This window comes from Caulobacter sp. FG7, assembly GCF_057808875.1.
Genome location: NZ_JBMDIW010000016.1, coordinates 56,796 through 112,637, shown reverse-complemented (window position 1 = coordinate 112,637; position 55,842 = coordinate 56,796). Strand labels below are relative to the sequence as shown.

Below are 55,842 nucleotides of genomic sequence, written 5' to 3'. Positions count from 1 at the left end.
TGATCCTGCTGGCCCCCTCCCCGCCCTGGGGCGTGCATGGGGCGAGCCTGGAGGAGGCGGTCTCGGCCGTCAGCCTCTATGCGCTGGGTCCCTACTGGCTGCAGGCCATCGCCCCCGACTACGGCGTGGTGCGCCGCTACAGCCTCGACCGCCTGCCGCGCGACAAGCGCCGCGCCCTCTACGCCCGCATGACCTCGGAAAGCGGCCGGGCGCTGTGGGAGACGCTGAACTGGTGGCTGGATCCGTTCATGACCACCAGCCCCGGTCCGGTGAAGGCTCCGGTGCTGGCCATCGCCGGCGGCCAGGACGTCGTCCACCCGCCCGCCACCGTCCGCCAGACCGCCGCCCGCCTGGGCGGGGTGTTCCACGAATTCCCCGAGATGAGCCACTGGCTGCCGGGCGAGCCGGGCTGGGAAGCCGTGGCCGCGCTGTGCCTGGACTTCATCGCGGCGGAGGATCGGGCGGCGGCGTAAGCGCGAAGATCCTCCCCCTGAAGGGAGATGTGTCGCGGGGCGACGGAGGGGGATGTGGCCTGTGAGCCAGCACCGCCTCGACGTCAGCAGAAACTTCCCCCTCCGCCCCTTCGGGCCACCTCCCCCTTTGGGGGAGGATCAAAACAAAAAGGCGCGGAGGTCACCCTCCGCGCCTTTCGCGTTTCAGCTCAACGAGCCTCAGCCCATCACTGGGTGGTGTAGAGGATCTGGGCCTGTTCGAAGTTCTTGCCGACCGAGCTGTCGTCGAGCTTCTTGATGCGGACGTAGACGAGGCCGGCCTTGCCGCCCGCGGCGTTGTTGTCCCAGGTCACGGTCAGGCGCTTGACGTCGGTGACCAGCTGGTCGTTGCGGATCAGCTTCAGCTGCGGGCTGTTTTCCCAGGTCGCCCAGTCGTGCAGGGCGGTGGCCAGGTGCTGGGCCTGGTCCGGGCCCTGGGCGTGCTGGACGTTCAGGGTGCAGACGTTCTTGTTCGAACCCGGGTTGTCGAGGACGATCTGGTAGGGCTTGCCCAGGTCCAGCGTCCACAGGTCGCGCTTCTTCTTGAAGCCCGCGGCCTTGGCCAGGGCGTTGAAGTCGCCGCCGACCACGGCCGGCTTGCAGATGGTGTCGAGGACGCTGAGGATCTTCACCGAGACCGGATCGGTCGGCGGCGGCGGACGCACCGCTTCCGGAGCGGCCGCGGCGGCGGCGGCCTCCGGGGTGCCGGCGGCGGGCGCCGGAACGACGGGCGTGGCTTGATCGGCAGGCGCGGCCTGATCAACGGGCGCGGCGGCCGGGGCGGGAGCCGGGGCGGCGGCGGGAGCGGGTTGCTCCTGGGCGACGGCGGTCGAAACGACGCCGAGGGCGATCAGGCTGGCGAGCGCAAGGCGCATAGGTCGGATATCCCCTAGAGACTTGGAGGTCGGCATTAAAACCGACAAGCGTTCCCTCGCAACCCTTATGGTGGCCGATTACGGCGGGGATGGGGTCACAAACGTAATTTTTTCGATCCTCCCCCTCTGGGGGAGGTGTCGGCGAAGCCGACGGAGGGGGGAGTGTCTGATAAGTCCACGCCTCGCCGGCTGCTGAAAACGTCCCCCCTCCGGCCCTTCGGGCCACCTCCCCCAGAGGGGGAGGATCGCCGAAAACGAAAAACGCCCCCGCTGTTTCCAGCGAGGGCGCTTTCGAACTCTTCGGAAGGAGGCGGCTCTTACGAGGCCACTTCCACCGCGTGCTCGGCCAGGATCGTGAAGCCGTCCGGACCCACGTCGGCGAAACCGCCCTGGATGTCGAACAGCTTGACGGTCGAGCCGTCGCGCACCGTCACCCGACCCTCGCGCAGCGTGGTCATGAACGGGGCGTGGTTCGGCAGCACGCCGAAATCGCCTTCCGTGCCCGGAGCGTCGACCTGGTCGACGTCGGCCGAGAACAGTTCGCGCTCGGGCGCGACGAGAGAGAAGTGCAGCTTGGCCATCAGTCGTAGGTCTCCACGGCGCCCAGGGCCGCTTCGATGTCTTCGTCGGTCTGGATCTCGGTGCCGCAGAACGGACAGAAGCGGATGGTGGCCAGGACCGTGCCCGTCTCACCATCGGCTTCCCGTTGACCCAGGTTCAACAGGATCAGGCCGCTGTCGTGCTCGATGAGGGAGGCCTCGGCGTCCGAAGACACCGCATCCTCCAGCTCCTCGCAGCAGAAGTGGGCCAGATCGCCGTCTTCCTCGTGCATCAGACTTCCGCCGCCATCTTCTCGGCCTTGGCCACGGCTTCCTCGATCGGGCCGACCATGTAGAAGGCGCCTTCCGGCAGGTGGTCGTACTCGCCGTCCACGATGCCCTTGAACGAGCGGATGGTGTCCTTCAGCTGGACGAAGGCGCCCGGCGTGTTGGTGAACTGCTCGGCCACGTGGAACGGCTGCGACAGGAAGCGCGAGATCTTACGGGCGCGAGCGACCGTCAGCTTGTCCTCTTCCGACAGCTCGTCCATGCCCAGGATGGCGATGATGTCCTTCAGGGCCTTGTATTGCTGGAGCACTTCCTGGACGCGGCGAGCGACCGTGTAGTGCTCTTCGCCGATGACCAGCGGGTCCATGATCCGCGAGGTCGAGTCCAGCGGATCGACGGCCGGGAAGATGGCCTGGGCGGCGATGTCGCGCGACAGAACGGTGGTGGCGTCCAAGTGGGCGAACGAAGCGGCCGGGGCCGGGTCGGTAAGGTCGTCGGCGGGAACGTAGATGGCCTGGACCGAGGTGATCGAACCCTTGTTGGTCGAGGTGATGCGCTCCTGCAGGTTGCCCATCTCGGTGGCCAGGGTGGGCTGGTAGCCCACGGCCGAGGGGATGCGGCCCAGCAGAGCCGACACTTCGGCGCCGGCCTGGGTGAAGCGGAAGATGTTGTCGACGAACAGCAGCACGTCCTTGCCTTCTTCGTCACGGAAGTATTCCGCGATCGACAGGCCGGTCAGGGCGACGCGGGCGCGGGCGCCCGGGGGTTCGTTCATCTGGCCGTAGACCAGGGCGCAGCGCGAGCCTTCGGTCGAGCCGTTGTTGGCCTTCGGGTCGACGTTGACGTTCGACTCGATCATCTCGTGATAGAGGTCGTTGCCTTCGCGGGTGCGTTCGCCCACGCCGGCCAGAACCGAGTAACCGCCGTAAGCCTTGGCGATGTTGTTGATCAGTTCCTGCATCGTCACGGTCTTGCCGACGCCGGCGCCGCCGAACAGGCCGATCTTGCCGCCCTTGGTGTAGGGGCACATCAGGTCGATGACCTTGATGCCGGTGACGAGCACTTCAGCCGTGTTGGTCTGTTCGGCGAAGCTCGGGGCGTCGCGGTGGATCGGGCGCGACAGGTCCGACTGGATCGGGCCCTGCTCGTCGATCGGCTCGCCGATGACGTTCATGATGCGGCCCAGGGTGCCGGGGCCGACCGGAACGCGGATGGCTTCGCCGGTGTCGCGCACGGGCTGGCCGCGGACGAGACCTTCGGTGGCGTCCATGGCGATGGCGCGGACGGTGTTCTGGCCCAGGTGCTGGGCGACTTCGAACACCAGGCGCTGGCCGGTGGCGGTGTTGGTCGTCTCGACGGCGTTCAGGATCGCCGGCAGGGCGCCGGTGAACTCGATGTCGACGACGGCGCCGATGATCTGCACCAGCTTGCCGGTGGCTTCACCGGCGACGGGGGCGGCGGCCTTCGGAGCAGCGGCCTTCTTGGCGGCCGGAGCCTTGGGAGCAGCAGCGGCCGGAGCGGCGGCGGCCTTCGTGGCGACGGGCTTCTTGGCGGCGGCCGGCTTTTCGGCGGCGGCTTCGGGAGCCTTAGCAGGGGTCTTGGCCATGGCGTGCGGGTCTTTCGTGCGTCTCTGCGTGCGTTTTTGGCGTTAGGCTAGATCAGACGGCTTCGGCGCCGGAGATGATCTCGATCAGCTCCTTGGTGATCTGAGCCTGGCGGGAACGGTTGTATTCGAGGGTGTAGCGCTTGATCATGTCGCCCGCGTTCCGCGTGGCGTTGTCCATCGCCGTCATCTGGCTGGCGTAGAAGCCGGCCATGTTGTCGAGCAGGGCCGACAGGATCTGGACCGTCAGGTTGCGCGGCAACAGGGTCTCGAGAATGGCCTCTTCCGAGGGCTCGTACTCATAGACCGCGGCCGGACCCGACGCGATTTCGGCGCCGCCCTCGACAACCGCCGGGATCAGCTGCAGCGCGGTCGGAACCTGCTGCACCACCGACCGGAAGCGGCTGTAGAACAGCGTGACCACGTCGATGTCGCCGGCTTCGTAGAGCTTGGTGACGACGTCGGCGATCGGCTGGGCGACCGACAGGGTGACCTGGCGGTAGGCCGACAGGTCGAAGTTGTCGACCACCTTGTCGCCGTAGGGGCGCTTCAGCTGGGCGGTCACCTTCTTGCCGACGCAGACGATCTTCACGTCCTTGCCCTGGGCGATCAGCCCGTCGATGTGGGCGCGAGCCGCGCGCACGATCGACGAGGTGAAGCCGCCGGCCAGACCACGGTCCGCAGCGGCCACCACCACTAGGTGACGGTCGTCGCGGCCGGTGCCGGCCAGCAGCGCCGGAGCACCGTCGCCCGACACGCCGGTCGCGAGGTTGGCGATGACGCTGGCCAGACGCCGGGCGTATGGACGGGCGGCTTCCGCCGCGTCCTGGCTCCGGCGCAGCTTGGCAGCCGCCACCATCTGCATCGCCTTCGTGATCTTTTGCGTCGCTTTGACGCTCGAGATCCGATTGCGCATTTCCTTCAAGCTGGCCATTCGGCGCTACTCTCTCCGAGCGGTTCCGAGGGGGCTTAGGCGAAGGTCGACGAGAAGGCCTCGAGCGCGCTCTTCAGCGACGCTTCCAGGTCCTTGTCGAGGGCCTTCTTGGTGGCGATGCCGGTCAGCAGGTCCTGATGGGCGCTGTGCAGGCGGGCCAGGAACTCGGTCTCGAAGCGACGCACCGACGAGGTCGGGATCTTGTCGAGATAGCCGCGGGTGCCGGCGTAGATCACGCAGACCTGCTCTTCGACCGACAGCGGCGCGTATTGCGGCTGCTTCAGCAGCTCGGTCAGGCGCTCGCCGCGAGCCAGCATCTTCTGGGTCGAGGCGTCGAGGTCCGAACCGAACTTCGCAAAGGCGGCCATTTCGCGATACTGGGCCAGTTCGCCCTTAATCGGACCGGCGACCTGCTTCATGGCCTTGATCTGGGCCGACGAACCGACGCGCGACACCGAGATGCCGACGTTCACGGCCGGGCGGATGCCCTGGTAGAACAGGTCGGTTTCCAGGAAGATCTGGCCGTCGGTGATCGAGATCACGTTGGTCGGGATGTAGGCCGACACGTCGTTGGCCTGGGTTTCGATGATCGGCAGAGCCGTCAGCGAGCCCGAACCGTTGTCTTCGTTCAGCTTCGCGGCGCGTTCCAGCAGGCGCGAGTGCAGGTAGAAGACGTCGCCCGGATAGGCTTCGCGGCCCGGCGGGCGGCGCAGCAGCAGCGACATCTGACGGTAGGCGACGGCCTGCTTGGACAGGTCGTCATAGATGATCAGGCCGTGCAGGCCGTTGTCGCGGAACCACTCGCCCATGGCGCAGCCGGCGAACGGGGCCAGGTACTGCAGCGGGGCCGGCTCCGAGGCCGAGGCCACGACGACGATGGTGTATTCCAGGGCGCCGTGCTCTTCCAGGGTCTTGACGATCTGGGCGACGGTCGAGCGCTTCTGGCCGATGGCGACGTAGACGCAGTAGAGCTTGGCGCTCTCGTCCTTGCCGGCGTTGGCGGCCTTCTGGTTCAGGATGGTGTCGATGGCGACGGCGGTCTTGCCGGTCTGACGGTCGCCGATGATCAGCTCGCGCTGGCCGCGGCCGACCGGGATCAGGGTGTCGATCGACTTCAGGCCGGTCTGCACGGGCTCGTGCACCGACTTGCGCGGGATGATGCCCGGGGCCTTCACGTCGACGCGGCGACGCTCGGTGTATTGGATCGGGCCCTTGCCGTCGATCGGCTCGCCCAGCGGGTTGACGACGCGGCCCAGCAGGCCCTTGCCGACCGGCACGTCGACGATCTCGCCGAGGCGGCGGACTTCGTCGCCTTCCTTGATCTCGGCGTCAGCGCCGAAGATCACGGCGCCGACGTTGTCGCGCTCGAGGTTCAGGGCCATGCCCTTCACGCCGGCCTTCGGGAACTCGACCATTTCACCGGCTTGGACGTTGTCCAGGCCGTAGATGCGGGCGATGCCGTCACCGACCGACAGGACCTGGCCGACGTCCGAAACGGCGGCTTCCTCGCCGAAGTTGGCGATCTGCGACTTGAGGATGGCCGAGATTTCGGCGGCGCGGATATCCATGGCTGGGTCGGGCTCTTTCTTGAGGCTCTCTGCGTACGTACGTTTTTGCGCGGTTATACGCTTAGGCGCGCTTGAGGGCGAATTTCAGGGAGTCGAGCTTCGAGCGAACCGAAGCGTCGAACAGTCGGGAACCGACACGCACCTTGACGCCGCCCAGAATGGACGGGTCGACGCGGGTCGAGATTTCGGGGGTCTGGCCGAGCGCGCTCGACACGGCGGCCGTGACGGCCTTCAGCTGGGCGGCGCTCAGCGGGGCGGCCGAGGTGACCTCGGCGGCGACCACGCCGCGGTGATTGGCCGACAGGGCCACGAAGGCGTTGATCGCGCCGACCAGTTCGGCCGAGCGGCCGTTGGTGGCGATCAGGCCCAGGAACTTGGCGGTCAGGATGTCGAAACCGGCCTTCACGGCGACGGCGGTCAGGCCCTTGGCCTTGTCCTCGGCCGAGAACGCGGGCGAGTCGATCAGACGACGCAGGTCGGCGCTTTCGGCGACCAGACCCTTGAGGGTCTTCAGGTCGCTCTCGACCTTCGCCAGGTTGCCGCCTTCGATCGTCAGTTCGAACAGGGACTGCGCATAACGCTGACCCGCATCCGTCGCCTTGGTTTCTTCCGCCACTTGTTCCGCCCGGTGTGCGTTGCAATCGCCGCGGAAGAGAAGCTCCCCCCTCTCCCCGGCTTAAAGACTTGTTAGCGCTTGAGAAAAGCGCACGGGCGGCCCGCGCTTTCACGCTGCCCTTCCCGAAGCCCGGCGCCTGATAACACGGGGTGTTCGCAGTCGCAACCAAGCCGAGGTGATCGTGTTCGGCCAAGTTCGCGAAAAAATGTGTTTATCCGTCAGACGTTGACGCGGCGGAATACGCCCGAGGCCGCACCGGCCAGGATCCCGTCGGCGGTGCGGGCCTCGGCCTGGGCGAACACCAGGCTGCGGGTGGCCCGCTCGATCCAGCCGCGCGCCGAAACCGCGCCGGCCCCGGCATAGTCGATGGTCAGCGAAACGGGCGCGGCGTCCGCGCCAGCGGCCTGGCGCAGGGCGTCTTCGAGCTGGACGGTCAGCGGCTGGGTCATGGCGATATCTAATCCTTGCGCGGACGAAGACGTAAAGGCGGGGCAAAGAAAAAGGGCGGCGGAAGCGCTCCGCCGCCCTGTCAGGCGAATGGTCGAGGAAACAGCCAGAGAAGGGAAAGCCTCTGGGTACGCCTTACTAGAAAAGAGAGATCAGGCGGCCTTGGCCGAGGCGTTGCAGCGCTCCAGCTCCTCGGCGGCCAGGGCCTTGGCGTCGCCGCCGAAGGCCGACACCCGGCCGGCCTCCTTCGCCAGCGCCTTGCACGAGGCGACGCTGAGGGCCCGCGACGGGGCCGAGGTGGCGACGCAGGCCGCATCCTCGCAGACGAAGACGGCGCCGCCGGCGACGATCTTGGTCTTGGCTAGGACGGGCTTTTCGAGAGTGACCGCCAGGCGGCCATCGGCCAGGGCGGGGGCCGCGACGAGCGCGGAAACGGACAGGGCGGCGACAGCCGCCAGGGCGCGGAGCTTCATGGACAAAGCCCTCCAGCTTCGGGGATGATGGAAAGATCGATGATCGCGGCGTAAGCTCTACTGGCCGCTCGGCCGCGTGGGATGTGGACGCCGGTATCCCCACCAGCGTCGCGCGACCGAACTAAGCACTGCTTAGATATCAGCGTTCAGAAATCGCGCAAGCCGGTTTTTGTTCGCGTGCGCATATTTTATCGAAACTGGGATTTTCGGGCCTGGAACAAGCGCCCTCAGAGCCCGAGGATGGAGTCGATCCGGCTCTCGGCCTTTGCGTGGATGGCGCGGTCCTGGACCATGCCTTCCATGCGGGCATAGCGGCCGTCCTTGCCGGCCTTGCGGCGCAGGCCGTCGGCGGTGACCACCACCGGCGGGCGGCGGGCGTCGGTCAGGCCGCCCAGCAGGGCGGCGAACACCGCCCCGACGGCGGCGGCCAGCACCGGCCCGGCGAAGTCGATGGCGCTTTCGCCGAAGATGGCGTGCAGCTGGACCAGCAGGTGCTCGCGATTGACCTGCTGCGACAGGATCTGCAGCGACCAGGCGGCCACGCCCTGCACGGCCCCGGCCGCGACCACGGCGATGACCACCCCCACGAAGCGGGGGCGCCAGAAGAGCCCGAGCAAGGCTCCGACCAGGGCGAAGGCGACCATCAGGACCATGGCGGCGATCCTGCGCCTGTCTCCTCAAGAGGAAGTTAAGCCGCTGATGGACGCGAGTTAATCCGATACGCGGATGACGAGAGCCGGAGACGGGGCCATATAAATGCGATCGGCGGCCGCCAGCCGCCTTACGAGGGAGCCTTCATGTCGCAGCTGCGTTCGCCGGCCCGCCTGGCCCTTGCCTCCGCCGCCCTGGCCGTGACCCTGGCCGGCTGCGGGATCAACACCATCCCCACCCAGGACGAGAAGACCAAGGCCGCCTGGGCCGAGGTGCAGAACCAGTACCAGCGTCGCTCTGACCTGATCCCCAACCTGGTGGCCACCGTGAAAGGCTACGCCGCCCAGGAGAAGGACGTCCTGACCTCGGTGACCCAGGCCCGCGCCAGCGCCACCCAGGTCAAGGTCGACGCCTCGACCATCACCGACCCGGCCGCCTTCCAGAAGTACGCCGCCGCCCAGGACCAGCTGACCGGCGTGCTGGGCCGGCTGATGGTGATCCAGGAGCAGTACCCGGACCTGAAGTCGAACCAGAACTTCCTGGCCCTGCAGAGCCAGCTGGAGGGCACCGAGAACCGCATCACCATCGCGCGGCGCGACTACAACGAGACCGCGCGGGTCTACAACACGAGCCTGCGCACCTTCCCGACCATCCTCTGGGCCAAGACCGTCTATGGCGGCCAGAAGCCAGCCGTGCTGTTCGAGGCCTCGGCCGCAGCCCAGGCCGCTCCGACCGTCAGCTTCGACGCCCCGGCCGCGCCCGCCGCCCCGTCCCAGCCGGCCCCGGCGCACTAGGGTGACGGCTGTCGCGGCCTTGCACCTCCCCCGTGCAACGGGGGAGGTGGCGCGGCGCCATCGGCGCGGTGACGGAGGGGGCGAGGGACGGAGCGCCGTGCGCGCCGCCGCCCCCTCCACCGCTTCGCGGTCCCCCTCCCCCGTTGCACGGGGGAGCAGCTGGCTGGCTGTTCCCCTCGCCTTTCTCCTCGTCCTCTTCCTCGCCACCGCCGCCCTCAGCGCCCCGACCTTCCCGCCGCTGAGCGGCCGGGTCGTCGACCAGGCCGGCATCCTGTCGCCCCAGGCCGAGCAGCAGCTGACTAACGAGCTGGCGACGCTGGAAAAACAGACCGGCCGCCAACTGGTGGTCGCCACCCTGTCCAGCCTGCAGGGCTACGAGATCGAGGATTACGGCTACCAGCTTGGCCGGGCCTGGGGGATCGGCGAGAAGGACAAGAACACCGGCGCCCTGCTGATCGTGGCCCCCAGCGAGCGCAAGGTCCGCATCGAGGTCGGCTATGGCCTGGAGCCGGTGCTGACCGACGCCCTGTCCAGCGTCATCATCCAGAGCGCCATCCTGCCCCGCTTCAAGGCCGGCGACATGGAAGGCGGCATCGTCGCCGGGACCGACGCCATCGTAAAGCAGCTGTCGCTGCCCGACGGCGAGGCCAGGGCCCAGGTCGCCCAGGCGGCGGACGCCGAACGCCAGGACGACGGCGGCGGCGTGCCGGTCGTGGCGATCTTCATCGTCTTCATCGTCGTCGTCATGATCCTGCGCGGCATGTTCGGCCGTCGCCGCCGACGCAGCGGCCTGGGCGCGGCGATGGGCGAGGCCATGCCCTGGATCCTGATCAACGCCCTGACCAGCGGCGGCGGCAATCGCGGCGGCGGAGGCGGCTGGAGCGGCGGCGGAGGCGGCGGCGGCGGTTTTTCCGGCGGCGGCGGCTCGTTCGGCGGCGGCGGATCCTCGGGGAGCTGGTGATGAGCGACATTCTTTCCCGCCCCGACCAGCTGCGCATCGCCGACGCCGTGCGCGCCGCCGAAGCCGGCACGATCGGCGAGATCCGCTGCGTGCTGGCCCCGCGCATCGAGCCCGACCGTCCCGCCCCCATCCTGGCCTGGGCGGCGGGCGCGGCCCTGCTGCTGCCGGCCTTCGGCCTGCTGGCCGGCCTGCGCCCCGAGTGGCTGACCCGGCTGTTCGGCGGCTGGAGCGTCGGCCACGCCGCCGCCCAGGACGGCGCGATCCTGTCGGCCCTGCTGGTTTACCTGACCCTGCAGGCGGCCGTGTTCGCCCTGGCCGCCGCCGTGCTGTCGATCCCGCCGCTGCGGGCGCGGCTGCCCACCGGCGAGAGCGACGCCGAACGCGTGCGGCGCGCGGCCATGGACTACTTCCTGTCCAGCGACCTGCGCGCCACGCAAGGCCGCACCGGCGTGCTGATCTTCGCCGCCCTGGCCGAGCACCGCGTCGAGGTGCTGGCCGACGAGGGCGTCCATGGCCTGGCCCCCAAGGACGCCTGGTCCGGCGTCGTCGCCGACCTCGTGGCGGGCCTCAAGGCCGGCCGGACCGCCGACGGCTTCGTCGCCGCCGTCGGCCGCGCCGGAGCGATCCTGGCCGAGCACGCGCCGCGCGCCGGCGGCGAGGACCGGAACGAACTGCCCGACGCCCCGACCATCCTGCGCTGAGCCTCACGCCTTACGCTTACGTGATCTTCCCCCCGGCGAATTTCCGGCCTACGGTGCCGGCAATTCAAACTAACGTTTAAACAGGGAAGAAGCGCCATGCGCGAAGCGGTCATCGTCTCCTACGCCCGGACGGGCCTGGCCAAGTCCAATCGCGGCGGCTTCAACAACACCCACGGCGCGGCCATGGCCGGCCACGCCATCCAGCACGCCGTCAGCCGCGCCGGCCTCGACGGCCCGGAAGTGGAAGACGTCGTCCTGGGCTGCGGCGGCCCCGAAGGCGCCACCGGCATGAACGTGGCTCGCAACGCCGCCATCTGGGCCGGCCTGCCGGTCACCACCTCGGGCCAGACCGTCAACCGCTTCTGCTCGTCGGGCCTGCAGGCCATCGCGACCGCGGCCAACTACGTCCGCAACGACGGCGCCCCGGTGGCGATCGGCGGCGGCGTGGAGTCGATCTCGCTGGTGCAGGGCGGCGGCCACATGAACCGCTTCCACATCACCGAAGACAAGCTGATGAAGGAAAAGCCGGCGCTGTGGATGGCGATGATCGACACCGCCGACATCGTCGCCAAGCGCTACGGGATCAGCCGCGAGTACCAGGACGAGTATTCGCTGCGCAGCCAGCAGCGCATCGCCGCCGCCCAGGCCGCCGGCCTGTTCGACAACGAGATCGTGCCGATGGCCACCAAGATGAAGGTGGTCAACAAGGAGACCAAGGAAGAGAGCCTGGTCGACTACGTCGTCACCAAGGACGAGTGCAATCGTCCCGAAACCACCCTCGAAGGCCTGGCCAAGCTGGAGCCGGTCAAGGGTCCGGGCAACTTCATCACCGCCGGCAACGCCAGCCAGCTATCGGACGGCGCGGCCGCCGTGGTGGTGATGGAGGCCAAGGAGGCCGCCCGTCGCAACCTCGAGCCGCTGGGCCTGTTCAAGGGCTTCGCCATCGCCGGCTGCGAGCCCGACGAAATGGGCATCGGCCCGGTCTTCGCCGTACCGCGCCTGCTGGAACGCCACGGCCTCAAGGTCGACGACATCGACATCTGGGAGCTGAACGAGGCCTTCGCGTCGCAGTGCCTCTACAGCCGCGACCGCCTGGGCATCGATCCGGAGAAATACAACGTCAACGGCGGCTCGATCGCCATCGGCCACCCGTTCGGCATGACCGGCGCGCGCTGCGCCGGCCACCTGCTGCTGGAAGGCAAGCGCCGCAAGGCCAAGCTGGGCGTGGTGACCATGTGCATCGGCGGCGGCATGGGCGCCGCGGGCCTGTTCGAGATCTTCTGATCCACGACGCGTGGTCCTCGCCCTTCGACGCGCTCAGGGTGAGGACCAATGCCGGCGCCGAGCCGCAGTCGAAACCCTCATCCTGAGCCAGTCGAAGGACGAGGGTTTCGCCCCTAGCGGCGCTCGAAGGTCGCCGCGAACTTGGGATTGAAGATCTGGAACTCGCCCTCCGGCGTGATCACCAGGCCGGTGATGCTCCGCTTCAGGGCCTCCTGCCGCTCCCAGCCCCAGACCTCGAGGGTGACGGTCAGCCCGCCCTCTTCCTGGGTCACTTCCTTGCTGTCGTAGTCCACCACCCGGCCCTGCCAGACGATCTCCCCGCCAGACACGATCAGCTCGACGGACGGATCGCCGGCCTCGCGCCAGCGCCCCTGCATCTGCCTGGGAAAGGGCGCGCGACGGTCGGTCTTGCCCAGCTCGCCGAGGGCGGGATCGGCGGGGGCCGCGACGGCCGGCGCCGCATGGGCGCTGGCCCCAGCCAGGGCCAGGACCAGGGAAATCGCCAGGGACAGCCGACGCATACGCTCTAACTCCGCTTCACTCGCCCGCCACGAGACGGAAACGGCGGGCTCAATTCAAGCCCGAAATCTAAACCCCCAGGTCCTTCCTCACGAACCTGTAAGTCTCGCGCCGCTCGCAGGCGCAGGCCTTCATCTGGCCGTCGGGCGTCCACCAGACCAGCAGCGGATAGGCGAAGTTCACGCCGTTCTTCTTGAGCAGCGGGACCAGGTCCTCGACCGACTTGCGGCCGGCCTCGATGACGGCGGTGCGGGCGATGTCGCCGTCGGCGGGCTTGAGGCCCGGAGCCGTCCAGGCGTCGACGGGGGTGGCGTCCCACGTCTCCGACAGTTCCCACGAGCGGTTGATCCACAGCTCGGCCACCGTCGCGCGCTCGACCGGCGTCGATTTCGGCACGCCGTTGCGGTCGGCGCGGGCGATCTCGATCAGGCGGGTGTCGATCCCGGCCTTGTGCAGGCGCGGGTACTCTTCCTTCTTGAAGCGGACGCAATCGGGGCAGGTGCGGAAGCTGATCATGTAGAGCTTGGGGCCCTTGAGGCCCGGCGACACCCAGCCCGAGCCTTCGAGGATCTTGGCGATCTCGGCCTGGTTCTTGGTGATGGTCTTGGGCCGCCAGCGCAGCTCGAAGTTCCACCAAGCCCACCAGCCGGCGCCGATCACCACGACCACGGCGACGAGGCCGGCCCACAGCTTCCAGTTCTTCATCTCGACCGATCCTCTCGGGATTGTTCTCCTGGTGATAGGACGCCGCGCGCGCCCCGGCGACGGCAAAATTCCTGAAAGCCGCTTGAGGCCCGCGCGGGGGACTCTAGATTGGCGCGATGTCTACGCCACAGGCGCCCGGGGGCGCCGCCTCCCTCGAAATCGACCTGCCCGACGAGGCCGCCACCCAGGCCCTTGGCGCGCGGCTGGCCGCCGTGCTGTTTCCCGGCGCGGCCCTGTGCCTCTACGGCCCGCTCGGCGCGGGCAAGTCGACCCTGGCCCGGGCACTGGTGCGCGCCCTGACCTCGCCCGAGGAAGAGGTGCCCAGCCCGACCTTCACCCTGGTGCAGTTCTACGAAGCCGCCGAGTTCCCGCTGGCCCATTTCGACCTCTACCGCCTGGAGGATCCGGACGAGGCCTACGAGATCGGCCTCGTCGAGGCGCTGGAGGACGGCGCGGCCCTGATCGAGTGGCCCCAGCGCCTGGAGGGCCGCCTGCCCCCGCACCGACTCGATGTAGAAATCCAGCCCGTTCTGGACGATACGGCCGGCGAGGCCCGCCGTGTCCGCATCACCCCCTTCGGCGCCTTCGAGGAACGCAAGCTTGAGCTCTGATCGCGAGACCCTGAAGGCCGACTTCCTGGCCCGCCACGGCTATGGCGACGTGCGCCGCCAGCCGCTGGGCGGAGACGCCTCGACCCGTTCGTACGAGCGCCTCCATCGCGGCGACGCGACCTTCATCTTCATGGACCAGCCGCCGGCCCTGGAGACCGCCCCCTGCCCGCCTGGCGCCACCCCGGACGAGCGCCGCGCCCTGGGCTTCAACGCCGCCTATCGCCTGGCCGCCGGCCGGGTTGACGCCTTCGTGGCCGTGGCCGGCTGGCTGCGCGCCCAGGGCCTTTCCGCCCCCGAGGTGCTGGCCGCCGAGCCGGCCCTGGGCCTGGCCGTGCTGGAAGACCTGGGCGACGACCTCTACGCCACGGTAATCGCCGATGGCGGCGACGAGCCCCTGATGTACGACGCCGCCGTCGACGCGCTGGTCGCCCTGCACGCGGCCAAGCCCCCGGCGGTTCTGGAAGCCGGCGGCTCGACCTGGCCGCTGCTGACCTATGACGACCTGGCCTTGCAGATGGCCCAGGACCTGTTCGTCGAGTGGCTGCCCAAGCTGAAGCCGGTGACCTTCGACGAAACCGCCCTGGCCGACTGGCAGGCGCTGTGGACGCCGATCCGCGCCCGGGCCGAGGCCGGCGCCTCCGTCTTCTGCCACCGCGACTATCACGCCGAGAACCTGCTGTGGCTGCCGGAGCGCGAGGGCCCGGCCCGCGTCGGCTTGATCGACTTCCAGGACGCCGTGGTCGCCCACCCGGCCTGGGATTTCTCGATGCTGCTGCACGACGCCCGCCGCGACGTGTCGCCGGAAATCGAAGCCCGCGGCCTCGACCGCTATCTCGCCGCCAGGCCGGATCTCGACCGCACCCAGTTCCTGGCCGACTACCATGCGCTGGGGGCGCTCAACATCGCCCGCATCCTCGGCATCTTCGCGCGCCTGGTCACCCGTGACGGCAAGCCGAAGTACGAGAGCTTCATGCCGCGCCTGTGGCGCTATCTCGACAGTTGCCTGGCCGATCCGGCGCTGGCGGGCCTGAAGGCCTGGTTCGACGCCCACGTGCCGGCGGAGACCCGCGCATGACCGCTCCGAAGAAAGCCCCCAAGAAGGCAATGGTGCTGGCGGCCGGCCTGGGCACCCGCATGCGCCCCCTGACCAACGACCGGCCCAAGGCCCTGGTCGAGGTCGCCGGCCGGACCCTGATCGACCACATGCTCGATCGCCTGGCCGACGCCGGGGTCGAGACCGCCGTGGTCAATGTCCACGCCTTCGCCGACCGGCTGGAAGCCCACCTGAAGACCCGCACCGGCGCGCCGCAGATCGTCATCTCCGACGAGCGCGGCGAGCTGCTGGAAACCGGCGGCGGCCTGCGCAAGGCCCGGCCGCTGCTGGGCGAGGAGCCGGTGTTCGTCGCCAACATCGACTCCGTGTGGACGCAGGACGGCGCCCCCGCCATCGACAGCCTGGCCCAGGCCTGGGATCCGGAAAAGATGGACGTCTGCCTGCTGCTGGCGCGGCTGGACCGCACGCTGGGCTTCGACGGGGCCGGCGACTTCTTCCTGGCCGACGACGGCGCCCTGACCTTCCGCGGCGAGGCGGTCAGCGCGCCTTTCGCCTACATGGGCGTGCACATCTGCAAGCCGGGCCTGGTCGACGACGGCCCCGACGGGGCGTTCTCGTTGGCGACCATCTGGCGCAAGCTGGCGCCGCAGGGCCGGGTGCATGGCGTGGTGATGGACGGCTTCTGGATGCATGTCGGCGATCCCGGCGCGCGCGACGAGGCCGAGGCGAAGCTGGCGCAATGAGCGGCCTGGCCGGATCCGGCTGGTTCTCGATCCCGGCCCACCGGCCGTTCGTCGACGACGTGGCCGCCGGCCTGGTCGAGCGCCTGGCGCACCTGGGCCCCGACGCCCTGTCGCACGCCACGCTGCTGACCCCCACCCGGCGCGGCGCGCGGGCTTTGGCCGACGCCTTCCTGGCGGTGAACGGCGGCCGGGCCGTGCTGCTGCCGCAGATCCGTCCGCTGGGCGACCTCGACGAGGGCGAGCCGCCGTTCGAGCCGGGCGACCTGGCGCTCGACCTGCCGCCCGCCGTCTCCAGCCGTCGTCGCCGGTTCGAGCTGGCGCGCCTGGTGCACGACAACGCCTCCCTGCTCGACAGCCCGCCCAGCGCCGGCCAGGCCCTGGAGATGGCGAAAGCCGTGTCCGACCTGCTCGACAGCTGCCAGATCGAGGAGGCGCCGATCATCGAGCGCCTCGACGGCCTGGCCGACGGGGATCTGGCCGCCCACTGGCAGGTCTCGGCCCGCTTCATCCGGGCCATGGTCGAGGGCTGGAGCGCGCGCCTCTCCGACCTGAACCTGATGGACGTCAGCGCCCGCCGCGTGGCCTTGCTGCGGGAACTGGCCAAGCAATGGATGGCCAACCCGCCGCCGGGCGTGCTGGTCGCCGCGGGCTCGACCGGCACCGCGCCGGCCACCGCCGACCTGCTGATCGCCGTCTCGCGCGCGCCGCAGGGCCATGTGGTGTTGCCCGGCCTCGACGAGGACCTGGCCAGCGACGCCTGGGACCAGGTCGGAGAGCAGCACCCGCAGGGCGCCATGCGCCGCCTGCTCCACCGCGCGAGCGTGGACCGCGGCGTCGTGCGCCGCTGGCGCAACGAGGCCGACAGCCGGGGCCGCTGGCGCCGCCGCCTGGTCAACGAGGCCCTGCGTCCGGCCGAGGCCACCGCCGACTGGCTGGCCCAGATCGCCAAGCTGCGCGCGGAGTCCGAAAGCCTCGACCCGATCGCCGAGGGCCTGTCGGGCCTCTCCTTGGTCAACGCCTCGGGCGAGGAGGAGGCGGCCCTGGCCTGCGCCCTCCTGCTGCGCGAAGCGCTGGAGACGCCGGGCAAGACCGCCGCCCTCGTCACGCCGGACCAGCAGCTGGCCCGCCGGGCAGGTCTCTACCTCGCCCGCTGGGGCGTGGTTCCCGACAGCTCGGCCGGCGCGCCGCTGGCGGCCTCGGCCCCGGCCGTGCTGGCTCGCAAGCTGGCCAATCTGGTGCTGGCGCCGCTGGACCCCGTCGGCCTGCTGTCGGTGGCCAAGCATCCGCTGCTGAAGGCCGACGAGGCCGCGCGGACGCTGGAGCTCAAGGGCCTGCGCGGGCCCGCCCCCATCGACGCCGCCGCCCTGGAAGGCCGCATCGCCGAGCACCCCGAGGCCGTGGACCTGGCCCGCCGCATCCACGCCGCCGTCGACATCGCCTGTGCGCCCTATGCCGCCGGCCCGGTCGCCCCGCCGCATCTGGCCGCCGAGGCCCTGGCCAAGGCGCTGGAAAGCCTGGTCGAGCCCTCGGCCCTGTGGGCCGGCTCGGGCGGCGAGGCCCTGGCGGCGCTGATCTCGGCCCTGATCGACGATGGCCAGGCCCTGCCGCCGACCAATCCGCTAGGCTTCCTCGACCTGCTGGGCCGCCTGGTCGACGAGGAGACCCTGCGCGTCGGCGGCGCCACCCACCCGCAGCTTCGCATGCTGGGCGCCATCGAAGCGCGCCTGGTCCGCGCCGACCGGCTGATCCTGGCCGGGCTGGAAGAAGGCGTCTGGCCGCAGGCCGCGCCGATCGACCCGTTCCTGTCGCGGCCGATGCGCGGCAAGCTCGGCCTGCCGCCGCCCGAGCGCAAGATCGGCCTCACCGCCCACGACTTCGCCCAGGCCGCCAGCGCTCCCGACGTGATCCTGGTGCACAGCCAGCGCCGCGGCGGCGCACCGGCCGTCGAGAGCCGCTGGCTGTGGCGGATGAAGACCCTGGCGCGCGGCGCCGGCCTCTCCCTAACCGAGCGCGGCGACGTGCTCGACTGGGCCCGCGCCCTGGACGCCCCCGGCCCCTACGCCCCGGTCAAGCGCCCCGCCCCCTGCCCGCCGGTCGAGGACCGCCCGCGCAGGATGGCCGTCACCCGCGTCGAGGCCCTGACCCGCGATCCCTATGCGGTGTGGGCGCGCGACATCCTCAAGCTCTACCCCATCGACCGGCCGGACGAGCCGGTGGAGGCCCGCGCGCGGGGCACGGCGATCCACGCGGCCTTCGAAGTGTTCGCCCTGACCTATCCCGACGCCCTGCCGGCCAACGGCGCGGAGATCTTCGAGGGCCTCTACATCGCCGAGCTCGTCGCCGCCGGCATGCCGCCCTCGGCCCTGGCCCGCGAGCGCGCCCTGGCCCGCGAGGCCGCCCTGTGGGTCATGGACCTGGAGGCCCGCCGCCGCGTCGGCGCGCAGAAGATCGTCGTCGAAGCCGCAGGCGAGATCACCTTCCAGGTCAATGGCCGCCCCTTCACCCTGACGGCCAAGACCGACCGCATCGAGCCCACCCGCGACGGCGCGGCCGCCCACATCCTCGACTACAAGACCGGCGCCGCCCCCAGCCAGAAGCAGGTCGACACCGGCTTCTCGCCGCAGCTGACCCTGACGGCCGCCATCCTGCAGAACGGCGGCTTCAAGGACATCGGCCCGCGCGCGCCGGGCGACCTGACCTATGTGCGCGTCACCGGCCGCCGCCCGGCCGGCGAGGAGCAGACCCGCGCCGCCGCCGGTCCCGAAAGCGAGGAAGCCGCCCGCAAGGCCTTCGACGGCCTGGTCGAGCTGATCCGCAAATACGACGACCCCGAGCGCCCCTACCTGTCGCGCACCGCGCCGCAGTTCGTGCACGACCACGCGGGTGACTATGGGCACCTGGCGCGGGTGTTCGAGTGGTCGACCAGCGGGGATGAAGGGGACGGGGAATGAGGGCGGCGATCCAGATCCTCCCCCTGAAGGGGGAGGTGTCGGCGAAGCCGACGGAGGGGGAAGCAACTGCTTCCGTCCGTGGCTTGCTCGAACTCAGAAGGACCTTCCCCCTCCGGCCCTCCGGGCCACCTCCCCCTTCAGGGGGAGGATCTTGATGATCGACCCCCAACGCCTCGCCGCCGATCCGGCCATCTCGGCCTTCGTCACGGCCAACGCCGGTTCGGGCAAGACCAAGACCCTGATCGACCGGGTCGCGCGCCTGTTGCTGGGCGGCGCCGAGCCGGCGGCGATCCTGTGCGTGACCTACACCAAGGCCGCCGCCGCCGAGATGCAGCACCGGCTGTTCGACCGCCTGGGCAAGTGGTGCGTCACGCCCGACGAGGCCCTGCGCGCCGAGATCGCCGGCCTGGTCGACCGCCCGGAAAGCGACTTCGACGCCCTGGCCCTGTCCAAGGCCCGCAGCCTGTTCGCCAAGGCGCTGGAGACGCCCGGCGGCCTGAAGATCCAGACCATCCACGCCTTCTGCGAGAAGCTGCTGCGGCGCTTTCCGATCGAGGCCGGCGTCTCGCCCGGCTTCGAGGTGATGGACGACGGCGCCTCGGCCGCCGTGGCCCAGGCCGCCCTGCACAAGCTGGCCGCCTTCGTCACCGCCACCGACAACGAATTCTCGCAGGCCTATGCCCGCTTCTCGGTGGCCCTGGACTTCGCCTCGTTCGAGGCGATGTTCGCCACCTTCGAGCACCAGCGCGCCAACATCGCCGCCTATCTGGACCGCGCCGGCGGCCTGGACGGGGTGATCGCCGACATCTGGGACGTCTGCGGCTTTCCCGAGCCGACCACCGCCGAGGAGATCGCCGCCCAGGCCATGGACGATCTGGACCCGGTCTTCTGGCGCTCGGTCGCCGACGTGCTGTCGGGCGGCGGCAAGACCGACGTCAAGTGCGCCGACCAGATGCGGGCGGTGGCGACCAATCCCGCCGCCACGCTCGACGACGCCCTGGCGGTCCTGTTCACCGAGAAGGGCGTCGGCACGCCGGCCACCTGGCCGGGCAGGACCTCGGGCCTGAAGAGCCGCGAGGACCTGCGCGAGCGGCTGCTGGCCGAGCAGGAGCGGCTGGGCGAGGCCCGCGAATATCTGCGCGCCGCCAAGGTGGCCGAGGACAGCGTCGCGGCCATGCGGCTGGCGGCGCTCTATCTGGCCGAGTTCATCGCGCAGAAGCAGGCCCACGGCGCCCTCGACTTCTCCGACCTGATCGAGAAGACCCGCGACCTGCTGACCCGCAAGGTCGACGCGGCCTGGGTGCTCTACAAGCTGGACGGCGGGGTGTCCCACATCCTGCTCGACGAGGCCCAGGACACCGCCCCCGAGCAGTGGGAGATCCTGTCGGCCCTGACCGAGGACTTCTTCGCCGGGGCCGGGGCGCCGAGCCGCGACGGCAAGGCGGCCGACGGACGCACCCTGTTCATCGTCGGCGACGAGAAGCAGTCGATCTATTCGTTCCAGGGCGCCCAGCCCGAGCGCCTGCTGATCGAGACGCAGGGCTACATCGCCCGCATCGAGGCCGTGGGCCGTGTGGGCAAGTCCGTGCCGCTGTCGACCTCGTACCGCTCGACCCGGCAGGTGCTGGACTTCGTCGACGCCCTGTTCGAGGCGCCCGACGCGCGGCTGGGACTGGCCCCCACCGGCGAGGACATCCCCGCCCACGTGGCCTTCCGCAAGGACCATCCAGGGTGCGTGGACCTGTGGCCGCTGGAGCGCGAACCGGTCGCCGCCGAGCGCGAGGCCTGGGACGCGCCGCTGGACGTCGAGACCGAGCAGGGCGCCAACCGCCGCCTGGCCGAAAAGATCGCCGCCGAGATCAAGGCCCTGGTCGAGCGCGGCGACGCCGTCTTCGACAAGGACGCCCGCGTCTGGCGCCCCGCCCACTACGGCGACGTGCTGGTGCTGGTGCGGCGGCGCAAGGCGCTGTTCGAGGAGGTGCTGCGGGCCCTCAAGCGACGCGGCGTGCCGGTGGCCGGCGCCGACCGGCTGTCGCTGTCGGCCCATATCGTCTTCGACGACCTTCTGGCGCTGGGCCGCTTCTGCCTGTTCCCGGACGATGACCTGACGCTGGCGGCGCTGCTCAAGAGCCCGTTCTGCGCCCTGACCGACGACGACCTCTACGCCCTGGCCAAGGGGCGGAAGGGGACGCTGTGGGGCGTCTTGTCGGCGCGGGCCGACGAGCGTCCGGCCTGGCGCGAGGCCCACGCCCTGCTGGACTGGGCGCTGACCGCCCGTCGCCGGCGGCAACCCTACGAGTTCTACGCCCTGTTCCTGGGCAAGCTGGACGCCAACCACGTCAGCAACCGCGCCCGCGCCCTCACCCGCCTGGGCGAGGAGGCCGCCGACGCCCTGGACGAGTTCCTGGCCCAGATCACCAACGCCGAGGCGCGCGGCGTGCGTGACCTCGAGACCCTGGTGGCCGAGTTCGCGGCGCTCGACATCGTGGTCAAACGCGAGATGGAGGGCGTGCGCAGGCAGGTGCGGGTGATGACCGCCCACGGCGCCAAGGGCCTGGAGGCGCCGATCGTCTTCCTGCCCGAGACGACGATGAAGGGCGGGGCGCGCGGCTCGCCGCTGCTGGCCACCGAGGGCAAGGGCTTCCTGTGGTGCGCCTCGGGCAAGGCGGATTGCGAGGCCTCGGCGGCGGCGCGCAAGCTGCGTGAGGACAAGGCCCAGCAGGAGGCCTATCGCCTGCTCTATGTGGGCCTGACCCGGGCCCGAGATCGGCTGGTGCTGTGCGGCCGCATCGACGCCCGCACCAAGGACGAGAACGTCGGCGGCTGGTACGCCGCCGCCCGCGCCGCCTTCGCCCATGCCAAGGTCGAGGGCGACGTGCGGACGATCGACGCGGAAAGCGGGATCCTCCGCTACGGCCCCGATCCCCTGCCCGCCCCGCCGGCGGCCGAGCTGGTCGAGGCGGCGCCCGCCACCCTGCCCGACTGGGCGCGGCGGGCTGCGGCCCCCGTTTCGGCCGGGGCCCGCTGGGCCGCGCCCTCGGCGCTGGAGGCCGAGGAGGACGCCGTCGGCTCCGCCCCCTCGCCCCTGGCGAAGATCGAGGGCCTGGGCCGCTATCGCCGCGGCGAGATCATCCACCGGCTGCTGCAGCTTCTGCCCGACATCGCCCCGGCCGGGCGCCGCGCCGCCGCCGCGCGCCTGCTGGCGGCCGAACGCGACCTGACCGACGCCCAGCGCACCGAGATGACCGCCGCCGCCTTCGGGGTGCTGGAGGACGATCGCTTCGCCGCCGTGTTCGGCCCTGGCTCGCGCGCCGAGGCCTCGCTGGCCGGCGCCGCCGCGGCGCTGCCGCCGGGCATGGCGATCTCGGGCCGGGTCGACCGGCTGGTGGTGGATCCCGAGCGGGTGCTGGTGGTCGACTACAAGACCAACCGTCCCTCGCCCGACCGCATCGAGGACGCCGATCCGGCCTATCTGTCGCAGATGGCCGTCTATGCGGCGGTGCTGGCCGAGATCTTCCCGGGCCGCCGGATCGAGGCGGCGATCGTGTGGACGGACGGTCCCAAACTGATGGCCGTTCCAGAAAACGTGCGGGCCGCGGCGCTTTCGCGCCTCTTCTGAGTTATTGCCGGACGCGCCCCCCGCGCCTACATCTTCGATCAAGAGGCGGTCGCAACCGTCACTGTTATCAATTTAGCGCCGCGATCCCCCCGACCCGCCGCGCCAGCCAGGAGCCAGACCATGAGCACCGTTGCGGTGACCGACGCCACCTTCGAACAAGACGTCCTGCAGGCCGAGGGCCCCGTGCTCGTCGACTTCTGGGCCACGTGGTGCGGCCCGTGCAAGCAGATCGCCCCGGCCCTGGAGCAGATCTCCGAAGAGCTCGCCGACCAGGTCGTGGTCGCCAAGATCGACATCGACGAGAACCAGATGACCCCCGCCCGCTACGGCGTGCGCGGCATCCCGACCATGATGCTGTTCCGCGGCGGCCAGATGACCTCGATGAAGGTCGGCGCCATGCCCAAGAGCAAGATCGTCGAGTGGCTGGCCGAAGCCGGCGTCAAGCAGACCGCCTGAGCGGTCGCTACCCCGATGTGACGAAGAGCCCCGGTCGGAAACGGCCGGGGCTTTTTCTTTGAGATCCTCCCCCTGAAGGGGGAGGTGGCCCGAAGGGCCGGAGGGGGAAGCGGCTGCCGAAGCGCCGCATTCACTTCCCCCTCAGTCGCTCCGCGACAGCTCCCCCTTCAGGGGGAGCATCTGGTCAGAACCCCCGCAATTCGCCCCAGGCTTCGAAATCATCCCGCCGCGAGCGCCACTGGTTCACCGGTGCGGCCTCGTCGGCGACGCCCAGCGCCATTCCGGAAAACACCATGTGATCGTCCGGCAGGCCCAGGAACTCTGCCGACAGCTTGCCATAGGCCGACCAGAACTCCTGGGCGCAGGTGGCCAGGCCCCGTTCGGTCGCCAGCAGCATCACCGTCTGCATGAACATGCCCAGATCCGACCACTGCGGCGGGCCGAGGTTGCGGTCGATCGAGAAGAACAGGCCCACCGGCGCCCCGAAGAACTCGGCGTTGCGGGCGAACTGCTTGAGGCGGCCGATCTTGTCCTCGCGCGGGATTTCCAGCGCCCCGTAGAGGTCTTCCCCCACCTGGAAGCGGCGGGTGCGGAACGGCTCCCAGAGATTGGCCGGATAGACGGCGTACTGGGCCTCGTCGGGCGAGCCCAGCCGCGCGGCGACCATAGCCTTGAACTGCGCCAGCGCCTCGCCGGCGACGGCGTGCACCTTCCACGGTTGAAGATTGCCGCCCGAGGGCGCGCGGGCGGCAGCCTCGAGGATGGCCCGCACCGTTTCGCCGGGCACCGGGTCGGGCTTGAACGCCCGCGCCGAGAACCGCGCGGCGACGGCCTGCGACACGCTCACTGAATCTGGCATCAAGGCCTCCCTAACCAACGCGCCCTATCGGCTGTCTTCCTCGTTGGTTAGCATCCGGCCGCAAGGTCAAGGCAAGGGGCGCCCAAGTTTTGAAAGTTCTGCTGCGCAACATCTTCCTGGCGCTGTTCATCGTGCTGGTGGCCGGACCGATCCTGGCGGTGATGGTCTATCGCTTCGTGCCGGTGCCGGCGACGCCGCTGATGGTCATCCGCGCCGTCGAGGGCAAGGGCTGGGACCACCGCTGGCGCCCGCTGAGCAAGGTCTCTCCCAGTCTGCCCCGCGCCCTGATCGCCGCCGAGGACGCCCGCTTCTGCGAGCACCACGGCTTCGACGTCGAGGCCCTGCAGAAGGCCTACGAGAACAACGAGAAGGGCAAGAAGGTGCGCGGCGGCTCGACCATCAGCCAGCAGACCGCCAAGAACGTCTTCCTGTGGCCGGACCGCTCGTACCTGCGCAAGGGCCTGGAGGCCTGGTTCACGGTGCTGATCGAAGTGGGCTGGGGCAAGCAGCGGATCATGGAGGTCTATCTGAACTCCATCGAGTTCGGCCCCGGCATCTACGGCGCCGAGGCCGCCGCCCAGCGCTATTTCGGCGTCAGCGCCGCCAAGCTGACCCCGGCCCAGTCGGCCAGGCTGGCGGCGATCCTGCCCAGCCCCCTGAAGTGGAAGGCGGTCAAGCCCGGCCGCTACGTCCAGAAGCGCTCGCGCCGGATCGGCGCGGCCTCGGGTACGGTGCGCCGCGACGGGCTCGAAGCCTGCGTGATCTGAGAAGCCGCCCCTTATCCTTCGACAGGCTAAGGATGAGGGCGACCGAACGACATTCGAAAACCTCATCCTGAACCTGTTGAAGGACGAGGTTTTCGCACAACGGGAGGAACGACAATGGCCATCGCCCCAGGTCCCACGCTGGAGACCGCCCGCCTGATCCTGCGTCCGACCGCCGCCGAGGACCTCGACGGCTGGGGGCAGCTGATGGGCGACGCCGAAGCCGCCCAGTATATCGGCGGCTACCAGACCCGCGAGGCCGCCTGGCGCGGCATGGCCAGCATGGCCGGCTCGTGGGCGATCAACGGTTTCGGCATGTTCTCGCTGATCGCCAGGGACACCGGCCTGTGGGTGGGCCGCATCGGTCCGTGGCGGCCGGAAGGCTGGCCCGGCACGGAGGTAGGCTGGGGCCTGCTGCGCAGTGCCTGGGGCAAGGGCTATGCGGTCGAGGCCGCCCAGGCCGCCATCGACTGGGCCTTCGACCACCTGGGCTGGGACGAGGTGATCCACTGCATCCACCCGGAGAACACGCCCTCGCAGCAGGTGGCCGCGCGGCTGGGGTCGAAGAACCGGGGACCGCATCCTCTGCCCGCGCCGTACCAGGACCTGCCCAACGAGGTGTGGGGGCAGACCAGGGCGGAGTGGAAGGGGCGGTAAAGATGCTCCCCCTGAAGGGGGAGCTGTCGCGAAGCGACTGAGGGGGAAGTCGGTCAGCTTTCGCGGAAGCTGAAAACGGCCCCCCTCCGGCCCTCCGGGCCACCTCCCCCAGAGGGGGAGGATCTTTGGCTCGCCCCTAAACCTTCGGTCGCCAGTCCTCCGGGGCCAGCTCGAAGCCCTCGAACCTGAACCCCGGCGCGACGGTGCAGCCGACCAGGGTCCACGCCCCCAGCGACACGGCCGTCTGCCACCAGCCGACCGGCACCACCACCTGCGGGCGGCAGCCGGCGCGCAGGTCCGGACCAAGCGTGTGGGGCGTCGCGCCCACGCCGTCGGGCGGCGACAGGGTCAGGCGGATCGGGGCTCCGGCGTACCAGTGCCAGACCTCGACCGCGTCGATGCGATGCCAGGCCGACATCTGCTCGGCTTCCAGCAGGTAGTAGATCGCCGTCGAGGCCGGACGGCCCTCGGCGTTCGGCGCGTCTTCGAACATCCGCACGTACCAGCCGCCCTCCGGGTGGGGCTGCATGTTCAGCAGGCGCACGATCTCCTTGGGGCCCAGGTCGCCCGAAATCCCCGCAACGCTCATCGTACTCATCCCTTGAAACTGTCCTTGGCCGCGCGGATCTCGGCGAAGGCCTGGGCGGGCGCGAGGCCCGGCCGCAGCGCCGGGGCGCGCAGGAACGGATTGGTGGCCTTCTCCAGGCCGATGGTGGTGGGCACGGTGGCCTCGCCGCGCTCGCGGGCGGCGAACACCTGCTCGGTGCGGGCCTTCAAGGCCGGATCGCTGTCGACCGACAGGGCGAAGCGGGCGTTCGACGCGGTGTATTCGTGGGCGCAGTAGACGGTGGTGTCGTCGGGCAGGTCGGCCAGCCGCGACAGCGAGGCCCACATCTGTTCGGGATCGCCCTCGAACATCCGGCCGCAGCCCAGGGCGAACAGGGTGTCGCCGACGAAGGCCACGCCGCCTTCCGCGTCGTGATAGGCCACGTGGCCGAGCGTGTGGCCGCCGCTGTCGATGACGGCGAACTTGGTCTCGCCCAGTTCGACCACGTCGCCGCCGCCCACCACGCGGTCGAGGGGCGCGATGCGGGTCACCTCCTGCGGGCCGACGATGGTCGCGCCGGTGGCGGCCTTGACCGCCTCGTTGCCGCCGGCGTGGTCGGGATGCCAGTGGGTGTTGAGGATGAAGTCCAGGCCCCAGCCCAGCTTTTCCAGCTGCATCAGGATGGCGTCGGCCTCCGGCGTGTCTATGCAGGCGGTCTTGCCCGTCGCCACGTCGCGCACGAGAAAGCCGTAATTGTCGGAGAGGCAGGGAAACTGGTGGATTTGCAGCGGCATGCGAGCAGCCTCGGTCACGGACGGGGGTCGGCGGGCGTGACGCGGAGGATTCGCCCGCCTACATAGATGGCCTCGACGCCACGGAGAGACAATGCGCCGCGACGTGCTCGACCTCAGAGCCTTCTACGCCGCCCCGCTGGGCCGGGTGGCGCGGGAGATGCTCGGCCGCAAGGTGGCCGAAGCCTGGGGCGACGCCAACGGGCTGGACGTGCTGGGCCTGGGCTACGCCACGCCCTTCCTCGACGAGTGCCGCGCCAAGGCCCGCCGGGTGGTGGCGGCCATGCCCGCGACGCAAGGGGTCGAGGTCTGGCCGGTGGGCGAGCGCAACCAGGCCGCCCTGGTCGAAGAGACCGCCCTGCCCTTTCCCAACGCCATGTTCGACCGGATCCTGGCCGTCCACGCGCTGGAGGAGGCCGACGACCCGTCGGCGGTGCTGCGCGAGCTGTGGCGGGTGATGGCGCCGTCGGGCCGGCTGATCGTCGCCGTGGCCTCGCGCGACGGCGTCTGGGCCCGCGCCGAGGGCACCCCGTTCGGCCACGGCCGCCCGTTCAGCCGCAGCCAGCTGGAGAACCTGCTGCGCGAGGCCGACCTGGAGCCCGCCGGCTGGACCCGCGCGCTCTATGCGCCGCCCGCCGGCTTCACCGTCGGCTGGGCCGAAGGCTTCGAGCAGGTCGGCGCACGCCTGTGGCCGCGCTTCGCCGGCCTGATCCTGATGGAGGCCGTCAAGCAGACCTTCGCGGTCAAGCCGCGTGGCAGCCGGGCCCGCGCCCGGGTGTTCGCCCCGGTCATGCCGCCCGCGCCCGCCGGCGTGGCGCCTGTTCGAAAGGCGCCGGGAACCGTAAGGACCGGAATACTATTGGAAGCTGTGGCGCCAGGGCCTAGCCTTGAGTCGCCGACCAAGCCGTAACCGGCCGCGTAGAGGGGAATTCGCGCCATGAAGATGATCGTCGCCGTTATCAAGCCCAGCCGCCTGGACGCCGTGCTCGAGGCGGTCACGGAAGCCGGCGCTTCGGGCCTGACGGTGACCGAGGTGCGCGGCTACGGCCGTCAGAAGGGCAAGACCGAGGTCTATCGCGGCGCCGAGTACGAGGTGAAGCTGCTGCCCAAGGTCAAGCTGGAGATCGCCGTGCCCACCGACGTGGCCGACGCGGTGATCGAGGCCCTGCAGCGCACCGCCAACACCGGCAAGATCGGCGACGGCAAGGTGTTCGTGCTCGACCTGGAGCAGGCCCTGCGCATCCGCACGGGCGAGCGCGACGCCGCCGCCATCGCCGGCTGAGCATTCGAGACCTGAGACGAAACCTCGCCCTTCGACAGGCTCAGGGTCAGGTTTTTAAGTCGCCCTGGCGTTTCCCTGGTCCTCATCCTGAGCTTGTCGAAGGACGAGGACCACGCAGCGACATCGATCACCCTCTCACCCGCGGGATGATTTAGGACAAGCCGCGGCCACAAGCGGAGCCTTACACTGCCTCGCGCGTTTCAAGTGACAGTACGGGCGTAGGGGCGACATGGCGCAAATCGAAACCGTCTTCTGTCCCGGCTCGACCTGCTGGCGGGTCGAGACCGCCGAACGCCTGGCGCTGTTCATCGACAACGACGAGGCCTTCGACGCGCTGAAGGCCCTGCTGCTGTCGGCCAGGCACTCGATCTGGATCCTGGCCTGGGTGTTCGACCCGCTGACGAGGCTCGACCCCGACCGGGTGAAGAAGAGCCGCGATCCCGTCCACGCCGACCGCATCGGCCTGCTGCTGCGCCGGCAGGCGGCGCTGAACCCGGCGCTGGACGTGCGGGTGCTGGCCTGGGACATGCCATTCCCGATCGCCGCCTCGCAGCTGTTCGGCCCGCAGCGCGGCGCGGCGTTCTTCGCCGGCTCCAAGGTCAAGTACCGGCTGGACAACACCCTGCCGGCCAGCGCCAGCCATCACCAGAAGGTGGTGGTGGTCGACGGCGTCACGGCTCTCGTCAGCGGCGGCGACATCGGCGTCGACCGCTGGGACACCACCGCCCACCTCGACAATGACCCGCGCCGACGGCTGCCCACCGGCCACCACTATCCGGCCCGCCACGAGGTCGCCGCCCTGGTCGACGGCCCGGTCGCCGGGGCCCTGGCCGAACTGTTCGCCGAGCGCTGGCGCAAGGCCACGGGCGAGACCCTGGATCCGCCCGAGCGCCCGCTTGTCGCCCCCTGGCCCGAGCACCTTGCGCCGCTGCTGCGCCGCCTGCCGGTGGCCATCGCCCGCACCCAGCCGCACTGGCGACGCGACGCCGAGATCAACGAGTGCCTGCTGCTGCACCTGGAGATGATCCGCACCGCCCAGTGGCTGATCTATATCGAGAACCAGTACCTGACCTCGCCGATCGTGGTCGAAGCCCTGGCCGAGCGTCTGGCCGAACCGGACGGGCCCGAGGTGGTGACGGTGGGCCCCGCCCGCAGCCCCAGCTATTTCGACCAGATCACCATGGACAGCGCCCGCACCGCGGCGATCAACCGCCTGCGCGAGGTCGACGTCCACGGCCGTTTCTTCGCCTTCAGCGCCCGCACGCCCAAGGGCGCGCCGATCATCGTCCATTCCAAGGTGGCGATCGCCGACGACCGGGTGCTGCGGCTGGGCTCGGCCAACCTCAACAACCGCTCGATCGGCCTCGACACCGAGTGCGACATCGGCTTCGAGGCCCGCGACGAGGACCAGCGCCTGGCCATCGCCGCCTTCCTTGGACGGTTGATCGGCCACTTCCTGGGGGTCGAAACGGAGCTGGTGCTGGAAGCCTTCATCGAGCACGGCGGCCTTGGCCCCGCCATCGAGGCGCTGGACGGCAGGACCGGTCCGCGCCGGCTGGAGCCGGTGGGCGCGGCCCCGCTGAAGGGGATGAAGAAGTTCGTCGCCGACTGGAGCCTGGGCGACGCCATCGCCCCCGACGACGCCTGGCGCCCCTGGGGCCGCCGCAAGCGGCTGAAGCACGACCTGGCCAGGCTGACGGCCCCGCCGCCCCCGCCGCCGGAGCACCTGCAGCTCTGAAACCCCTCTCTCAAAGAGAGAGGGCCTTCACGCCTCGATCTCCAGGTCCACCACCAGCGGCAGGTGATCCGAGGCCACCCGGGCCAGGGCGTCGTAGGGGGAGAACACGTTCAGCGTCTTCAGGCCCTTGGTCAGGAACACGTGGTCGATGCGCATGAACGGGAAGGTCGACGGGAAGGTCGCGGTCGGCGCCTTGGCCCAGCCGGCCGAGACGCTCTGGGCGTCGCGCGCGGCGGCCTTCAGCAGGCGATAGGTGGCCGAATAGGGCGTGGCGTTGAAGTCGCCCAGCAGCACGCCCGGCGCCTTCCAGCGATCGGACGCCATCCAGGCCTCGCCGACCAGGGCGGCGGCCTGGCGCTTCTGTTCCTGCGGGATCAGACCAAGGTGGGTGTTGATGATCTGCACCGGGGTGTCGCCGACCATCACCTCGACCCACAGGGCGCCGCGCGGCTCCAGGCCCGGCACGGCGCGATAGAACGGCAGCGGGCCCGACTTGACCAGCTTCTCGGGCAGGTGGGTGAGGATGGCGTCGCCGTAGAGCTCTTCTTCCACCGTCATCGCCGGATGGAAGTGGAAGCCCATCTTCAGGAGCTCGGCCAAGCGGTGGGCCTGGTCGACATGGCCGGTGCGCAGCCGGCCGACGTCGAGTTCCTGCAGGGCCACGACGTCGGGCTCGTGGGCCGAGATCACCTCGGCCAAGCGTTCCACGTCGAGCCTGCGGTCGCCGCCCACGCAACGGTGGACGTTGTAGGTCATCAGCCGCAGCTTCATGGGATCAGAAGATCGCCTGAAACGGCGCTCGGTTCCACACGCTCAGCGGGCGTTCCGCGGCTGAGCAGGAAAAGGCAGGTCTCCGAGCGCCAGTTCTCGATCGCCTTGGTCGGGTCGATGGCGCGCGCCGGGCCTTTTCCGGCAAAGGCGGCGCTGGCGTCGACCCGCACGCCCAGGTCCTGCGTCAGGGCCATGAAGTCGGCCAGGGTGCACAGGTGGATGTTGGGCGTCGACCACCAGGGCATCGGCAAGGCCTTGGTCTCGGGCATGCGGCCCCGGCTGATCAGCGACCAGCGCACCCGCCAGTGGCCGAAATTGGGGAACGAGACGATGGCCCGGTCGGCGATGCGCAAGAGCTCGTCCAGCACGTGGCGCGGATTGCGCGTGGCCTGCAGGGTCTGGGACAGCACGGCGTAGTCGAAGGTCTTGTCGGGAAAGTGGTCAAGATCCTGGTCGGCGTCGCCCTGCACGACCGACAGCCCCCGCGCCATGCAGGCGGCCACGCCATGGGCGCTGATCTCCAGCCCCCGGCCGTCGACGTCCTTCTGCTGGGTCAGCAGCTCCAGCAGCGCGCCCTCGCCGCAGCCGACGTCGAGCACCCGCGCGCCGGGACGCACCAGGCGCAGGATCTCGCGGAAGTCCTCGCGAATGAAGGTCATCGAGATCCTCCCCCTCTGGGGGAGGTGGCCCGGAGGGCCGGAGGGGGGCCGTTTTCAACCGCCGTCGCGCCTGCCGGCTCAGCAACGACTTCCCCCTCAGTCGGCTTCGCCGACAGCTCCCCCTTCAGGGGGAGCATCCTGAACGCTGCCCTCATCGCCCGATCCCCCGCTCGCGTTCCACCGACGCCATGAATCCCGTCAGGGCCGCGTCCATCACCGGCTCGTCCAGCAGGAAGGCGTCGTGGCCCTTGTCGCTGTCGATCTCGGCGAAGGCCGCACGGCAACCGGCGGCGGTCAGGGCGCGGACGATATGGCGGCTCTCGGCGGTCGGATACAGCCAGTCGCTGGTGAAGCTGAGCACGCAGAACCGCACGTCGCGGGCGGCCTTGAAGGCGTTGGCCAGCACCCCGCCGTGCGGCGCGGCCAGGTCGAAATAGTCCATGGCCCGAGTGATGTAGAGATAGGAGTTGGCGTCGAAGCGGTCGACGAAACTGGCCCCCTGGTGGCGCAGATAGCTCTCGACCTGGAAGTCGGCGTCGAAGCCCCAGGACAGACCGTCGCGTTGAAGTTCCCGCCCGAACTTGCGCTGCAGGGCCGGCTCGGAGACGTAGGTGATGTGGGCGGCCATGCGGGCCACGGCCAGGCCCTTCTCGGGCCGCGCGCCCTGGCTGGCATAGGCGCCGCCGCGCCATTCGGGATCGGCCATGATCGCCTGGCGGCCCACCTCGTGGAAGGCGATGTTCTGGGCCGAGTGGCGCGAGGTCGAGGCCACGACGACGGCGCTGAACAGCTTCTGGGGATAGTCCACCGCCCACTGCTGCACCTGCATGCCGCCCATCGAGCCGCCGACCACCGCCAGCAGGGTGTCGACGCCCAGGGCGTCGATCAGCATGGCCTGGGCCCGCACCATGTCGGCGATGGTGAGGATCGGGAACGACAGGCCGTACGGCTCGCCGGTGGCCGGATTGGTCGAGGCCGGACCGGTGGAGCCCATGCAGCCGCCGATCACGTTGGAGCAGATGACGAAGTGCCGGGCCGGGTCGATCGGCCGGCCGGGACCAACCAGGCGCGTCCACCAGCCGGGCTTGCCGGTGGTCGGATGGGGGGAGGCCACATACTGGTCGCCGGTCAGGGCGTGGCAGATCAGGACGGCGTTGGTCCCGTCCTCGTTCAGCGAGCCGTAGGTCTGGTAGGCCACTTCCAGCCCGCTGATCTTCGCGCCGGAATCCAGCACCAGCGGCCGGTCGGCGGGGAAGCGCCAGACACCGCCGCCGAGCGGCTGGGAAACGTCCAGATCAAGGTCGGCCATGTCGCCTTGGACCGCCTGTCGACGAAGGTGTCAACCATACGCTTTGCGCCTGGCCGTGCGCCGCTTAAGAGGAGATCGTCGCGACGGCGTTTCTCGCCATTTGCCCAGCTTTAAAACCGCTCTATGGAGTGCGCCATGGACCGTCTGATCCTGATGCGCCACGGCAAGGCCGAGCGGCACGCCGCCCAGGGCGGCGACTTCGAGCGCGCGCTCGCCGAGCGCGGCCGCCAGGACGTGGCGCTGATCGCCTCGGCCCTGGCGTCGGAGGGCCTTTCGCCCGATCTCGTTCTCGTCTCGGCCGCCCGCCGCACCCGCGAGACCTGGGAGGCCGCCGCCGGCGCCTTCCCCGATGCGACCGCAGAGGTGCTGCGCAATCTCTACCACGCCGAGGCGCAAGAGGTGCTGACCGCCGTGCGCGAGGCCGACGCGCCCGCCGGCACGGTGATGGTGGTCGGCCACAATCCGGGCCTGCACGACCTCTCCTTGCGCCTGGCCATGGGCGCCCCCGCGGACGGCGGCGAGATGGCCAAGCTGCGCTCGCGCTTTCCCACCGCCACGGCGGCGGTCTTCGACATCGACGCGTCCGGCGCCCCGCGGCTGGCGCGCGTCTTCTACGCATCCGAACACGGCGGGCACGGCGGCGAATGACCCTGGTCTACAAGATCCTTCCGAAGACGCTCTGGGACGCGGCCAAGGCGGTCGGCGAGTTCACCGGCGCGCCCATCGACCACGCCGACGGCTACATCCACCTTTCCGCCGCCAACCAGGCCCAGGAGACCGCCGCCCTCTATTTCAAGGGCCAGGAAGACCTGCTGCTGGTCGGCTTCGACGCCGACGCGCTCGGCCCCGAGCTGAAGTGGGAGGCCTCGCGTGGCGGGGCCCTGTTCCCGCATCTCTTCCGCAGTCTCGATCCGTCCGAGGCGATCTCGGAAAAGCCGCTCGTCCTCGACGCCGACGGCGTGCCGCAGCTGGGTCTTTCCTGATGGCCCTGCACGACATCGCCGCCCGCGCCCTGCACGCGCTGGATCCCGAAGACGCCCACGGCTGGGCGATCCGCGGCCTGAAGTGGGGTCTTGGCCCCCGCGACGGCGGCGTCGACGATCCGATCCTGGCCACCAGCGTCGCGGGCCTGCAGCTCTCGAACTGCGTAGGCCTGGCCGCCGGCTTCGACAAGAATGCCGAGGTTCCCGACGCCATGCTGGCCGCCGGCTTCGGCTTCGTGGAGGCCGGCACGGTCACCCCGCTGGCCCAGGCCGGCAATCCGCGCCCCCGCCTGTTCCGGCTGACCGAAGACCAGGCGGTGATCAACCGCATGGGCTTCAACAACGAGGGCCTCGAACCCTTCGCCGCGCGCCTGGCCGCCCGCAAGCACGCCCACGCCGACCGCCTGGGCGTGTTCGGGGCCAACATCGGGGCCAACAAGGACACCGAAGACCGCATCGGCGACTACGTCACCGGCCTGACCCGTCTGTGGGGCCTGTCGGACTACTTCACCGTCAACATCTCCTCGCCCAACACGCCGGGCCTGCGCGCCCTGCAGACCAAGGCGGCGCTGGAGGAACTTCTGGGCCGCCTGGCGCAGGCCCGTGCCGGCCTGAAGAAGGACGGCGCCGACTATCCGATCTTCCTCAAGGTCGCCCCCGACCTGGAAGAGGGCGAGGTCGAGGCCATCGTCGAGACCGTGCTGGCCTGCGGCCTGAACGGGATCATCGTCTCCAACACCACCATCGCCCGATCCGACAGCCTGAAGTCCGCGCACAAGGGCGAGGGCGGCGGGCTTTCCGGCGCGCCGCTGCGGGTCGCCTCGACCCGGGTGCTCGCCGAGTTCCACGCCGCCGCCAAGGGCCGCGTGGCGCTGATCGGGGCCGGCGGCATCGCCAGCGGGGCCGACGCCCTGGCCAAGATCAAGGCCGGCGCCTGCGCGGTGCAGCTCTATTCGGCCCTGGTCTATGGCGGCCCGGGCCTGGTGGTGCGGATCAAGAAAGACCTGGCCGCCCGCCTGCGGGCCGAAGGCTTCGCCAGCGTCTCGGACGCGATCGGGACCGCATGACCCCTGACCAGAGCCTCGCCTGGCTGCGTCGCTTCGGACCGCTCGCGGTCCTGGCGCTGCTGCTCGTGGCGGCTCTGGCTTCGGGCCTGGCCGGCAAGCTGTCGCTCGAGACCCTGCAGGCCGAGGGCGAGGCGCTGCAGGCCTTCGCCCACCATCACCCGCTGCAGTGCGCGGTGATCTATGTGCTGATCTACGTCGCCACGGTGTCAGTCTCGCTGCCTGGCGCGCTGATCCTGTCGCTCAGCGCCGGCTTTCTCTTCGGACCGCTGGGCGGCTTCCTGGCCCTGATGGGCGTGACCGGCGGCTCGACCGTGGTCTATGCGGCCTGCCGCACCGCTTTCGGCGATTTCCTGCGCCGCAAGCCCGGGGCCCTGCTGACGAGGATCGAGGACGGGTTCAAGGCCGACGCCTTCTCCTACCTGCTGACCCTGCGGCTGATCCCGGCCTTCCCGCTGCTGCTGGTCAATGTCGCCTCGGGCCTGATGAAGATCCCGCTGCGCACCTACCTGCTGGCCTCGGTGCTGGGCATGGCGCCCAGCTCCTTCGTCTATGCCGGGATCGGGTCTGGCCTTGGCCACCTGTTCGCGGAGGGCGACCCGGTGACCCTCGCCACCCTGGCCTCGCCGCGCATCTACATGCCGATCATCGGCCTGGGCGTGCTGGCCCTGCTGCCGCCGCTTTGGAAGGCCGCGCGCAGGCGCCGCGTTGCCCCCGCCGCCGACGTGAAGTAACCCAGACGAATGGCCGAACCGGTCACGCCGCCCGCCGCTCCCGACAAGCCGCCCGGAAGACGCCTTCCGTGGCCCGGCGGCCTGTCGGCGCGCCTGCTGCTGCTGACCGCCCTCTTCGTGTTCCTGGCCGGCGCCTTCATCCTGCCGCCGGCCCTGGCCGACCTCGAAAAGCAGTGGCTGCTCGATCGGGTGCGGGCCGCCGAACTGGCCTCGACCATCGCTGACGCCGACCCCGAGCGCCGGGTCACCGACCAGGTCTCGCAGCGCCTGCTCGACCAGGCCGGCGTCGTGATCGTGGCCCTGCAGGTGGACGGCGCGCGCCGCCTCGTCCTGCCCACCGAGCCGCGCGCCATCGAACAGCCCTACCTCGTCGACCTGCGCGGCCAGAACCCCGGCTCGTGGCTGGCCGCCCCGTTCTTCACCCTGAAGAGCAAGCCCGGCAGCCTGGTGCGGGTGATGGCCGAGCCGCGCTTCCGCCAGGAGGCCGAGTTCGTCGAGATCGTTCTGCCCGACGCCCCGCTGAAGGCCCACCTGATCGCCAACTTCTGGCGCCTGGCGGGGGTGACCCTGTTCGCCGCGGGCCTGGCCGGCGGCCTGATCTATCTGTCGCTGAACTTCCTGCTGGTGCGGCCCATGCAGCGCATCACCAAGGCCATGGAGCGCTTCCGCGCCGATCCCGAGGATCCCGAGGCCCGCGTCGTGGTGTCGCGCCGCCGCGACGAGATCGGCCGCGCCGAGGCCGAACTCGACGCCATGCAGACCGACCTGCGCACCGCCTTGCAGGCCAAGGCCCGCCTGGCGGCCCTGGGCGAGGCGGTGGCCAAGATCAATCACGACCTGCGCAACATGCTGACCAGCGCCCAGATGGCGTCCGACCGCCTGGCCGCCCTGGGCGACCCCAAGGTGGCCCAGGCCCTGCCGCGTCTTGAACGGGCTCTCGACCGCGCCATCACCCTGGCCAGCGACGTCATGGCCTATGGCAAGTCCAAGGAGCCGGCCCCGGTGATCCGCACGTTAAGCCTGCGCGCGGCGCTGGAGATGGCGGCCGAGGATTCCGGCCTCACCCCGCAGGGCGTGGCCCTGGAGACGGTGATCGACCCGCGCGAGCAGATCCAGGCCGACCCCGACCAGCTGCACCGCATCCTCACCAACCTGCTGCGCAACGCCCGCGAGGCCATCGAGGGCGCGCCCGACCGCAGCGGCAAGGGCCGGGTGTTCGTGGAGCTGCGCCGCGCCGACGGCATGAGCCACCTTAGGCTGTCGGACGACGGCCCCGGCGTGCCGGCCCGGGCCCGGGCCAACCTCTTCCAGCCGTTCGTGGGTTCGGTGCGCCGCGGCGGCACGGGCCTGGGCCTGGCCATCGCGCGCGAGTTGGCCCAGGGCCACGGCGGGGATCTGGCGCTGGTCGAAACCGGCCCCGGCGGCTCGGTGTTCGACCTGACCCTGGCGGGCGCTCCCGAGCCCGCACCGGCGCCCGAAGAGGGCGAGCCGGCGAAGTCGAAGCCTTAGCCGCCGCAAGGGCGGGAATGACGGGAGATCAGAACGTCGGAGAGGCTTCGAGCCTCAGACCTCGTACTGCTTGGGCAGGGGAGCGCTCTGCTCGGCCGGCGCGAGTGGCGCGCGTAGCTCGATGGGCTCGCTGGTCATCGCGTCGGGCGCGGACGGCGGGGCCAGGATCCCGGTCGCCAGGACGCCGGCGACCACAAGGCTGCAGCTTCCCAGGCCAAGGCCCAGGGCGATGGTCTTCTTCAAGGTCATGCTCAACAGTATCCGCGTCGGGGAGGGCGCTTTTACTCGTAGGGAACCAAGCCTCTGACGTGCCCTGAGGTTCCCAGGTTCCGCCAGACGGATCACATCCGCCTCACGGGCGGACGTGCTTTTGCCTGTAAACCGTCCACAGGTCCAGCATGGGGCGCCTTAAGGGCGATCTCGCCTCATTTGGGCGAACGCTGGTTGCAAAGCGCCACCTTGGCGGGGCCCTTCTTCAGGGCTTGGCCGGGGCCGCCGGAGCCTCGGCGGTTCCCTCTTCCTCTTCCAGTTCGGCGCCTTCGAAGCGGATCGGCAGGCGAATGCGCTGGCCGTCCACCGGGTCGCCTTCCTTGGTCCATGGGTTCATCCGCATGGAACCCGCCACGATCATCGCCGAAGCGGCGAAGTCCAGACCCGCCGGCTCCTCGCGCGCGGCCTCGCAGTCGGCCAGCCGGCCCTCGGTTGTCACCGCGCAGGACACCACGCCCAGGCCGTTCTTCACCCCCGCCTTGCGGGCGGCCTGGGGATAGGCCATGGCCAGGCCTTCGGCGTCGGCCATCTGGATCCAGCGCGGCTTGGTCAGCTGGCGGCCGACCGCGCCCGGCGGCCGGAAGCGGAACGGCACGTCCACGTGGATCAGCTTGACCATCTTGGCGTCGCCCGGCCCCATCGACACCTTGAAGTGGTCGGCCAGCCCGAGGGCGGCCTTGCCGAACCCCCTGCCCTTGGGCAGTTCGGAGATCACCTCGCAGTCGTCCAGCGCGCCGGTTTCCTTGATCCCGCAGCGCAGGGCGGCCTGGCCGCTGTCCACGCCCGCGGCGGCCTTGGGCCAGGCGGCCTCGACCTGCGCCAGGCTGGGCGCGGACTTCCACGGCGGATCGAGGATCAGCCGCTCCTTGCCGGCCGACACGAAACCGCCCTCGGCCAGGCCCGCCCAGGTGATCGGCACCGTCACCTCGGTCTCGACGCGCTGGCCGGCGCGGATCTTGGGGCTCATCAGGAACTGCGGGGCCAGCGCCAGGGCCGACTGGCCGAAACCCAGGCCCTCGGGCGTTTCCGACAGCACCGCGCAACGGTCCAGGAAGCCCTCGGTCGTGACCCGGCAGCGGATGACGGCCCGGCCGTCCTTGCCGGCCTTGACCGCGGCGACCGGGAAGACGCCCGCCAGGTCCTGGCCCGTCGGCTTGCGCACCCAGTCGGGATTGGCGTCGCCGGGCGCCAGAAACTCCAGCGAATAGGAAATCTTGCGGCCGATGGCCGAGGCGCCGCTCTCGTCCTTGACCTTGACCTTGTAGCGATCGGACAGGCCGATGGCCGCCGCGCCGAAGCCGCGGTTCATCGGGTATTCGCTGAGCACCTTGCAGTCGGCCAGCGCGCCCTTGTCGGCGACCACGCATTCGACCTCGGCGTCGCCGGTGACGCTGGCCCCGGCCGGAAACGCGGCCTTGATTTCCGACGCCTTGGGCCGGGCGGCGAACACCAGGCGCCCCTCCTCGGCCGCGTTCGAGGACGTGGGAAGACCCGCCAGCATCAGCAGGGCCGCGACCGAACCGAAACGAATGAAAGACACGACGCCCCCTCGGGTCCGGGCCCCCGCCCGGCTACTCGACCCAAGGCTGAGCCATAACCCAGCCACCCGGCGTCAGCAACCGGTCAAGGCGCGTTCGGCAAGGGTTCCGGCGCGCGCCCGATCCCCTTATGTTCGCCGCCATGACCGACGCCGCCGCGCCCGAATCCGCCCAGACCCGCCCCCTCACCCAGGACGGCCCCGCCCTGCGCCTCTTCCTGGTGGACGGCTCGGCCTACCTGTTTCGCGCCTACCACGCCCTGCCCCCCCTGACCCGCAAGAGCGACGGCCTGCCCGTCGGCGCGGTGCAGGGCTTCTGCAACATGCTGTGGAAGCTGATGCGCGACATGCAGGGCGACGCGCCCACGCACCTGGCGGTGATCTGGGATCACTCGGAAAAGACGTTCCGCAACAAGCTGTACGATCTCTACAAGGCCAATCGTCCGCCGCCGCCGGAAGACCTGATTCCGCAGTTCCCGCTGGTGCGCGACGCCACCCGGGCTTTCGGCGTGCCGGCCATCGAGCTGCCCGGCTACGAGGCCGACGACCTGATCGCCGCCTATGCCTGCGCCGCCCGCGACGCTGGCGGCGAGGCCGTCATCGTTTCGTCCGACAAGGACCTGATGCAGCTGGTCGGCGACAGCGTCTCGATGTTCGACCCCATGAAGGGCGTCCGCATCGGCCGCAACGAGGTGTTCGAGAAGTTCGGCGTCTATCCCGAGCAGGTGGTCGACGTGCAGTCGCTGTGCGGCGACAGCGTCGACAACGTTCCGGGAGCTCCCGGGATTGGCGTCAAGACCGCCGCCCAGCTGATCACCGAGTATGGCGACCTCGACACGCTGCTGGCCCGGGCCGGCGAGATCAAGCAGCCCAAGCGCCGCGAGACCCTGATCAACTTCGCCGACCAGATCCGCCTGTCCAAGGCCCTGGTCACGCTGGATTGCGACACCCCCCTGCCCGAACCGCTCGACGACCTGGTGGTGCGCGAGCCCGACAAGGCCGTGCTGGCCGCCTTCCTCGAGGAGATGGAGTTCCGCACCCTGGCTCGCCGGGTCGGCGACGGCAACGCCGCGGCCGCGCCCCGCACGCTGGAGGCCCGTCCCTCGGACAAGGCCGTCACCGCGCCGGTGACCAGCGTCTCCTACGTCTCGGCCGCCGCTCGCGCCGCGGCCAATCCGGTGGCCGAGCCGGTCGCCATCGACACCGCGTCCTACGTCTGCGTGCGCGACCTGCCGACGCTGCAGGTCTGGGTCGACAAGGCCCGGGCCAAGGGGATCGTCGCCTTCGACACCGAGACCGACGCCCTGTCCTCGGCCAATGCCGGCCTGTGCGGCGTGTCGCTGGCCATCGCGCCGGGCGAGGCCTGCTACATCCCCGTCGGCCACGAGGAAAAGGCCCAGGACGGCGGCCTGGCCTTCGAGGCGCCCGCCAAGCTGGAGCAGCTTTCCGAGGCCGAGGCCCTGGCCGTCCTGAAGCCGCTGCTGGAAGACCCGGCGGTGCTGAAGGTCGCCCAGAACGCCAAGTACGACATCGCCGTGATGGCGCGCCGGGGGATCGCCGTCGCCCCGATCGAAGACACCATGCTGATCAGCTACGTGCTGGAAGCGGGCCTGCACGGCCACGGCATGGACGAGCTGTCGGAGCTGTGGCTGGGCCACAAGCCCATCCCGTTCAAGGAAGTCGCGGGCTCGGGAAAGAGCCAGATCAGCTTCAAGCACGTGGCCCTCGACAAGGCCACGGCCTATGCCGCCGAGGACGCCGACGTCACCCTGAGGCTCTACGACGTCCTGCGTCCGCGCCTGGCGGCCGAGGGCCTGCTGACGGTCTACGAGACCCTGGAACGGCCGATGCCGGGCGTGCTGGCGACGATGGAGAACGACGGCGTCCGCGTCGATCCCGAGACGCTGCGCCGGCTCTCCAACGAGTTCTCGCTGCGCATGGCCGATTTCGAGGAACAGGCCCAGAAGCTGGCCGGCCGGCCGTTCAACCTGGGCAGCCCCAAGCAGATCGGCGACGTGCTGTTCGGCGAGATGAACCTGAAGGGCGGCAAGAAGACCGCCACCGGCCAGTGGTCGACCGACAGCGACGTGCTGGAAAGCCTGGCCAACGAACACGAGCTGCCGCGCGTGCTGCTCGACTGGCGACAGCTGTCCAAGCTGAAGGGCACCTACACCGAGAACCTGATCGCCGCGATCAGCGAGCGCACGGGCCGGGTGCACACCTCCTACGCCCTGGCCGCCACCACGACGGGCCGCCTGTCGTCGTCGGACCCCAATCTGCAGAACATTCCGGTGCGCAGCGAGGAAGGCCGAAAGATCCGCAAGGCCTTCGTGGCCGAGCCGGGCAAGGTGCTCATCAGCGCCGACTACAGCCAGATCGAACTGCGCCTCCTGGCCCACATCGGCCAGATCCCGCAGCTGCAGCAGGCCTTCCGTGACGGGCTCGACATCCACGCCATGACGGCCTCGGAGATGTTCGACACCCCGATCGAGGGCATGGACCCGCTGATCCGTCGCCGGGCCAAGGCCATCAACTTCGGCATCGTCTACGGCATCAGCGCCTTCGGCCTAGCCAACCAGCTGGGCATCGGCCAGGGCGAGGCCGGGGCCTATATCAAGACCTATTTCGAGCGCTTCCCTGGCATCCAGGCCTATATGGACGCCACCAAGGCCTTCGTGCGCGAGCACGGCTACGTGACCACGATCTTCGGCCGCAAGATCAACATCCCCGACATCCACGCCAAGTCGGTGGGCCAGCGGCAGTTCTCCGAGCGCGCGGCCATCAACGCCCCGATCCAGGGCGCGGCCGCCGACGTCATGCGCCGGGCCATGGCCCGCATGCCCGCCGCGCTCGAGCAGGAAGGCCTGAAGGCCCGCATGCTGCTGCAGGTGCACGACGAACTGGTGTTCGAGGCCCCGCAGGACGAGGCCGACGCCGTCTGCGCCGTCGCCCGGCGGGTGATGGAGGGTGCTGCCGAGCCGGCCGTGGCGCTTTCCGTGCCGCTGACCGTCGAGGCGCGCGCGGCCCTGAACTGGGACGAGGCTCACTAGATCAGGCCTCGGATCGAAATATTTTCGGCCCGTCTCTTTGTCGCACCCCGCTCCGCCACAGGTGGAGCGGGGTGTGTCGTTATCAGCGGTAACCCCTTACACGCCGCAACCTGAGGAAGTTGCTGACACTGGGTCGCCGACCATCGGCATATAACCCGGGTCGCCGGGTGCGACATTCCGCCACGGCACGGTTAATCCCGTGGAAACCGCGATCTCGCCAGAGCTTGCAGCGAGGACGTGTGCTGTCGCGCACATCGTCGGGGCAGATATCCGGAGGCGGGTCGTGCGTTTTGGTGATTTGAAGATTCCCCAGAAGCTGATGGTCGTGTTCGGCGCGATGCTGGCCGCGATCGTGGCCATGGGCATTACGCTGTTCATCAACCAGCAGGCCTACAAGGGCTCGGTGCAGCGCACGGCCGTGGCGCACGCCAGCCTGCGCGCCGCCGATACGGCCGCCTTCCGCCTGACCCGCCAGGAGAACTCGCTGCGCGGCTTCCTGCTGTCGGGCGACGCCTACTACGTCGACCGCCTGGAGAACGCCCACAAGCCCAAGTTCGTGGCCGCCCTGGACGATCTGCGCAAGCTGGCGGGCAAGGACGAGGCCGACCTCGCCCGCATCGCCGCCGTCGACGCCGCCTACGCCGCCTACCGCGCCCAGGCTATCGAGCCGGCCGAGAAGCTGGGCGCCGATCCGGCCACCCGCGCCCAGGCCATCGACCTGGTCAAGCACGACGGCGTCGCCGACAAGGCCGTCGAGCCGGTCGAAGAGGCCATCGAAGCCATCACCACCGACGCCGAGGCCGTCGTCGCCGCCGAGACCGCCGCCCAGGCCGCCGCCTCGCTGCGCAGCACCCTGGTCCTGGCCATCGGCATCGCCGTCACCCTGGCGGTCGCCGTCGGCGGCGGCCTGATGCTGACCGGCGGCATCGCCGCCCCGGTCGCGGCCATGACCACCGCCATGCGCCGCCTGGCCTCGGGCGACAACAGCGTCGCCGTGCCGGCCTCGGGCCGCAAGGACGAGATCGGCGAGATGGCCGGCGCCGTCGCCACCTTCAAGGACGCCGCCATCCACAAGCTGCGCCTGGAAGAGGAAGCCGCCGCCGCCGCCGCCCGCACCGAGCGCGAGCGCGTCGAGCGCGAGGCCGAGAAGGCCGCCGAGGCCGAAGTCGACCGCATCGCCATCACCGCCCTGGCGGAAGCTTTGGGCTCGCTGGCCGACGGCGACCTGACCTACCGCATCAACGCCGAGTTCGCCCCCAAGGCCCAGCAGCTGAAGAGCGACTTCAACGCCGCCGCCGGCCGCCTGCAGGACGCCCTGCGCGGCATCAACGGCGCCACCGGCGGCATCCGCGCCGGCTCCGAGGAGATCGCCCAGGCCTCGGACGACCTGTCGCGCCGCACCGAACAGCAGGCCGCCAGCCTGGAAGAGACTGCCGCCGCCCTCGACGAGATCACCGCCACCGTCCGCAAGACCGCCGCCGGCGCCAAGGAGGCCTCCAGCGTGGTCGCCGCCGCCCGCGCCGACGCCGAGCGTTCGGGCGCCATCGTCAGCCAGGCCGTCAGCGCCATGGCCGGCATCGAGCAGTCCTCGGGCCAGATCGGCAACATCATCGGGGTGATCGACGAGATCGCCTTCCAGACCAACCTCCTGGCCCTGAACGCGGGCGTCGAAGCCGCTCGCGCCGGCGACGCCGGCAAGGGCTTCGCGGTCGTCGCCCAGGAAGTCCGCGCCCTGGCCCAGCGCTCGGCCGAAGCCGCCAAGGAGATCAAGACCCTGATCTCGACCTCGACCCAGCAGGTCGGTTCGGGCGTGTCCCTGGTCGGCCAGACCGGCGAGGCGCTGCAGCGCATCGTCGAGCAGGTCGCCACCATCGACGCCCTGGTCACCGAGATCGCCGCCTCGGCCACCGAGCAGTCGACCGGCCTGCACCAGGTCAACACCGCCGTGAACCAGATGGACCAGGTCGTTCAGCAGAACGCCGCCATGGTCGAGGAAGCCACCGCCGCCACCCACTCGCTGAAGGGCGAGACCGGCGAACTGGCCGCCCTGGTCGGCCGCTTCAAGGTCGGCGGCGACGGCGCCGGCCGCGCCTCGGCCCCCGCCGCCCCGGCCGCGCCGCGCGCCAACCCGGTGCATGCCGCCCAGGCCCGCGCCCAGACCTTCGTCCGTCCCGGCCGTCCCGGCGGCTCGACCGCCCTGGCGACCAAGGTCGACGAGTGGGAAGAGTTCTAAAGCCGCAAGGCTTGCTCAGTAACGGAAAGGGCGGCCCGCAGGGGCCGCCCTTTTTGTTTGCCCCGACGGCGTGCAGGCGCTGCTGGCGCAGCGGTGCGGACGCGCCTCCTAGAACCAGCCCGCCTCGCGCAGGGCCTTGGCGTAGGCGCGGCTGACGGGGGCCTCGGCGCCGCCGGCCAGGGTCAGCACGGCCCGGCCGTCGCCGCGCTTGGCGTCGACCACCGCCTCGCGCGCCACCCACCACGAGCGATGGGTCTGGGCGCCCTCGATGCCTTCTAGCTCGGCGATGGCGTCGGAGAGGCGCATCAGGATCAGGTCCTCGCCCCTGGAGGTGTGCAGGCGCAGGTAATGGTCCTGGGCCTCGACGGCGTGGAGGGTCGCGCCCCGCAACTTGGCCGGCAGGCGTTCGAGAAAGCGCGGCGGCGGCGCCTCGGGGGCGGCCGCGTGGGTCTCGACCGGCTTGCGGGCGACCAGGAAGTTCAGGGCCGTGATCGCCGCGGTGACCACCAGCACCGGCAGGAAGAACTGTCGCAGGTTTTCCAGCTTCGGCAGGGCGCCGAACATCAGGCTCGACATCGCCCAGACGTACAGCGTGCCGGGCAGGGCCACGCCCAGGGTGATCGCCGCCCCGCCGACGAAGGGCCGGCGCTCGGTCAGTCCGTTGTTCTGCACGATCCCGCTCACCGCCGCTCCGGCTGCAGCGCCCGACCAGCACAGCACCAGCCAGTAGACGAGCCGGATCCACAGCGGCGCATCGCCGGTGCCGAACGCGCCGGCGAAGGCCAGGAACAGCCCGGCGACGCCCGCCACCACCACGCCGCGTCCATGCCGCGCCGCCAGGGCCGCCATTGGCGAAGCGTGAACGGCGGACGGCGGCGATTGGCGAAGCCGAACCGGCTGCTCACGTAACGGCGATTGAGACACGGCCCCGTCGGCTCCTATCGATCCTTCAACGGCGACGCACCCCGCCACCGCCCGGAGATCAAGATGTCCCAGACCAGCCTGTCAATGCACGAGCCCCGCGCCCGGCGCTTTCGCCTGTTCGGCGTCGCCGGCGTGCTCGTCGCCACGACGGCCGCGGCCGTCCCCGCCCTGATGCTGCGCGACCGCGGCCTGGACGGCATCATGCCCCACCTGCCCAACCTGGCCCTGGTGGCGGCCGCGCCGCTGAAGATCCAGATCCACCTGACGGCCGCCGTCACCGCCCTGGTCGTCGGCACGGTGCTGATGATCGGGGTCAAGGGCAGCGCCCTGCATCGCGGCCTGGGCTGGACCTGGGTGATCGCCATGGCGCTGACCGCCATAAGCTCGCTGTTCATCCACGAGATGAACCACGGCGCCATGAGCTGGATCCACCTGCTGTCGGGCTGGACCATCATCGCCCTGCCGATCGCCGTCTACGCCGCCCGCCGCCACAAGGTCGCCCTGCATCGCCGGTTCATGACCGGCCTGTTCGTCGGCGGGCTGATCGTGGCCGGCGGCTTCGCCTTCATCCCCGGCCGCCTGCTGTGGCGCGTGTTCTTCGGTTGAACGCGTTGTCGTTCCGTCGCCCTCTTCCTCTGTTCGCTTCAAGGATCCCTTTCATGCGTCTTCTCCCGCTGTTCGCCTGCGCCGCCCTGCTCGCCGCTCCCGTCGCCGGCCTCTGCCAGGACATCCCGGTGGTTCCCGCCCCGCCCGCCACAGCCGTCGCGACCGCCCAGGCCGACGCCAGCCTGGTGGTCAGCTTCCCGGCGCTGAAGGCCCATACCGGCGTGCTGCAGGTGGCCGTCTACGACAGCGCCCAGGCCTGGAAGGGCGGCAAGGCGGTGACCTCCGTCACCGTGCCCGCCGCCGAGGCCGCGCCGACCGTGCGCCTCGACCTGCCGGCCGGGACCTACGCCATCCGCGCCTTCCACGACGTCGACGGCGACGGTCGCCTGGGGACCAACCCCTTCGGCCTGCCGGTCGAGCCCTACGGCTTCTCCAACGACGCCAAGGTCAACATGGGCCCGCCGTCCTTCGAGGCCGCCGCCTTCACCGTCGCGCCGGGCGAGAACGCCCAGGCCATGACCCTGCGCTGAGAACGGGAATGTCGATGGATCGCCGCGCCTTTCTCCGCGCCGCCGGCCTGACCGGGGCCGCCGCCGTGCTCAGCCCCGAGACCGTGTTCGCCGCCGGGGCCGCCGACTGGACCCTGGCCTTCCGCGACGTGGAGGCCGACATCGCCCCGGCCACGCTGACCCGCCTGCGTGGCAAGGCCCCGGCCGAGCTGTCGGGCGCGCTGATCCGCAACGGCCCGGCCAAGTTCCGCCGCCCCGGCGGCTCGGCCGGCCACTGGTTCGACGGCGAGGGCCTGGTGCGGCGCTGGTCGATCCAGGACGGCCAGGCCAGCCTCGCCGCCCGCTTCGTCGACACCCCCAAGCGCCGCGCCAACACCGCGGCGAACGCGATGGTCACACCGGGCTTCGGCACCAAAGCGGGTCCGGGCGCGGCCCTGGGCGGTCCCGACGACGCCAACGGGGCCAACACCTCGGTGATGATGGCCGGCGGCGAGCTGTGGGCGCTGTGGGAAGCCGGCTCGCCCTGCGCCCTCGATCCCGTCACGCTGGAGACCAAGGGCTTCAAGACCCTGCGGCCCGACCTCAAGGCCATGCCGTTCCTGGCCCATCCGCGCCGCGAGCCGGACGGCCGGACCTGGAACCTGGGCCTGGCGGGCAAGCACGCCATCGTCTGGCGCCTGGCCGCCGACGGCGCTCTGGAGGACGCCCAGGTCGTGGCCCTGCCCCGCGCCAGCTACATCCACGACTTCACCGCCACAGAACGCCACCTGGTCATAGTGCTGCAGCCCTGGATCCAGGAGCGGCTGGAAATGCCCTACATCTCCAGCATGGCCTGGAAGCCGGAACTGGGGACCCAGGTGGTGGTGCTGGACAAGGCCGACCTGACCCGCCGCCGCACCTTCGAGCTGCCGCCGTTCTTCTTCTTCCACCTGGGCGACGCCTGGGAGGACGCCGGCGGCACGATCCGCTTCGACGCCTGCGTCGACGACGATCCGCGCGGCACGGCCTCGGCCGGCGAGCAGCTGCTGCGGGGCGTTCCGTTCACCAACGTCGCCCCGCCGCGCCTGGCGCTCATCGCCCTGCACGCGAGCGGCAAGGCCGAGCTGACCCGCTTCGACAGCATCGCCGAGTTCCCGCGCTCGGACGAGCGGTTCGCCGGCCGCGCGCGCCGCTACAGCGTCCACGCCGCCGTCGGCGAGCCGGGCAAGCCGGTGTTCCACGGCGTGGCGGTGCGCGACTGGAAGACCGGCCGCGAACAGACCTTCGCCTTCGGCCGCCGCCAGCTGGTCGAGGAAATGGTCTTCGTGCCCCGCCCCGGCTCGAGCGAGGAATTCGACGGCTGGCTGGTGGGCAGCAGCCTCAATCTCGACGCCCAGGCCAGCGAGCTGCACGCCTTCAACGCCCGCCGCGTCGCCGACGGTCCGCTGGTCACCTGGCGGGCGAACACGGCCTTGCCGCTGGGATTCCACGGGATTTTCACGGCCTGACCCGACCTCCTCGGAACGGCCGCGCTCTTGCCAGGGCGCCGGAAGCGGGCCTATCCGAGGAACAACGCTGTTCACGGATGGGTCTCTTCCACATGACCGCCGCCAAGACCCGCGCCCGTTCCGGCGGGCGGGGCCGTCCTTCCAAGGCCACGGGCCTGGACCTGAAGGAGACCATCCTCGACTCCGCCGAGGGCCTGTTCGCGCGCCACGGCTTCCACGGGGTGACCACCCGCCAGGTGGCCTCGGAGGCCGGCGTCGACACCGCCCTGATCCACTACTACTTCGGCGCCAAGCGCGAACTGTTCGACGCGGTGTTCCTGCGTCGGGCCGACATTCTCAACCAGGCCCGCAGCGTCTCGATGAACGCCTATGTCGAGACCTTCGGCGCGCGCATGACGGTGGAGGGGGTGATCACCGCCTTCATCGACCCGCTGCTGCGCATCTCGCAGGAGGGCGGCGGCGGCTGGAAGAGCTATTTCGCCCTGGTCGCCCAGGTCAACAACACCCCGGCCTGGGGCGGCGAGACCATGGCCCGGTTCTTCGATCCCGTCGTCCACCAGCTGGTCGACACACTGAAGATCGTCCGTCCCGACGCGGAATATCGCGACCTCTACTGGTGCTACCAGTTCCTGACCGGCTCGATGATGCTGGCCCTGTCGGAGACGGGCCGCATCGACTCGCTGTCGGAAGGGGTGTGCCACTCCAGCGACCTGGAGGCCGTGCGCGCCCGCCTGTTCGCCTATTGCGCGGCCGGTTTCGAGGCGGTCGTGGCCAGGTCCGGCAAGGCCTGACGCAAGCGACCCTCCGCCCCCGGATTACACTTTTCACCACCTGGTGAAAAAAGGCTGGCGCATTTCCTCAACCTAGGTGACAGTGAAGTCGAATTCCCGCGACGGTGAAATCGTGCGGGAAACGCTGGAAACGAGGCTGCTAAAGACGGCCCGGCCAGCGTGAGGGACGAAACGCATCTAGGTAAGAGGGGCTGTCCATGAAAACGATGTGGAAGGCTGCGCTGCTGGCTGGCGCGGCGTGGGGCGCTGCGAGCAATCTCGCGGTTGCACAGGAACAGGCGACGACGGAGCAAGGCGTCGGCGTCGAAGAGGTGGTCGTCACCGCCCGCCGGCGCGAAGAGACCCTAAAGGACGTGCCGGTGGCCGTCTCGGCCTATGGCGCGGCCGCGCTGGAGCGCATGGGCGCCTCGGACATCACCAGCCTGCAGCAGTCGACCCCGAACCTGACCCTGCAGGTGGCGCGCGGCTCCAACTCGACCCTGATCTCATTCATCCGCGGCGTCGGCCAGCAGGACCCGCTGTGGGGCTTCGAGCCCGGCGTGGGCCTCTATGTCGACGACGTCTACATCGCCCGTCCGCAGGGCGCGGTGCTCGACGTGTTCGACATCGAGCGCATCGAAGTGCTGCGCGGCCCGCAGGGCACGCTGTACGGCCGCAACACCATCGGCGGCGCGGTGAAGTACGTGACCCGCAAGATCGGCCCGGATCCGGAACTGCGCCTGAAGGCCTCGCTGGGCAGCTACGACCAGCGCGACTTCCTGGTCTCGGCCAAGGCCCCGATCGGCGACAAGGTGGCGGTCAGCTTCGCCGCCGCCAGCTTCGACCACGACGGCTACGGCAAGAACCTCAACACCGGCGCCGAGCACTACGACAAGGACGTCGCCACCGGCCGCGTCAGCGTCGAATACACGCCCACCGACGCGCTGTTCTTCAGGCTGTCGGCCGACACCACCCGAGACAAGTCCAACCCGCGCCACGGCCACCGCGAGGTGCAGGCCCTGAACATCCTGGGCCAGCCGATCCCCGGCGGCGAGGTGCTGCCCGACGTCTACGACACCCGCGCCGGCTCGGGCGACACCAACCGCGTCGAGAACAGCGGCGTGTCGCTGCTGGGCCAGTGGACGATCAACGACCTGATCACCGTCAAGTCGATCACCGCCTACCGCTCGGGCAACACCGAAGGCACCATCGACTTCGACGAACTGCCGGGCGCCTATCTCGACATCCCGGGCCGCTACAACGACCACCAGTTCAGCCAGGAATTCCAGGCCCTGTTCACCGGCGACCGCTGGCAGGGCGTGGCCGGCGTCTACTACATGAACGCCACCGCCGCCGGCGCCTTCGACACCGTGGTCAGCCAGATCAACACCACCATCGCCACCGCCGGCAATGTCGACACCGAAAGCTATTCGGCCTTCGCCGACGTCAGCTACGACCTGACCGAGCGCCTGTCGGTCTCGGTCGGCGGCCGCATGACCCGCGACGAGAAGTATGGCCGCGTCTATCGCCAGAACTTCACCGGCATCCGCAGCCCGCTGTTCGGCAACAACGCCGCCGTGCCCGGCCTGCTGCGCTCGAGCTTCACCAACAAGAAGACCTTCTCGAAGTTCACCCCGCGCCTCAGCGCCAAGTACGAGATCAGCGACGACCTGAACGCCTACGTCTCCTACAGCCAGGGCTTCAAGTCGGGCGGCTTCGACATGCGCTCCGACCAGATCCTGACGCCCAACTCGGCCGACGGCTACGAGCCCGAGACCGTCGACTCGTTCGAGGGCGGCCTGAAGGGCTACTTCTTCGACCGTCGCCTGAGCCTGAACACCGCGGTGTTCTACTCCAAGTATAAGGACATGCAGGTCACCCAGCAGACCCCGGTCGGCGCCTCGATCGCCAGCCAGGTGCTGAACGTCGGCCGCGCCCACATGTCGGGCTTCGAGGTCGAAGGTATCGCCAAGCTGGCCCACTGGGTCAGCGCCAACGTCTCGCTGGGCTACATCAAGGCGCAGTTCGACGAATACAAGGCGCTGGACCTGACCTCGACGCCGCCGGTGGTGCGCGACTTCTCCAACTCGCGAGTGTTCCAGAACACCCCGAAGTGGACGGGGAATTTCGGCCTGAACTTCAGCCACGACCTGGGCGGCAACGGCTCGATCACCTTCACCCCGACGGCCTCGTACCGCTCGTCCTACCACATGTTCGAGATCCCCTCGGCGCTCGATCAGGGCGCCTACTGGCTCTATGACGCCAGCCTGATCTGGACCTCGGCGCAAGGCCGCTACAAGGCCGCGCTGACCGGCAAGAACCTCGGCGACGAGCGCTATCGCATCGGCGGCTACAACTTCCCGCAGTCGGCGGCCGTGTTCTACGGCAACTCCGTCAGCGCCTTCTACGGCCCGCCGCGCACGGTGACGGCGTCGTTCGAAGTGAAGTTCTAGGCGAACGCCTCGGGCGACGGCTTGCTGCAACAGGCCGTCGCCCTTTTCTTATCCGGGCTACACAGAAGCCGAGTTTGATTCCCTGGGGGCATGGCGATGGACGACGGTCGCAAACCTGACGAGGCCGCGCCGGCCCCAAGCTATCGCTACGTGGTGCTGGCCACGCTGATCCTCGTCTACACCTTGAACTTCCTCGACCGGCAGATCCTCGGGATCCTGGCCAAGCCGATCAAGGACGAGTTCGGGCTCACCGACGGCCAGTTCGGCCTGATGGGCGGCCTGGCCTTCGCCCTGCTCTACACCACCCTGGCCATCCCCATCGCCTGGCTCGCCGACCGCTTCAGCCGCGTGTGGATAATGACCGCCGCCCTGACCGTCTGGAGCGGCTTCACCGCCCTGTGCGGCTTCGCCGGCGGGTTCTGGCAGCTCTTTTTCTCGCGCATGGGCGTCGGCGTCGGCGAGGCCGGCGGCGTGGCCCCGGCCTATTCGCTGATCGCCGACTACTTCCCCAAGAGCCAGCGGGCCCGCGCCTTGGCCGCCTACGCCTTCGGCATCCCGCTGGGCTCGGGCCTGGGCACCCTGGTCGGCGGCCTCCTGGCGGCGACCTACGGCTGGCGCACGGCCTTCATCGTCGTGGGTTTGCTGGGCGTGGTCCTGGCCCCGATCTTCCGCGCCATCGTCAAGGATCCGGTGCGCGGCGGCGCCGACCGCGTCCAGGGCGCCCCGCCGCCCGCGCCGGCCCCCGTCCCGCCGTTCGGCGACGCGGTGCGCCTGCTGGCGGCCAAGCCGTCGTTCTGGCTGCTGTCGTTTGGCGCGGCCGCCTCGTCGGTGTGCGGCTACGGCGTCGCCGCCTGGCTGCCCAGCTTCTTCATGCGCAGCCTGGGCCTGACCCTGTCGCAGACCGCCTGGTACTATGCCGGCATCGCCCTGTTCGGCGGCCTGCTGGGCATCTGGCTGGGCGGCGTGGTGGCCGACAAGCTGGGCGCCAAGTCCAAGTCCGGCTACCCGATCACCCCCGCCATCGCCTTCCTGATCTCGGTGCCCTGCTTCCTGTTGGCCATGAACAGCGGCGCGCTGTTCGGCGGCCTGGGCCGCACCGGCGCGATGACCGCCGCGTTCCTGATCTTCCTGATCCCCACCGGCCTGAACCTGGCCTGGCTGGGCCCCATCACCGCCGCCGTCCAGCACCTGGCCCCGGCCCCGATGCGCACCACCGCCTCGGCCCTGTTCCTGCTGATCAACAACCTGCTCGGCATCGCCGTCGGCATCTACTATTTCGGCCTGGTCTCCGACCTCCTGAAGCCGATGTTCGGCGCGGAGTCGCTGCGCTGGTCGATCTATACCGGCATGGGCTTCTACCTGGTGGCCGCCGGCCTATTCTTCCTGGCCAGCAAGCGCCTGGAGAAGGACTGGGTGGACTGACCCTTTCCGAACAATCCCCGCGAAAGCGGGGACCCAGGCTTTTTATCGTCGAGCGCCGCGCGTTTCAGAAAACACCTGGGTCCCCGCTTTCGCGGGGATTTTACGGTTTAGGGAGCGCCCCCACGCGCCGATCCCCCGCCAAAAAGTCGCAGTCGCTTCAAGGCCGTTCAAGCGCCACCGTTCGGACATGATCGAGGATCATTGCGCCGCCGAAACCGTGTTATCAGCGGTATGAACGGGGCACGGCGCGATGAGCGGCGACGATCGGCACATCTTCCATGATCCCACCGGCAAGCGGCGGCGCAGGTTCTCCCTGGCGGCGGGCATAGCGCTGTCGCTGGTGGCGGCGATCGTCGCCGGCTTCCTGGCCACCCTGGCCTTCGCCCCGCGCCTGCCGGCGGTGACGCTGAAGGACCCGCACGTGCTGTCGGCCCTGCACGAGGAGACGGTCCATCGCCTCAAGCCCGGCAAGCCGCCGGCCTGGCGCGCCCTGCCCGCCCCCAAGACGCCCGCCGCCATCGGCGCGGCCAAGCCGCTGAGCGTCGGCTTCTACGTGCCCTGGGACGAGGACAGCCGCGAGTCCCTGCGCCGGCACATCGCCAGCCTCGACGTCGTCTCGCCCCAATGGGTGGCGCTGAACGGCCCCAAGGGCCAGATCTCGGTCGACGACGACCCGGTCGGCACGGCCCGCATCGCCGCCGCGCCCAATCACCCCATCGTGCTGCCGCTGGTCCACAACTCGGCTAACGCCAGCTTCAACGGCCCGATGGCCGACGCCCTGCTGGCCGACCCGGCCGCCCGCAAGGCGCTGATCGACAACCTGGTCGCCCTGGCCCAGCGGCGCGGCTTCGGCGGCTACATCTTCGACCTCGAAGCCCTGTCGCCCAAGGGCCTGGCCAACTATCCGCTGCTGCTGGACGAAGCCCGCGCCGCCTTCAAGGCCTCGGGTCGCGAGGTCTGGGTCACCGCGCCCTTCGACGAGCAGGGCTGGCCGCTGAAACGCCTGCAGCAGTCGGCCGACACCATCGTGCTGATGGCCTACGACCAGCACTACGGCGGCGGCGATCCGGGCCCCAACGCGGGCCAGGACTGGTACGAGAGCGAGCTCGACAAGCGCTTCGCCACGCTCGACCCGGCCCGCACCGTGCTGGCGCTCGGCGCCTATGGCTACGACTGGACGCTGAAGGCCGACGGCACGGCGGCCAGCGGCGACGCGGCCACCTTCCACGAGGCCATCCGCAACGCCCAGGACGCCGGCGCGGACATCCGCATGGACGACGACGCCCTCAATCCCACCTACGCCTATGCCGCCGACGACGGCGACAAGCACGTGGTGTGGTTCCTGGATGCGGCCACCCTGTTCAACCAGATCAAGGCCACCGACCCGTTCCGGCCGCGCGGCTATGGCCTGTGGCGTATGGGCGGCGAGGATCCGGGCGTGTGGAGCGTGCTGGGCCAGCCGTACGGCAAGGGCACGGCCTCGGGCCTGGCCCGCATCCCGGCCGGCCAGAGCGTCGACTTCGACGGCGGCGGCGAGGTGCTGCGCGTCTCGTCCCTGCCCACGCCCGGAAAGCGCTCCCTGGAGTTCGATCCCGACACCGGCCTGATCTCGGGCGAGACCTATGACGTCCTGCCCAGCTCCTATGTCATCGAGCGCTACGGCCAGAAGCCGGGCCTGGTGGCCCTGACCTTCGACGACGGCCCCGACCCGCGCTGGACGCCCAAGATCCTCGACATCCTGAAGGCCAAGAACGCCCCGGCGACCTTCTTCGTCATCGGCCAGAACATGCAGAAGCATCCAGGCCTAGTGGCGCGCGAGATCCGCGAGGGCCACGACGTCGGCGGCCACACCTGGACCCACCCCAACATCGGCGAGACGCCGCTGCCCCAGACCCAGGTCGAGCTGAACGCCACCCAGCGCCTGTTCGAGGTGGTCACCGGCCGCTCGATGCGCCTGTTCCGGCCCCCGTTCTTCGGCGACGCCGAGCCCTCGACCCCGCGCGAGGTCGATCCGCTGGTCATCGCCCAGACCCTCGGCTACCTGATCGTCGGCCTGCGGATCGACACCGACGACTGGCAGAAGCCGCCACCGCAGGTGATCATCGACCGCGCGCTGGACCGCCTCGACCATCCAGGCGCCAATCCCGGCCAGGTGGTGCTGCTGCACGACGCCGGCGGCAATCGCGAGAACACCATCAAGGCCCTGCCCGGCCTGATCGACGGCATCCGCGCCCGCGGCTACCGGCTGGTCACGGTCGGCGAACTGGCCGGCATGACGCCCGAGCAGGTGATGCCCAGGAGCGAGCGCGACCCCGTCGGCCTGGCGCTCGACCGCCTGGGTTTCGGCTTCTTCCGGGGACTGAACGCCCTGCTGGTCGGGCTCTTCGTCACCGCCATCGCCCTGGGCGTGGCGCGCCTCGTCTTCCTGGCGTGCCTGGCCCTGGTCCACAAGGCGACCGAGCGCACGCCCGAAGACCTCGATCCCGCGACCGGTCCGCTGGTCAGCGTGCTGATCCCCTGCTTCAACGAGGAGAAGGTGATCGCCGCCTCGGTGGCGCGGATCCTGGAGAGCGACTGGACGAACATCGAGGTGCTGGTCCTCGACGACGGCTCCAAGGACCGCACGGCCCAGGAGGTGCGCGACCACTTCGCGGGCGATCCGCGCGTGACCCTGCTGTCGTTCGAGAACGGCGGCAAGGCGCGGGCCGTCAACCGGGGCCTGGCCCTGGCCAAGGGCGAGTTCGTGGTGGCGCTGGACGCCGACACCCTGTTCCCGACCTCGACCATCAGCCGGCTGGTGCGCTGGTTCGCCGACCCGAAGATCGGCGCGGTGGCCGGCAACGCCATCGTCGGCAACCGCCTCAACATCGTCACCCGCTGGCAGGCCCTGGAATATGTCACCGCCCAGAACCTGGAGCGGCGGGCGCTGGCGGCCCTGGGCGCGGTCACCGTGGTGCCGGGCGCGGTCGGGGCCTGGCGCAAGAGCGTGCTCGACGCCCTGGGCGGCTATCCCTCAGACACCCTGGCCGAGGACCAGGACCTGACCATCGCCTGCCAGCGCGCCGGCTGGAAGGTGGCCTTCGACCCGGCCGCCCGCGCCTATACCGAGGCCCCCGACACGGTGGCCGGCCTGCTCAAGCAGCGCTTCCGCTGGTCGTTCGGCACCCTGCAATGCGTGTGGAAGCACCGCGCGGCGCTGTTCAATCCCAAGACCCCGGTGCTGGGCTTCGTGGCCCTGCCCCAGATCTGGCTGTTCCAGATCCTGCTGGCCGTGGCCGCGCCGCTGGTGGACCTGGCCGTGGTCTGGAGCCTGGTCTCGGGCCTCTACGCCGCGCTCGCCCATCCGCTGGAATGGCGGCCCGACGACATGGTGCGCGGCCTGCTCTACTGGGCGGTGTTCATTCTCGTCGACCTGTCGGCCGGCGCCCTGGGCATGGCCCTTGAGAAGCGCGCCCCCTGGGCCGACCTGCCCTACCTGCCCGTGCAGCGCTTCGGCTACCGCCAGCTGATGTATTACGTGGTGGTCAAGTCGGTGCTGACCGCCGTGCGCGGCGGCCGGGTCGGCTGGGGCAAGCTGGAACGCCGGGCGACCGTGGCGGTGAAGTGAAGATGCAAAGCCCCCCTTGATGGGGGAGGGTTGGGTGGGGGTGACTAAGGCCGCGGCGGCCGAACCGCCGCATCACCCCCATCCCCGACCCTTTCCCCCATCAAGGGGGAAGGGAGAGAGGCCTAAGCCCGCCGCCTCGCAGCTTGCGCCCCCGCCCCGCTGCTGACCTCGAACTTCGACACCAGCTGCGCCAGCTCGCCGGCTTCCAGCTTCAGGCTGGCCGAGGCGACGGTGGCTTCCTCGACCATGGCCGAGTTGCGCTGGGTGACCTCGTCCATGCGGTTGACGGCGGTGTTGACCTCCGACAACCCGGTGGCCTGCTCGCGCGAGGACTGGGCGATCTCCAGGATCAGGCCGTCGATCTTGCCGACCTTGTCGACGATGGTGGCCAGGGCCTCGCCGGTCTCGCCGACCAGCCGCACGC

At 70.1% G+C, this 55,842-nt stretch carries 52 protein-coding genes (2 of these 52 running past the window's edge); 30 read left to right on the top strand and 22 right to left on the bottom strand.

What is annotated here, in order from left to right; all coding sequences use genetic code 11:
• A protein-coding gene (locus tag ACODR1_RS14815) for an alpha/beta fold hydrolase (protein WP_488881129.1) crosses the window boundary here: on the top strand, nucleotides 1-473 show its 3' portion. Its footprint begins 277 nt before the window's first position; the window shows 473 of its 750 coding nt (coding positions 278-750); the start codon falls outside the window, past its left edge; the stop codon is at nucleotides 471-473.
• Between the two features lie 206 nt (nucleotides 474-679).
• On the opposite strand, the gene ACODR1_RS14810 is transcribed toward ACODR1_RS14815, so the two are convergent.
• From ACODR1_RS14810 to ACODR1_RS14765, 10 genes are all read right to left on the bottom strand, one after another.
• Nucleotides 680-1,366, bottom strand: coding sequence for a hypothetical protein (locus ACODR1_RS14810; protein WP_101717018.1), 687 nt, complete (start codon nucleotides 1,364-1,366; stop codon nucleotides 680-682).
• 317 nt (nucleotides 1,367-1,683) lie between these two features.
• Nucleotides 1,684-1,947, bottom strand: coding sequence for an ATP synthase F1 subunit epsilon (locus tag ACODR1_RS14805; protein ID WP_101712786.1), 264 nt, complete (start codon nucleotides 1,945-1,947; stop codon nucleotides 1,684-1,686).
• The gene (locus ACODR1_RS14800) at nucleotides 1,947-2,198 is read right to left on the bottom strand and encodes a hypothetical protein (protein ID WP_488881128.1); all 252 of its coding nucleotides are present in this window, start codon (nucleotides 2,196-2,198) and stop codon (nucleotides 1,947-1,949) included. Before ACODR1_RS14800 ends, ACODR1_RS14805 begins: the two co-directional genes overlap by 1 nt.
• A complete protein-coding gene (atpD, locus tag ACODR1_RS14795; RefSeq protein ID WP_488881127.1) occupies nucleotides 2,198-3,799 on the bottom strand; it encodes a F0F1 ATP synthase subunit beta in 1,602 nt (533 codons plus the stop codon). The genes ACODR1_RS14800 and atpD overlap by 1 nt, the downstream gene beginning before the upstream one ends.
• A gap of 52 nt (nucleotides 3,800-3,851) precedes the next feature.
• Nucleotides 3,852-4,730, bottom strand: coding sequence for a F0F1 ATP synthase subunit gamma (locus ACODR1_RS14790; RefSeq protein ID WP_488881126.1), 879 nt, complete (start codon nucleotides 4,728-4,730; stop codon nucleotides 3,852-3,854).
• 35 nt (nucleotides 4,731-4,765) lie between these two features.
• Nucleotides 4,766-6,298: a F0F1 ATP synthase subunit alpha gene (gene atpA / locus ACODR1_RS14785; protein ID WP_488881125.1), complete on the bottom strand. Its 1,533-nt coding sequence runs from the start codon at nucleotides 6,296-6,298 to the stop codon at nucleotides 4,766-4,768.
• Between the two features lie 61 nt (nucleotides 6,299-6,359).
• Entirely contained in the window at nucleotides 6,360-6,914 is a 555-nt protein-coding gene (locus ACODR1_RS14780) for a F0F1 ATP synthase subunit delta (RefSeq protein WP_488881124.1), read from the bottom strand.
• A gap of 218 nt (nucleotides 6,915-7,132) precedes the next feature.
• On the bottom strand, nucleotides 7,133-7,363 hold the full coding sequence (locus ACODR1_RS14775) for a hotdog family protein (RefSeq protein ID WP_488881123.1): 231 nt from the start codon (nucleotides 7,361-7,363) through the stop codon (nucleotides 7,133-7,135).
• A 150-nt stretch (nucleotides 7,364-7,513) separates the two neighbouring features.
• The gene (locus ACODR1_RS14770) at nucleotides 7,514-7,834 is read right to left on the bottom strand and encodes a DUF8200 family protein (RefSeq protein WP_488881122.1); all 321 of its coding nucleotides are present in this window, start codon (nucleotides 7,832-7,834) and stop codon (nucleotides 7,514-7,516) included.
• 227 nt (nucleotides 7,835-8,061) lie between these two features.
• Nucleotides 8,062-8,487 carry a hypothetical protein gene (locus tag ACODR1_RS14765; RefSeq protein WP_488881121.1) on the bottom strand — a complete coding sequence of 142 codons (426 nt, stop codon included), beginning with the start codon at nucleotides 8,485-8,487 and terminating at the stop codon, nucleotides 8,062-8,064.
• A gap of 144 nt (nucleotides 8,488-8,631) precedes the next feature.
• Between ACODR1_RS14765 and ACODR1_RS14760 the strand changes: the two genes are divergently transcribed.
• The 4 genes from ACODR1_RS14760 (at nucleotide 8,632) to ACODR1_RS14745 (ending at nucleotide 12,225) form a co-directional block, all read left to right on the top strand.
• Complete coding sequence (locus tag ACODR1_RS14760) at nucleotides 8,632-9,279, top strand: LemA family protein (protein ID WP_488881120.1); 648 nt, start codon at nucleotides 8,632-8,634, stop codon at nucleotides 9,277-9,279.
• Nucleotides 9,280-9,442: 163 nt separating this feature from the next.
• The gene (locus ACODR1_RS14755) at nucleotides 9,443-10,240 is read left to right on the top strand and encodes a TPM domain-containing protein (RefSeq protein WP_488881151.1); all 798 of its coding nucleotides are present in this window, start codon (nucleotides 9,443-9,445) and stop codon (nucleotides 10,238-10,240) included.
• Nucleotides 10,240-10,941 (top strand): TPM domain-containing protein, encoded by a 702-nt coding sequence (locus ACODR1_RS14750; protein WP_488881119.1) that lies wholly within the window; start codon nucleotides 10,240-10,242, stop codon nucleotides 10,939-10,941. The genes ACODR1_RS14755 and ACODR1_RS14750 overlap by 1 nt, the downstream gene beginning before the upstream one ends.
• Before the next feature lie 96 nt (nucleotides 10,942-11,037).
• Entirely contained in the window at nucleotides 11,038-12,225 is a 1,188-nt protein-coding gene (locus tag ACODR1_RS14745; RefSeq protein ID WP_488881118.1) for an acetyl-CoA C-acyltransferase, read from the top strand.
• Between the two features lie 113 nt (nucleotides 12,226-12,338).
• Here ACODR1_RS14745 and ACODR1_RS14740 read toward each other — a convergent pair whose 3' ends face one another.
• Nucleotides 12,339-12,746 (bottom strand): hypothetical protein, encoded by a 408-nt coding sequence (locus ACODR1_RS14740; protein ID WP_488881117.1) that lies wholly within the window; start codon nucleotides 12,744-12,746, stop codon nucleotides 12,339-12,341.
• A 67-nt stretch (nucleotides 12,747-12,813) separates the two neighbouring features.
• Nucleotides 12,814-13,449, bottom strand: coding sequence for a hypothetical protein (locus ACODR1_RS14735; RefSeq protein ID WP_488881116.1), 636 nt, complete (start codon nucleotides 13,447-13,449; stop codon nucleotides 12,814-12,816).
• Nucleotides 13,450-13,565: 116 nt separating this feature from the next.
• On the opposite strand from ACODR1_RS14735, the gene tsaE reads away from it, so the two are divergent.
• From tsaE to trxA, 6 genes are all read left to right on the top strand, one after another.
• Nucleotides 13,566-14,060: a tRNA (adenosine(37)-N6)-threonylcarbamoyltransferase complex ATPase subunit type 1 TsaE gene (gene tsaE, locus ACODR1_RS14730; RefSeq protein WP_488881115.1), complete on the top strand. Its 495-nt coding sequence runs from the start codon at nucleotides 13,566-13,568 to the stop codon at nucleotides 14,058-14,060.
• Nucleotides 14,050-15,135 carry an N-acetylmuramate/N-acetylglucosamine kinase AmgK gene (gene amgK / locus ACODR1_RS14725; protein WP_488881114.1) on the top strand — a complete coding sequence of 362 codons (1,086 nt, stop codon included), beginning with the start codon at nucleotides 14,050-14,052 and terminating at the stop codon, nucleotides 15,133-15,135. The genes tsaE and amgK overlap by 11 nt, the downstream gene beginning before the upstream one ends.
• Nucleotides 15,132-15,857, top strand: a complete 726-nt coding sequence (gene murU, locus ACODR1_RS14720) for an N-acetylmuramate alpha-1-phosphate uridylyltransferase MurU (RefSeq protein WP_488881113.1) — start codon at nucleotides 15,132-15,134, stop codon at nucleotides 15,855-15,857. Before amgK ends, murU begins: the two co-directional genes overlap by 4 nt.
• Entirely contained in the window at nucleotides 15,854-18,808 is a 2,955-nt protein-coding gene (addB, locus tag ACODR1_RS14715) for a double-strand break repair protein AddB (protein ID WP_488881112.1), read from the top strand. The genes murU and addB overlap by 4 nt, the downstream gene beginning before the upstream one ends.
• 154 nt (nucleotides 18,809-18,962) lie before the next feature.
• Complete coding sequence (gene addA / locus ACODR1_RS14710) at nucleotides 18,963-22,427, top strand: double-strand break repair helicase AddA (protein ID WP_488881111.1); 3,465 nt, start codon at nucleotides 18,963-18,965, stop codon at nucleotides 22,425-22,427.
• A 120-nt stretch (nucleotides 22,428-22,547) separates the two neighbouring features.
• Nucleotides 22,548-22,883, top strand: a complete 336-nt coding sequence (gene trxA, locus ACODR1_RS14705) for a thioredoxin (protein WP_101717002.1) — start codon at nucleotides 22,548-22,550, stop codon at nucleotides 22,881-22,883.
• A 184-nt stretch (nucleotides 22,884-23,067) separates the two neighbouring features.
• Here trxA and ACODR1_RS14700 read toward each other — a convergent pair whose 3' ends face one another.
• On the bottom strand, nucleotides 23,068-23,730 hold the full coding sequence (locus ACODR1_RS14700) for a nitroreductase (RefSeq protein WP_488881150.1): 663 nt from the start codon (nucleotides 23,728-23,730) through the stop codon (nucleotides 23,068-23,070).
• Nucleotides 23,731-23,831: 101 nt separating this feature from the next.
• Here ACODR1_RS14700 and mtgA point away from each other — a divergent pair, with 101 nt between their 5' ends.
• Both mtgA and ACODR1_RS14690 read left to right on the top strand, forming a co-directional pair.
• Nucleotides 23,832-24,509, top strand: a complete 678-nt coding sequence (mtgA, locus tag ACODR1_RS14695; RefSeq protein WP_488881110.1) for a monofunctional biosynthetic peptidoglycan transglycosylase — start codon at nucleotides 23,832-23,834, stop codon at nucleotides 24,507-24,509.
• Between the two features lie 114 nt (nucleotides 24,510-24,623).
• Nucleotides 24,624-25,163 carry a GNAT family N-acetyltransferase gene (locus ACODR1_RS14690; RefSeq protein WP_488881109.1) on the top strand — a complete coding sequence of 180 codons (540 nt, stop codon included), beginning with the start codon at nucleotides 24,624-24,626 and terminating at the stop codon, nucleotides 25,161-25,163.
• A gap of 136 nt (nucleotides 25,164-25,299) precedes the next feature.
• On the opposite strand, the gene ACODR1_RS14685 is transcribed toward ACODR1_RS14690, so the two are convergent.
• Nucleotides 25,300-25,761, bottom strand: a complete 462-nt coding sequence (locus ACODR1_RS14685; RefSeq protein WP_488881108.1) for a cupin domain-containing protein — start codon at nucleotides 25,759-25,761, stop codon at nucleotides 25,300-25,302.
• Nucleotides 25,758-26,504: a hydroxyacylglutathione hydrolase gene (gene gloB / locus ACODR1_RS14680; protein WP_488881107.1), complete on the bottom strand. Its 747-nt coding sequence runs from the start codon at nucleotides 26,502-26,504 to the stop codon at nucleotides 25,758-25,760. Before gloB ends, ACODR1_RS14685 begins: the two co-directional genes overlap by 4 nt.
• Before the next feature lie 91 nt (nucleotides 26,505-26,595).
• Between gloB and ACODR1_RS14675 the strand changes: the two genes are divergently transcribed.
• The 3 genes from ACODR1_RS14675 (at nucleotide 26,596) to ACODR1_RS14665 (ending at nucleotide 29,521) form a co-directional block, all read left to right on the top strand.
• Entirely contained in the window at nucleotides 26,596-27,411 is an 816-nt protein-coding gene (locus tag ACODR1_RS14675; RefSeq protein ID WP_488881106.1) for a class I SAM-dependent methyltransferase, read from the top strand.
• A gap of 27 nt (nucleotides 27,412-27,438) precedes the next feature.
• On the top strand, nucleotides 27,439-27,783 hold the full coding sequence (locus ACODR1_RS14670; RefSeq protein ID WP_058348648.1) for a P-II family nitrogen regulator: 345 nt from the start codon (nucleotides 27,439-27,441) through the stop codon (nucleotides 27,781-27,783).
• 229 nt (nucleotides 27,784-28,012) lie between these two features.
• Nucleotides 28,013-29,521, top strand: a complete 1,509-nt coding sequence (locus ACODR1_RS14665; protein WP_488881105.1) for a phospholipase D-like domain-containing protein — start codon at nucleotides 28,013-28,015, stop codon at nucleotides 29,519-29,521.
• 27 nt (nucleotides 29,522-29,548) lie between these two features.
• On the opposite strand, the gene ACODR1_RS14660 is transcribed toward ACODR1_RS14665, so the two are convergent.
• From ACODR1_RS14660 to metX, 3 genes are all read right to left on the bottom strand, one after another.
• Complete coding sequence (locus ACODR1_RS14660) at nucleotides 29,549-30,292, bottom strand: endonuclease/exonuclease/phosphatase family protein (RefSeq protein WP_488881104.1); 744 nt, start codon at nucleotides 30,290-30,292, stop codon at nucleotides 29,549-29,551.
• The gene (gene metW / locus ACODR1_RS14655; RefSeq protein ID WP_488881103.1) at nucleotides 30,289-30,951 is read right to left on the bottom strand and encodes a methionine biosynthesis protein MetW; all 663 of its coding nucleotides are present in this window, start codon (nucleotides 30,949-30,951) and stop codon (nucleotides 30,289-30,291) included. The genes ACODR1_RS14660 and metW overlap by 4 nt, the downstream gene beginning before the upstream one ends.
• Nucleotides 30,952-31,102: 151 nt before the next feature.
• Nucleotides 31,103-32,260: a homoserine O-acetyltransferase MetX gene (metX, locus tag ACODR1_RS14650; protein WP_488881102.1), complete on the bottom strand. Its 1,158-nt coding sequence runs from the start codon at nucleotides 32,258-32,260 to the stop codon at nucleotides 31,103-31,105.
• A gap of 135 nt (nucleotides 32,261-32,395) precedes the next feature.
• Between metX and ACODR1_RS14645 the strand changes: the two genes are divergently transcribed.
• Genes ACODR1_RS14645 through ACODR1_RS14625 form a run of 5 tightly spaced genes read left to right on the top strand, consistent with a single transcriptional unit; the run spans nucleotide 32,396 to nucleotide 36,550 of the window.
• On the top strand, nucleotides 32,396-32,908 hold the full coding sequence (locus tag ACODR1_RS14645) for a SixA phosphatase family protein (protein WP_488881101.1): 513 nt from the start codon (nucleotides 32,396-32,398) through the stop codon (nucleotides 32,906-32,908).
• Nucleotides 32,905-33,243: a DUF952 domain-containing protein gene (locus ACODR1_RS14640; RefSeq protein WP_488881100.1), complete on the top strand. Its 339-nt coding sequence runs from the start codon at nucleotides 32,905-32,907 to the stop codon at nucleotides 33,241-33,243. Before ACODR1_RS14645 ends, ACODR1_RS14640 begins: the two co-directional genes overlap by 4 nt.
• Entirely contained in the window at nucleotides 33,243-34,310 is a 1,068-nt protein-coding gene (locus ACODR1_RS14635; protein WP_488881099.1) for a quinone-dependent dihydroorotate dehydrogenase, read from the top strand. Before ACODR1_RS14640 ends, ACODR1_RS14635 begins: the two co-directional genes overlap by 1 nt.
• Nucleotides 34,307-35,041, top strand: coding sequence for a TVP38/TMEM64 family protein (locus ACODR1_RS14630; protein ID WP_488881098.1), 735 nt, complete (start codon nucleotides 34,307-34,309; stop codon nucleotides 35,039-35,041). Before ACODR1_RS14635 ends, ACODR1_RS14630 begins: the two co-directional genes overlap by 4 nt.
• Before the next feature lie 9 nt (nucleotides 35,042-35,050).
• Entirely contained in the window at nucleotides 35,051-36,550 is a 1,500-nt protein-coding gene (locus ACODR1_RS14625; protein WP_488881097.1) for a sensor histidine kinase, read from the top strand.
• 54 nt (nucleotides 36,551-36,604) lie between these two features.
• On the opposite strand, the gene ACODR1_RS14620 is transcribed toward ACODR1_RS14625, so the two are convergent.
• Nucleotides 36,605-36,799 carry a hypothetical protein gene (locus tag ACODR1_RS14620; protein ID WP_488881096.1) on the bottom strand — a complete coding sequence of 65 codons (195 nt, stop codon included), beginning with the start codon at nucleotides 36,797-36,799 and terminating at the stop codon, nucleotides 36,605-36,607.
• A 226-nt stretch (nucleotides 36,800-37,025) separates the two neighbouring features.
• Nucleotides 37,026-38,360 carry a TonB family protein gene (locus tag ACODR1_RS14615; protein ID WP_488881095.1) on the bottom strand — a complete coding sequence of 445 codons (1,335 nt, stop codon included), beginning with the start codon at nucleotides 38,358-38,360 and terminating at the stop codon, nucleotides 37,026-37,028.
• Between the two features lie 140 nt (nucleotides 38,361-38,500).
• Between ACODR1_RS14615 and polA the strand changes: the two genes are divergently transcribed.
• Nucleotides 38,501-41,407: a DNA polymerase I gene (gene polA, locus ACODR1_RS14610; RefSeq protein ID WP_488881149.1), complete on the top strand. Its 2,907-nt coding sequence runs from the start codon at nucleotides 38,501-38,503 to the stop codon at nucleotides 41,405-41,407.
• A gap of 283 nt (nucleotides 41,408-41,690) precedes the next feature.
• The gene (locus ACODR1_RS14605; RefSeq protein ID WP_488881094.1) at nucleotides 41,691-43,640 is read left to right on the top strand and encodes a methyl-accepting chemotaxis protein; all 1,950 of its coding nucleotides are present in this window, start codon (nucleotides 41,691-41,693) and stop codon (nucleotides 43,638-43,640) included.
• A 108-nt stretch (nucleotides 43,641-43,748) separates the two neighbouring features.
• Here ACODR1_RS14605 and ACODR1_RS14600 read toward each other — a convergent pair whose 3' ends face one another.
• Nucleotides 43,749-44,489: a LytTR family DNA-binding domain-containing protein gene (locus ACODR1_RS14600; protein WP_488881093.1), complete on the bottom strand. Its 741-nt coding sequence runs from the start codon at nucleotides 44,487-44,489 to the stop codon at nucleotides 43,749-43,751.
• A gap of 138 nt (nucleotides 44,490-44,627) precedes the next feature.
• On the opposite strand from ACODR1_RS14600, the gene ACODR1_RS14595 reads away from it, so the two are divergent.
• The 7 genes from ACODR1_RS14595 to ACODR1_RS14565 all read left to right on the top strand — a co-directional run bounded on the left by ACODR1_RS14595 (nucleotide 44,628) and on the right by ACODR1_RS14565 (nucleotide 55,418).
• Nucleotides 44,628-45,170, top strand: coding sequence for a DUF2306 domain-containing protein (locus tag ACODR1_RS14595; protein ID WP_488881092.1), 543 nt, complete (start codon nucleotides 44,628-44,630; stop codon nucleotides 45,168-45,170).
• 53 nt (nucleotides 45,171-45,223) lie between these two features.
• Nucleotides 45,224-45,700, top strand: coding sequence for a DUF2141 domain-containing protein (locus ACODR1_RS14590; protein WP_488881091.1), 477 nt, complete (start codon nucleotides 45,224-45,226; stop codon nucleotides 45,698-45,700).
• An 8-nt stretch (nucleotides 45,701-45,708) separates the two neighbouring features.
• Nucleotides 45,709-47,166, top strand: a complete 1,458-nt coding sequence (locus tag ACODR1_RS14585; protein ID WP_488881090.1) for a carotenoid oxygenase family protein — start codon at nucleotides 45,709-45,711, stop codon at nucleotides 47,164-47,166.
• A 92-nt stretch (nucleotides 47,167-47,258) separates the two neighbouring features.
• Nucleotides 47,259-47,957 (top strand): TetR/AcrR family transcriptional regulator, encoded by a 699-nt coding sequence (locus tag ACODR1_RS14580; protein WP_488881089.1) that lies wholly within the window; start codon nucleotides 47,259-47,261, stop codon nucleotides 47,955-47,957.
• 197 nt (nucleotides 47,958-48,154) lie between these two features.
• Nucleotides 48,155-50,389, top strand: a complete 2,235-nt coding sequence (locus tag ACODR1_RS14575) for a TonB-dependent receptor (RefSeq protein WP_488881088.1) — start codon at nucleotides 48,155-48,157, stop codon at nucleotides 50,387-50,389.
• Between the two features lie 96 nt (nucleotides 50,390-50,485).
• Nucleotides 50,486-51,811: a spinster family MFS transporter gene (locus ACODR1_RS14570; RefSeq protein ID WP_488881087.1), complete on the top strand. Its 1,326-nt coding sequence runs from the start codon at nucleotides 50,486-50,488 to the stop codon at nucleotides 51,809-51,811.
• Nucleotides 51,812-52,061: 250 nt separating this feature from the next.
• Nucleotides 52,062-55,418: a glycosyltransferase gene (locus ACODR1_RS14565; protein WP_488881086.1), complete on the top strand. Its 3,357-nt coding sequence runs from the start codon at nucleotides 52,062-52,064 to the stop codon at nucleotides 55,416-55,418.
• 122 nt (nucleotides 55,419-55,540) lie between these two features.
• Here ACODR1_RS14565 and ACODR1_RS14560 read toward each other — a convergent pair whose 3' ends face one another.
• On the bottom strand, nucleotides 55,541-55,842 hold the 3' end of the coding sequence (locus ACODR1_RS14560) for a methyl-accepting chemotaxis protein (RefSeq protein WP_488881085.1). It continues 1,375 nt past the right edge of the window; only the last 302 of its 1,677 coding nucleotides appear in the window; its start codon lies off the right edge, out of view; it ends in the stop codon at nucleotides 55,541-55,543.

Coding starts and splice junctions, on each gene's coding strand:
- ACODR1_RS14810 (WP_101717018.1), bottom strand. CDS start 1,366: ATGCGCCTTGCGCTCGCCAGCCTGATCGCCCTCGGCGTCGTTTCGACC.
- ACODR1_RS14805 (WP_101712786.1), bottom strand. CDS start 1,947: ATGGCCAAGCTGCACTTCTCTCTCGTCGCGCCCGAGCGCGAACTGTTC.
- ACODR1_RS14800 (WP_488881128.1), bottom strand. CDS start 2,198: ATGCACGAGGAAGACGGCGATCTGGCCCACTTCTGCTGCGAGGAGCTG.
- atpD (WP_488881127.1), bottom strand. CDS start 3,799: ATGGCCAAGACCCCTGCTAAGGCTCCCGAAGCCGCCGCCGAAAAGCCG.
- ACODR1_RS14790 (WP_488881126.1), bottom strand. CDS start 4,730: ATGGCCAGCTTGAAGGAAATGCGCAATCGGATCTCGAGCGTCAAAGCG.
- atpA (WP_488881125.1), bottom strand. CDS start 6,298: ATGGATATCCGCGCCGCCGAAATCTCGGCCATCCTCAAGTCGCAGATC.
- ACODR1_RS14775 (WP_488881123.1), bottom strand. CDS start 7,363: ATGACCCAGCCGCTGACCGTCCAGCTCGAAGACGCCCTGCGCCAGGCC.
- ACODR1_RS14770 (WP_488881122.1), bottom strand. CDS start 7,834: ATGAAGCTCCGCGCCCTGGCGGCTGTCGCCGCCCTGTCCGTTTCCGCG.
- ACODR1_RS14765 (WP_488881121.1), bottom strand. CDS start 8,487: ATGGTCCTGATGGTCGCCTTCGCCCTGGTCGGAGCCTTGCTCGGGCTC.
- ACODR1_RS14760 (WP_488881120.1), top strand. CDS start 8,632: ATGTCGCAGCTGCGTTCGCCGGCCCGCCTGGCCCTTGCCTCCGCCGCC.
- ACODR1_RS14750 (WP_488881119.1), top strand. CDS start 10,240: ATGAGCGACATTCTTTCCCGCCCCGACCAGCTGCGCATCGCCGACGCC.
- ACODR1_RS14745 (WP_488881118.1), top strand. CDS start 11,038: ATGCGCGAAGCGGTCATCGTCTCCTACGCCCGGACGGGCCTGGCCAAG.
- ACODR1_RS14740 (WP_488881117.1), bottom strand. CDS start 12,746: ATGCGTCGGCTGTCCCTGGCGATTTCCCTGGTCCTGGCCCTGGCTGGG.
- ACODR1_RS14735 (WP_488881116.1), bottom strand. CDS start 13,449: ATGAAGAACTGGAAGCTGTGGGCCGGCCTCGTCGCCGTGGTCGTGGTG.
- tsaE (WP_488881115.1), top strand. CDS start 13,566: ATGTCTACGCCACAGGCGCCCGGGGGCGCCGCCTCCCTCGAAATCGAC.
- murU (WP_488881113.1), top strand. CDS start 15,132: ATGACCGCTCCGAAGAAAGCCCCCAAGAAGGCAATGGTGCTGGCGGCC.
- addB (WP_488881112.1), top strand. CDS start 15,854: ATGAGCGGCCTGGCCGGATCCGGCTGGTTCTCGATCCCGGCCCACCGG.
- addA (WP_488881111.1), top strand. CDS start 18,963: ATGATCGACCCCCAACGCCTCGCCGCCGATCCGGCCATCTCGGCCTTC.
- trxA (WP_101717002.1), top strand. CDS start 22,548: ATGAGCACCGTTGCGGTGACCGACGCCACCTTCGAACAAGACGTCCTG.
- ACODR1_RS14690 (WP_488881109.1), top strand. CDS start 24,624: ATGGCCATCGCCCCAGGTCCCACGCTGGAGACCGCCCGCCTGATCCTG.
- ACODR1_RS14685 (WP_488881108.1), bottom strand. CDS start 25,761: ATGAGTACGATGAGCGTTGCGGGGATTTCGGGCGACCTGGGCCCCAAG.
- gloB (WP_488881107.1), bottom strand. CDS start 26,504: ATGCCGCTGCAAATCCACCAGTTTCCCTGCCTCTCCGACAATTACGGC.
- ACODR1_RS14675 (WP_488881106.1), top strand. CDS start 26,596: ATGCGCCGCGACGTGCTCGACCTCAGAGCCTTCTACGCCGCCCCGCTG.
- ACODR1_RS14670 (WP_058348648.1), top strand. CDS start 27,439: ATGAAGATGATCGTCGCCGTTATCAAGCCCAGCCGCCTGGACGCCGTG.
- ACODR1_RS14665 (WP_488881105.1), top strand. CDS start 28,013: ATGGCGCAAATCGAAACCGTCTTCTGTCCCGGCTCGACCTGCTGGCGG.
- ACODR1_RS14660 (WP_488881104.1), bottom strand. CDS start 30,292: ATGAAGCTGCGGCTGATGACCTACAACGTCCACCGTTGCGTGGGCGGC.
- metW (WP_488881103.1), bottom strand. CDS start 30,951: ATGACCTTCATTCGCGAGGACTTCCGCGAGATCCTGCGCCTGGTGCGT.
- metX (WP_488881102.1), bottom strand. CDS start 32,260: ATGGCCGACCTTGATCTGGACGTTTCCCAGCCGCTCGGCGGCGGTGTC.
- ACODR1_RS14645 (WP_488881101.1), top strand. CDS start 32,396: ATGGACCGTCTGATCCTGATGCGCCACGGCAAGGCCGAGCGGCACGCC.
- ACODR1_RS14640 (WP_488881100.1), top strand. CDS start 32,905: ATGACCCTGGTCTACAAGATCCTTCCGAAGACGCTCTGGGACGCGGCC.
- ACODR1_RS14635 (WP_488881099.1), top strand. CDS start 33,243: ATGGCCCTGCACGACATCGCCGCCCGCGCCCTGCACGCGCTGGATCCC.
- ACODR1_RS14630 (WP_488881098.1), top strand. CDS start 34,307: ATGACCCCTGACCAGAGCCTCGCCTGGCTGCGTCGCTTCGGACCGCTC.
- ACODR1_RS14625 (WP_488881097.1), top strand. CDS start 35,051: ATGGCCGAACCGGTCACGCCGCCCGCCGCTCCCGACAAGCCGCCCGGA.
- ACODR1_RS14620 (WP_488881096.1), bottom strand. CDS start 36,799: ATGACCTTGAAGAAGACCATCGCCCTGGGCCTTGGCCTGGGAAGCTGC.
- polA (WP_488881149.1), top strand. CDS start 38,501: ATGACCGACGCCGCCGCGCCCGAATCCGCCCAGACCCGCCCCCTCACC.
- ACODR1_RS14600 (WP_488881093.1), bottom strand. CDS start 44,489: ATGGCGGCCCTGGCGGCGCGGCATGGACGCGGCGTGGTGGTGGCGGGC.
- ACODR1_RS14595 (WP_488881092.1), top strand. CDS start 44,628: ATGTCCCAGACCAGCCTGTCAATGCACGAGCCCCGCGCCCGGCGCTTT.
- ACODR1_RS14590 (WP_488881091.1), top strand. CDS start 45,224: ATGCGTCTTCTCCCGCTGTTCGCCTGCGCCGCCCTGCTCGCCGCTCCC.
- ACODR1_RS14585 (WP_488881090.1), top strand. CDS start 45,709: ATGTCGATGGATCGCCGCGCCTTTCTCCGCGCCGCCGGCCTGACCGGG.
- ACODR1_RS14580 (WP_488881089.1), top strand. CDS start 47,259: ATGACCGCCGCCAAGACCCGCGCCCGTTCCGGCGGGCGGGGCCGTCCT.
- ACODR1_RS14575 (WP_488881088.1), top strand. CDS start 48,155: ATGAAAACGATGTGGAAGGCTGCGCTGCTGGCTGGCGCGGCGTGGGGC.
- ACODR1_RS14570 (WP_488881087.1), top strand. CDS start 50,486: ATGGACGACGGTCGCAAACCTGACGAGGCCGCGCCGGCCCCAAGCTAT.
- ACODR1_RS14565 (WP_488881086.1), top strand. CDS start 52,062: ATGAGCGGCGACGATCGGCACATCTTCCATGATCCCACCGGCAAGCGG.